The 56,024-nt window shown below is 69.3% G+C and carries 55 protein-coding genes, 5 pseudogenes and 1 riboswitch (1 of these 61 running past the window's edge); of the genes and pseudogenes, 26 read left to right on the forward strand and 34 right to left on the reverse strand.

What is annotated here, in order from left to right; translation table 11 throughout:
* The 3 genes and pseudogenes from L1066_RS01405 to L1066_RS01415 form a co-directional block, all read right to left on the reverse strand.
* On the reverse strand, positions 1 to 316 hold a 316-nt coding region (locus L1066_RS01405), incomplete at its 3' end, for an MFS transporter (protein ID WP_235734586.1).
* Complete coding sequence (locus L1066_RS01410) at positions 309 to 746, reverse strand: MarR family winged helix-turn-helix transcriptional regulator (RefSeq protein ID WP_235734587.1); 438 nt, start codon at positions 744 to 746, stop codon at positions 309 to 311. The genes L1066_RS01405 and L1066_RS01410, both read right to left, overlap by 8 nt.
* 82 nt (positions 747 to 828) lie before the next feature.
* Positions 829 to 2,441 (reverse strand): annotated as a pseudogene (locus L1066_RS01415) (FAD-binding dehydrogenase); the annotation flags it as partial.
* 163 nt (positions 2,442 to 2,604) lie between these two features.
* Here L1066_RS01415 and L1066_RS01425 point away from each other — a divergent pair.
* Together L1066_RS01425 and L1066_RS01430 are read left to right on the forward strand one after the other, a co-directional pair.
* A complete protein-coding gene (locus tag L1066_RS01425; protein WP_235734589.1) occupies positions 2,605 to 3,282 on the forward strand; it encodes an AzlC family ABC transporter permease in 678 nt (225 codons plus the stop codon).
* Positions 3,279 to 3,596, forward strand: a complete 318-nt coding sequence (locus tag L1066_RS01430) for a branched-chain amino acid transport AzlD family protein (RefSeq protein ID WP_235734590.1) — start codon at positions 3,279 to 3,281, stop codon at positions 3,594 to 3,596. The genes L1066_RS01425 and L1066_RS01430 overlap by 4 nt, the downstream gene beginning before the upstream one ends.
* Positions 3,597 to 3,604: 8 nt before the next feature.
* Here L1066_RS01430 and L1066_RS01435 read toward each other — a convergent pair whose 3' ends face one another.
* Positions 3,605 to 4,696 (reverse strand): endonuclease/exonuclease/phosphatase family protein, encoded by a 1,092-nt coding sequence (locus tag L1066_RS01435; RefSeq protein WP_235734591.1) that lies wholly within the window; start codon positions 4,694 to 4,696, stop codon positions 3,605 to 3,607.
* Between the two features lie 68 nt (positions 4,697 to 4,764).
* Here L1066_RS01435 and zwf (L1066_RS01440) point away from each other — a divergent pair, with 68 nt between their 5' ends.
* Positions 4,765 to 6,198, forward strand: a complete 1,434-nt coding sequence (gene zwf / locus L1066_RS01440; protein WP_235734592.1) for a glucose-6-phosphate dehydrogenase — start codon at positions 4,765 to 4,767, stop codon at positions 6,196 to 6,198.
* A gap of 131 nt (positions 6,199 to 6,329) precedes the next feature.
* On the opposite strand, the gene L1066_RS01445 is transcribed toward zwf (L1066_RS01440), so the two are convergent.
* Complete coding sequence (locus L1066_RS01445) at positions 6,330 to 6,881, reverse strand: TIGR03086 family metal-binding protein (RefSeq protein ID WP_235734593.1); 552 nt, start codon at positions 6,879 to 6,881, stop codon at positions 6,330 to 6,332.
* Positions 6,878 to 7,300: a sigma-70 family RNA polymerase sigma factor family protein gene (locus L1066_RS01450; RefSeq protein ID WP_235734642.1), complete on the reverse strand. Its 423-nt coding sequence runs from the start codon at positions 7,298 to 7,300 to the stop codon at positions 6,878 to 6,880. Before L1066_RS01450 ends, L1066_RS01445 begins: the two co-directional genes overlap by 4 nt.
* Here L1066_RS01450 and L1066_RS01455 point away from each other — a divergent pair.
* Together L1066_RS01455 and L1066_RS01460 are read left to right on the forward strand one after the other, a co-directional pair.
* Positions 7,235 to 7,882, forward strand: coding sequence for an RNA polymerase subunit sigma-70 (locus L1066_RS01455; protein ID WP_235734594.1), 648 nt, complete (start codon positions 7,235 to 7,237; stop codon positions 7,880 to 7,882). The genes L1066_RS01450 and L1066_RS01455 overlap by 66 nt on opposite strands.
* Positions 7,879 to 8,430 (forward strand): TIGR03086 family metal-binding protein, encoded by a 552-nt coding sequence (locus L1066_RS01460; protein ID WP_235734593.1) that lies wholly within the window; start codon positions 7,879 to 7,881, stop codon positions 8,428 to 8,430. The genes L1066_RS01455 and L1066_RS01460 overlap by 4 nt, the downstream gene beginning before the upstream one ends.
* A gap of 131 nt (positions 8,431 to 8,561) precedes the next feature.
* Here L1066_RS01460 and zwf (L1066_RS01465) read toward each other — a convergent pair whose 3' ends face one another.
* Complete coding sequence (gene zwf / locus L1066_RS01465) at positions 8,562 to 9,995, reverse strand: glucose-6-phosphate dehydrogenase (protein WP_235734592.1); 1,434 nt, start codon at positions 9,993 to 9,995, stop codon at positions 8,562 to 8,564.
* 68 nt (positions 9,996 to 10,063) lie between these two features.
* Between zwf (L1066_RS01465) and L1066_RS01470 the strand changes: the two genes are divergently transcribed.
* Entirely contained in the window at positions 10,064 to 11,155 is a 1,092-nt protein-coding gene (locus L1066_RS01470; protein WP_235734591.1) for an endonuclease/exonuclease/phosphatase family protein, read from the forward strand.
* Positions 11,156 to 11,163: 8 nt separating this feature from the next.
* Here the strand turns inward: L1066_RS01470 and L1066_RS01475 are convergent, their stop codons facing one another.
* Together L1066_RS01475 and L1066_RS01480 are read right to left on the reverse strand one after the other, a co-directional pair.
* A complete protein-coding gene (locus L1066_RS01475; protein ID WP_235734590.1) occupies positions 11,164 to 11,481 on the reverse strand; it encodes a branched-chain amino acid transport AzlD family protein in 318 nt (105 codons plus the stop codon).
* Positions 11,478 to 12,155, reverse strand: coding sequence for an AzlC family ABC transporter permease (locus tag L1066_RS01480; RefSeq protein ID WP_235734589.1), 678 nt, complete (start codon positions 12,153 to 12,155; stop codon positions 11,478 to 11,480). Before L1066_RS01480 ends, L1066_RS01475 begins: the two co-directional genes overlap by 4 nt.
* A gap of 163 nt (positions 12,156 to 12,318) precedes the next feature.
* Between L1066_RS01480 and L1066_RS01485 the strand changes: the two are divergent.
* The 3 genes and pseudogenes from L1066_RS01485 to L1066_RS01495 form a co-directional block, all read left to right on the forward strand.
* Positions 12,319 to 13,931, forward strand: a pseudogene (locus tag L1066_RS01485) (FAD-binding dehydrogenase); the annotation flags it as partial.
* 82 nt (positions 13,932 to 14,013) lie between these two features.
* On the forward strand, positions 14,014 to 14,451 hold the full coding sequence (locus tag L1066_RS01490; protein WP_235734587.1) for a MarR family winged helix-turn-helix transcriptional regulator: 438 nt from the start codon (positions 14,014 to 14,016) through the stop codon (positions 14,449 to 14,451).
* Entirely contained in the window at positions 14,444 to 15,841 is a 1,398-nt protein-coding gene (locus L1066_RS01495) for an MFS transporter (protein ID WP_235734595.1), read from the forward strand. The genes L1066_RS01490 and L1066_RS01495 overlap by 8 nt, the downstream gene beginning before the upstream one ends.
* 1 nt (position 15,842) lies before the next feature.
* On the opposite strand, the gene L1066_RS01500 is transcribed toward L1066_RS01495, so the two are convergent.
* The 5 genes and pseudogenes from L1066_RS01500 to L1066_RS01525 all read right to left on the reverse strand — a co-directional run bounded on the left by L1066_RS01500 (position 15,843) and on the right by L1066_RS01525 (position 18,756).
* Positions 15,843 to 16,325 (reverse strand): nitroreductase family deazaflavin-dependent oxidoreductase, encoded by a 483-nt coding sequence (locus tag L1066_RS01500; protein ID WP_235734596.1) that lies wholly within the window; start codon positions 16,323 to 16,325, stop codon positions 15,843 to 15,845.
* Positions 16,326 to 16,456: 131 nt separating this feature from the next.
* On the reverse strand, positions 16,457 to 16,624 hold the full coding sequence (locus tag L1066_RS01505) for a DUF4446 family protein (protein WP_235734597.1): 168 nt from the start codon (positions 16,622 to 16,624) through the stop codon (positions 16,457 to 16,459).
* Entirely contained in the window at positions 16,621 to 16,851 is a 231-nt protein-coding gene (locus L1066_RS01510) for a DUF4446 family protein (RefSeq protein WP_235734598.1), read from the reverse strand. The genes L1066_RS01505 and L1066_RS01510 overlap by 4 nt, the downstream gene beginning before the upstream one ends.
* A 189-nt stretch (positions 16,852 to 17,040) precedes the next feature.
* Positions 17,041 to 17,975: pseudogene (locus L1066_RS28295) on the reverse strand (DUF5926 family protein).
* Positions 17,976 to 17,985: 10 nt separating this feature from the next.
* Positions 17,986 to 18,756 (reverse strand): glycerophosphodiester phosphodiesterase, encoded by a 771-nt coding sequence (locus tag L1066_RS01525; protein WP_235734601.1) that lies wholly within the window; start codon positions 18,754 to 18,756, stop codon positions 17,986 to 17,988.
* A 73-nt stretch (positions 18,757 to 18,829) separates the two neighbouring features.
* Here L1066_RS01525 and L1066_RS01530 point away from each other — a divergent pair.
* Positions 18,830 to 19,593 (forward strand): annotated as a pseudogene (locus tag L1066_RS01530) (isocitrate lyase/PEP mutase family protein).
* 26 nt (positions 19,594 to 19,619) lie between these two features.
* Here L1066_RS01530 and L1066_RS01535 read toward each other — a convergent pair.
* From L1066_RS01535 to L1066_RS01545, 3 genes are all read right to left on the reverse strand, one after another.
* Complete coding sequence (locus L1066_RS01535) at positions 19,620 to 20,021, reverse strand: PGPGW domain-containing protein (RefSeq protein ID WP_235734602.1); 402 nt, start codon at positions 20,019 to 20,021, stop codon at positions 19,620 to 19,622.
* Between the two features lie 86 nt (positions 20,022 to 20,107).
* Positions 20,108 to 20,560: a 6,7-dimethyl-8-ribityllumazine synthase gene (locus tag L1066_RS01540; RefSeq protein WP_235734603.1), complete on the reverse strand. Its 453-nt coding sequence runs from the start codon at positions 20,558 to 20,560 to the stop codon at positions 20,108 to 20,110.
* 74 nt (positions 20,561 to 20,634) lie between these two features.
* Positions 20,635 to 20,796, reverse strand: a riboswitch (FMN riboswitch).
* 42 nt (positions 20,797 to 20,838) lie between these two features.
* On the reverse strand, positions 20,839 to 22,047 hold the full coding sequence (locus L1066_RS01545) for an ATP-binding protein (RefSeq protein ID WP_235734604.1): 1,209 nt from the start codon (positions 22,045 to 22,047) through the stop codon (positions 20,839 to 20,841).
* A 504-nt stretch (positions 22,048 to 22,551) separates the two neighbouring features.
* On the opposite strand from L1066_RS01545, the gene L1066_RS01550 reads away from it, so the two are divergent.
* Positions 22,552 to 22,785: a hypothetical protein gene (locus L1066_RS01550; RefSeq protein ID WP_235734605.1), complete on the forward strand. Its 234-nt coding sequence runs from the start codon at positions 22,552 to 22,554 to the stop codon at positions 22,783 to 22,785.
* A 490-nt stretch (positions 22,786 to 23,275) separates the two neighbouring features.
* The gene (locus tag L1066_RS01555; RefSeq protein WP_235734606.1) at positions 23,276 to 24,055 is read left to right on the forward strand and encodes an HNH endonuclease signature motif containing protein; all 780 of its coding nucleotides are present in this window, start codon (positions 23,276 to 23,278) and stop codon (positions 24,053 to 24,055) included.
* A gap of 589 nt (positions 24,056 to 24,644) precedes the next feature.
* Here the strand turns inward: L1066_RS01555 and L1066_RS01560 are convergent.
* Both L1066_RS01560 and L1066_RS01565 read right to left on the reverse strand, forming a co-directional pair.
* Positions 24,645 to 25,130 (reverse strand): nitroreductase/quinone reductase family protein, encoded by a 486-nt coding sequence (locus L1066_RS01560; protein ID WP_235734607.1) that lies wholly within the window; start codon positions 25,128 to 25,130, stop codon positions 24,645 to 24,647.
* A 35-nt stretch (positions 25,131 to 25,165) separates the two neighbouring features.
* Complete coding sequence (locus tag L1066_RS01565) at positions 25,166 to 25,927, reverse strand: class II aldolase/adducin family protein (protein WP_235734608.1); 762 nt, start codon at positions 25,925 to 25,927, stop codon at positions 25,166 to 25,168.
* A 67-nt stretch (positions 25,928 to 25,994) separates the two neighbouring features.
* Between L1066_RS01565 and L1066_RS01570 the strand changes: the two genes are divergently transcribed.
* Positions 25,995 to 26,723, forward strand: coding sequence for an IclR family transcriptional regulator (locus L1066_RS01570; RefSeq protein WP_235734609.1), 729 nt, complete (start codon positions 25,995 to 25,997; stop codon positions 26,721 to 26,723).
* 23 nt (positions 26,724 to 26,746) lie between these two features.
* On the opposite strand, the gene L1066_RS01575 is transcribed toward L1066_RS01570, so the two are convergent.
* Positions 26,747 to 26,956: a hypothetical protein gene (locus L1066_RS01575; RefSeq protein WP_235734610.1), complete on the reverse strand. Its 210-nt coding sequence runs from the start codon at positions 26,954 to 26,956 to the stop codon at positions 26,747 to 26,749.
* A gap of 39 nt (positions 26,957 to 26,995) precedes the next feature.
* The gene (locus L1066_RS01580; RefSeq protein ID WP_235734611.1) at positions 26,996 to 27,292 is read right to left on the reverse strand and encodes a hypothetical protein; all 297 of its coding nucleotides are present in this window, start codon (positions 27,290 to 27,292) and stop codon (positions 26,996 to 26,998) included.
* Positions 27,293 to 27,372: 80 nt separating this feature from the next.
* Between L1066_RS01580 and L1066_RS01585 the strand changes: the two genes are divergently transcribed.
* Together L1066_RS01585 and L1066_RS01590 are read left to right on the forward strand one after the other, a co-directional pair.
* Positions 27,373 to 28,239 (forward strand): Fpg/Nei family DNA glycosylase, encoded by an 867-nt coding sequence (locus L1066_RS01585; protein ID WP_235734612.1) that lies wholly within the window; start codon positions 27,373 to 27,375, stop codon positions 28,237 to 28,239.
* Positions 28,240 to 28,273: 34 nt separating this feature from the next.
* Positions 28,274 to 28,606: a rhodanese-like domain-containing protein gene (locus tag L1066_RS01590; protein ID WP_235734613.1), complete on the forward strand. Its 333-nt coding sequence runs from the start codon at positions 28,274 to 28,276 to the stop codon at positions 28,604 to 28,606.
* An 87-nt stretch (positions 28,607 to 28,693) separates the two neighbouring features.
* Here the strand turns inward: L1066_RS01590 and L1066_RS01595 are convergent, their stop codons facing one another.
* Together L1066_RS01595 and aat are read right to left on the reverse strand one after the other, a co-directional pair.
* On the reverse strand, positions 28,694 to 29,119 hold the full coding sequence (locus tag L1066_RS01595) for a hypothetical protein (protein ID WP_235734614.1): 426 nt from the start codon (positions 29,117 to 29,119) through the stop codon (positions 28,694 to 28,696).
* A gap of 177 nt (positions 29,120 to 29,296) precedes the next feature.
* Complete coding sequence (aat, locus tag L1066_RS01600; RefSeq protein WP_235734615.1) at positions 29,297 to 29,956, reverse strand: leucyl/phenylalanyl-tRNA--protein transferase; 660 nt, start codon at positions 29,954 to 29,956, stop codon at positions 29,297 to 29,299.
* 47 nt (positions 29,957 to 30,003) lie between these two features.
* On the opposite strand from aat, the gene L1066_RS01605 reads away from it, so the two are divergent.
* The 3 genes from L1066_RS01605 to L1066_RS01615 are packed head-to-tail and all read left to right on the forward strand — an operon-like array spanning position 30,004 to position 31,725.
* Complete coding sequence (locus tag L1066_RS01605; RefSeq protein ID WP_235734616.1) at positions 30,004 to 30,759, forward strand: sulfotransferase family 2 domain-containing protein; 756 nt, start codon at positions 30,004 to 30,006, stop codon at positions 30,757 to 30,759.
* On the forward strand, positions 30,756 to 30,992 hold the full coding sequence (locus L1066_RS01610) for a hypothetical protein (RefSeq protein WP_235734617.1): 237 nt from the start codon (positions 30,756 to 30,758) through the stop codon (positions 30,990 to 30,992). The genes L1066_RS01605 and L1066_RS01610 overlap by 4 nt, the downstream gene beginning before the upstream one ends.
* 49 nt (positions 30,993 to 31,041) lie before the next feature.
* Complete coding sequence (locus L1066_RS01615; protein WP_235734618.1) at positions 31,042 to 31,725, forward strand: EcsC family protein; 684 nt, start codon at positions 31,042 to 31,044, stop codon at positions 31,723 to 31,725.
* 12 nt (positions 31,726 to 31,737) lie between these two features.
* Here the strand turns inward: L1066_RS01615 and L1066_RS01620 are convergent, their stop codons facing one another.
* The 5 genes and pseudogenes from L1066_RS01620 to L1066_RS01640 form a co-directional block, all read right to left on the reverse strand.
* Positions 31,738 to 33,906 carry a cell division protein ZapB gene (locus L1066_RS01620; RefSeq protein WP_235734619.1) on the reverse strand — a complete coding sequence of 723 codons (2,169 nt, stop codon included), beginning with the start codon at positions 33,904 to 33,906 and terminating at the stop codon, positions 31,738 to 31,740.
* Entirely contained in the window at positions 33,903 to 34,739 is an 837-nt protein-coding gene (locus L1066_RS01625; RefSeq protein ID WP_235734620.1) for a hydroxymethylglutaryl-CoA lyase, read from the reverse strand. The genes L1066_RS01620 and L1066_RS01625 overlap by 4 nt, the downstream gene beginning before the upstream one ends.
* Before the next feature lie 97 nt (positions 34,740 to 34,836).
* On the reverse strand, positions 34,837 to 35,919 hold the full coding sequence (locus tag L1066_RS01630) for a biotin/lipoyl-containing protein (protein ID WP_312006747.1): 1,083 nt from the start codon (positions 35,917 to 35,919) through the stop codon (positions 34,837 to 34,839).
* A complete protein-coding gene (locus L1066_RS01635) occupies positions 35,841 to 36,797 on the reverse strand; it encodes an ATP-binding protein (protein ID WP_235734621.1) in 957 nt (318 codons plus the stop codon). The genes L1066_RS01630 and L1066_RS01635 overlap by 79 nt, the downstream gene beginning before the upstream one ends.
* 5 nt (positions 36,798 to 36,802) lie before the next feature.
* Positions 36,803 to 38,414 (reverse strand): annotated as a pseudogene (locus L1066_RS01640) (carboxyl transferase domain-containing protein).
* A gap of 78 nt (positions 38,415 to 38,492) precedes the next feature.
* Between L1066_RS01640 and L1066_RS01645 the strand changes: the two are divergent.
* Both L1066_RS01645 and L1066_RS01650 read left to right on the forward strand, forming a co-directional pair.
* Positions 38,493 to 39,113, forward strand: a complete 621-nt coding sequence (locus tag L1066_RS01645) for a TetR/AcrR family transcriptional regulator (RefSeq protein WP_235734622.1) — start codon at positions 38,493 to 38,495, stop codon at positions 39,111 to 39,113.
* A 744-nt stretch (positions 39,114 to 39,857) separates the two neighbouring features.
* Complete coding sequence (locus tag L1066_RS01650; protein WP_235734623.1) at positions 39,858 to 40,505, forward strand: TetR/AcrR family transcriptional regulator; 648 nt, start codon at positions 39,858 to 39,860, stop codon at positions 40,503 to 40,505.
* Positions 40,506 to 40,510: 5 nt separating this feature from the next.
* Here the strand turns inward: L1066_RS01650 and L1066_RS01655 are convergent, their stop codons facing one another.
* From L1066_RS01655 to L1066_RS01670, 4 genes are read right to left on the reverse strand one after another with little or no spacing between them, the layout of a single operon-like run.
* Complete coding sequence (locus L1066_RS01655) at positions 40,511 to 41,377, reverse strand: bile acid:sodium symporter family protein (protein WP_235734624.1); 867 nt, start codon at positions 41,375 to 41,377, stop codon at positions 40,511 to 40,513.
* 57 nt (positions 41,378 to 41,434) lie between these two features.
* Positions 41,435 to 42,172 (reverse strand): SAM-dependent methyltransferase, encoded by a 738-nt coding sequence (locus L1066_RS01660; RefSeq protein ID WP_235734625.1) that lies wholly within the window; start codon positions 42,170 to 42,172, stop codon positions 41,435 to 41,437.
* A 54-nt stretch (positions 42,173 to 42,226) separates the two neighbouring features.
* Complete coding sequence (locus L1066_RS01665; protein ID WP_235734626.1) at positions 42,227 to 42,877, reverse strand: SWIM zinc finger family protein; 651 nt, start codon at positions 42,875 to 42,877, stop codon at positions 42,227 to 42,229.
* Positions 42,874 to 45,066 carry a DEAD/DEAH box helicase gene (locus tag L1066_RS01670; protein WP_235734627.1) on the reverse strand — a complete coding sequence of 731 codons (2,193 nt, stop codon included), beginning with the start codon at positions 45,064 to 45,066 and terminating at the stop codon, positions 42,874 to 42,876. Before L1066_RS01670 ends, L1066_RS01665 begins: the two co-directional genes overlap by 4 nt.
* 164 nt (positions 45,067 to 45,230) lie before the next feature.
* On the opposite strand from L1066_RS01670, the gene L1066_RS01675 reads away from it, so the two are divergent.
* Positions 45,231 to 45,602: a hypothetical protein gene (locus L1066_RS01675; protein WP_235734628.1), complete on the forward strand. Its 372-nt coding sequence runs from the start codon at positions 45,231 to 45,233 to the stop codon at positions 45,600 to 45,602.
* A gap of 100 nt (positions 45,603 to 45,702) precedes the next feature.
* Positions 45,703 to 46,191 carry a glutathione peroxidase gene (locus L1066_RS01680; protein WP_235734629.1) on the forward strand — a complete coding sequence of 163 codons (489 nt, stop codon included), beginning with the start codon at positions 45,703 to 45,705 and terminating at the stop codon, positions 46,189 to 46,191.
* On the opposite strand, the gene L1066_RS01685 is transcribed toward L1066_RS01680, so the two are convergent.
* Complete coding sequence (locus tag L1066_RS01685) at positions 46,192 to 47,169, reverse strand: hypothetical protein (protein WP_235734630.1); 978 nt, start codon at positions 47,167 to 47,169, stop codon at positions 46,192 to 46,194.
* Positions 47,170 to 47,301: 132 nt separating this feature from the next.
* On the opposite strand from L1066_RS01685, the gene L1066_RS01690 reads away from it, so the two are divergent.
* From L1066_RS01690 to L1066_RS01700, 3 genes are all read left to right on the forward strand, one after another.
* A complete protein-coding gene (locus tag L1066_RS01690; RefSeq protein WP_235734631.1) occupies positions 47,302 to 48,771 on the forward strand; it encodes a DHA2 family efflux MFS transporter permease subunit in 1,470 nt (489 codons plus the stop codon).
* Between the two features lie 292 nt (positions 48,772 to 49,063).
* A complete protein-coding gene (locus L1066_RS01695) occupies positions 49,064 to 52,900 on the forward strand; it encodes a LamG-like jellyroll fold domain-containing protein (protein WP_235734632.1) in 3,837 nt (1,278 codons plus the stop codon).
* Positions 52,897 to 53,262, forward strand: a complete 366-nt coding sequence (locus L1066_RS01700) for an Ig-like domain repeat protein (RefSeq protein WP_235734633.1) — start codon at positions 52,897 to 52,899, stop codon at positions 53,260 to 53,262. Before L1066_RS01695 ends, L1066_RS01700 begins: the two co-directional genes overlap by 4 nt.
* 63 nt (positions 53,263 to 53,325) lie before the next feature.
* On the opposite strand, the gene L1066_RS01705 is transcribed toward L1066_RS01700, so the two are convergent.
* Positions 53,326 to 55,440 carry a RecQ family ATP-dependent DNA helicase gene (locus tag L1066_RS01705; protein WP_235734634.1) on the reverse strand — a complete coding sequence of 705 codons (2,115 nt, stop codon included), beginning with the start codon at positions 55,438 to 55,440 and terminating at the stop codon, positions 53,326 to 53,328.
* 104 nt (positions 55,441 to 55,544) lie between these two features.
* Here L1066_RS01705 and L1066_RS01710 point away from each other — a divergent pair, with 104 nt between their 5' ends.
* On the forward strand, positions 55,545 to 56,024 hold the 5' portion of the coding sequence (locus tag L1066_RS01710; protein WP_235734635.1) for a hypothetical protein. 1,380 nt of this gene lie beyond the right edge of the window; 480 of the gene's 1,860 nt are visible here — the first part of the coding sequence; the start codon lies at positions 55,545 to 55,547; its stop codon lies beyond the right edge, outside the window.

Here is a 56,024-nt window from a genome sequence, read left to right on the forward strand (position 1 = left end):
CCTGCAGGCCGCGACCGATGAGGAAGACCGTGAAGTTCGGGGCCGTCGCGGCGGTCACCGACCCGATGAGGATCACGACGAGCGAGACGAGCAGCAGCCGTTTCTTGTGGGGGCCGTCGCTGAGCCGGCCCATGACGGGGGTGGCGATCGCGCCGACGAGCAGATTGACGGTCAGCATCCACTGGGCGGTGCTCACCGAGACGTCCATGTCAGCGGCGATGGAGGGCACGAGCAACATGCCCAAGGAGCTGACGATGGCGGTGCACAGGGCGCTGTAGATCAGCGCCGGCACAAGGCGGGAGCGTTCGTCAGGCATCGAGGTCTTCGGCAGTGAGCTTCGCCAACGCCGGGATCGCGTCGGCGAGTCTCTGGGCCTCGTCGGCGGTCAACCTCTGGTCGATCGCCTTCGCCAGCCAGTCGACGCCGGTGAGGAGCTCCGCGTCGTAGCGCGCACGGCCCGCATCGGTGAGCACGAACCAGGCGCGGCGCCGGTCCTCGGCATCTTGGGTGCGCGCGATCAGTCCGAGGGACTCGAGCTCGCGGGTCGCCAGCGAGACGGCCTGGGGACTCACCCTGATGCGTGCGGCCAGCTCGGTCGTCGTCGCGCGGTCGCCGTCGACGAGGTGCCGCAGGATGCCCAACTTGCCGGTGGAGACGGTGCGTTGGGCGTTCAGCTCCCGCTGGATCGGCCGGAGGGCGTCGAGCAGGAGGCGGGGGACGGAGGAGTCGGGCTGCTTTCGGGGCACTCCAAAGATGTTACAGGCACTTGATCAAGTTGCTTGATCAAGTCGTCGCGAGGTTGCTCACACTCCTGCTCGCGCCCCTCGACTACGTGGCCAGAGCGAGACCGGCGGCCCGGCCGGAGAAGATGCAGCCGCCGAGGAAGGTGCCCTCGAGCGCGTTGTAGCCGTGCACGCCACCACCGCCGAAGCCGGCGACCTCACCCGCGGCGTACAGGCCGGGGAAGGGGGTGCCGTCGGCACGCATCACCTGCGAGTCGAGGTTGGTCTCCAGGCCGCCGAGGGTCTTGCGGGTCAGGATGTTGAGGCGTACGGCGATCAACGGGCCATGGGCCTCGTCGAGGATGCGGTGGGGCGGGGCGACGCGGATCAGCTTGTCGGTACGCGAGCGCCTGGCGTTGGCGATCGCCATCAGCTGCAGGTCCTTGGAGAAGGCGTTGTCGAGCTCGCGGTCGCGCGCCTCGATCTGGTGGCGCAGCTTGTCGACCGACAGCTGGGGTCCACGAGCGATCTTGTTCATCCCGGCGACCAGGTCGTCGAGGTTGTCGGCGACGACGAAGTCCTCACCGTGCTCCTTGAACTTCTCCACCGGGCCCGGTGCGCCCTTCGCCAGCCGGGACTGCAGCATGAACTTGATGTCCTTGCCGGTGATGTCGGGGTTCTGCTCCGAGCCGGAGAGCGCGAACTCCTTCTCGATGATCTTCTGCGTCAGCACGAACCACGAGTAGTCGTGGCCCGTCGCGAGGATCGCCTTCATGGTGCCGATGGAGTCGAAGCCCGGGAAGTTCGGCGGCGCCAGCCGGTCGCCGTTGGCGTCGAACCACAGCGACGATGGGCCGGGGATGATCCGGATGGCATGGTCGGGCCAGACCGGGTCCCAGTTGTGGATGCCCTCGGTGTAGGCCCACATCCGGTCGCGGTTGACGATCCGGGCACCGGCGGACTCCGAGATGCCGAGCATCCGGCCGTCGACGTGTGCCGGGACGCCGGAGATCATGTGCTCGGGTGCTGGGCCGAGACGCTCGGCGGGCCAGTTCTGCCGGATCAGCTCGTGGTTGTGGCCGATGCCGCCGGAGGTCACGACGACCGCGGCCGCGCGTACCTCGAAGGCAGCCACCACCTCGCGTGACGACTTCACGCCGCGTGCCAGGGCGTCGTCGGGTGCCAGCAGCGAGCCGCGTACGCCGACCACCCGAGTCTCGCCGTCGGCCTCCTCGGTCACCAGCTCGTCGACCTGGTGGCGGAAGCCGAACCGCACCAGGCCCTTGCGCTCGCCCTCGAGGACGGGCTCCGCGAAGACTCGCACCACCTCGGGGCCGGTGCCCCAGGTGAGGTGGAAGCGCGGCACCGAGTTGCCGTGGCCGGTGGCCGATCCGCTGCCGCGCTCGGCCCACCCGACGATCGGCAGCACCCGCAGCCCGAGGTCGCGCAGGTAGTCGCGCTTGGTCTCGGTGGCGAAGCGGACGTAGGCCTCGGCCCACTGGCGGCCCCAGTGGTCCTCGTCGTCGAGGCGGTCGAACCCGGCGGAGCCCAGCCAGTCCTGCATCGCGAGCTCGGGGAGTCCTTGATGCCCATCCGGCGCTGCTCGGGCGAGTCGACGAAGAAGAGTCCGCCGAGCGACCAGAAGGCCTGGCCGCCGAGGTTGTTGCGGTTCTCCTGGTCGAGCACCAGCACCCGCTTGCCGGCCTTCACCAACTCGTGGGTGGTCACCAGGCCGGCCAAGCCGGCTCCGACCACGATCACGTCGGGCTGGAAGTCGTTCATGGCGGGTGCTCCTCAGTGGGGTCGGCGGCGCTGTGTCGAACCTACCGAACGGTAACGGCGAGGGGAGGGGTGATCTCGGCGCATGCGCCATCATGTGCGGATGCGCAGGGGATGGGTGGCCGAGCTCGGACCCGGGCTGCTGCGCGACATCCTGCTGGTCAACGTGGCGATCGGCATCGTCGGCGTCTCCTACGGCGCGATCACGGTCAGCGCCGGTCTGCCGGTGTGGTTGCCCAACCTGATGTCGGTCGCGGTGCTCGGCGGTGCCAGCCAGTTCCTCTTCACCGGCATGCTCGTTGCGGGGGCCAGCCCCGTGGCGGCGGTCGTGGCCGGCGCGCTGGTCAACGCCCGGCACCTGCCGTTCGGCTTCGCGCTCGCCGACACGGTACGTCGGCACCCCTGGCTGGGCGCCTACCTGATGATCGACGAGGTGGTCGCCTTCTCCCTCGCCCAGCGCGACGAGGAGAAACGGCGGGTGGTCTTCTGGACCTGCGGCGTGTGCCTGCTGTTCTTCTGGAACCTCGGCGCGCTGATCGGTGCGCTGGCCGGCCAGGCGCTCCAGGACACCGACAGGTGGGGCTTGGACGCCGCTTTCCCGGCCGTGCTCCTCGCCCTGGTGATGCCGGCGCTCAAGGATCGCCGAGTGCTCGCGACCGCGGTGCTCGGAGCGGTCATCGCGGTCGTGCTCACGCCGGTGCTGCCCCAGGGCATGGCGGTGCTCAGTGCCCTGCTGGCACTGCTCATCCTCCGCCCCCGCAAGAAGGCGGCGGCCGCATGATCGGGACCACGGCGCTCATCGTGGCTGCCTGCGTGCTGGGGGCGGCGACGTACGCCTTCCGGGCCGTCGGGCCAGTGCTGCACACTCGGGTGACGGTGGGTGAGTCGACCCGCGAGCTGATGTCCACCGGTGCCACGGTGCTGTTGGTTGCGTTGTGTGTGACGTCGACGCTCTTCGACGGCAAGGAGTGGGCCGACCCGGCGCGACCGGTCGCGATCGTGGTGGCCGGGGTCCTGGCCTGGCGGAGGGTGCCCTTCCTGGCTCTGGTGCTGGTGGCTGCTGGAGTGGCGGCGGGGCTGCGTCTGCTCGTCTGACGAGGTCGTCAGTCGCGCTGCTGCTTGCGCTTGATCCGCTCGCGCTTCTCGGGCAGCGTGGCGGTCGCCACGACGATCGGGTGGTCGGTGGTGCGCGCGATCGCTGGGGTGCGTTCGGAGACGAACTCGCTGAAGAGCACCTCGTCGGAGCCGAAGATCCAGTCGACGTCCATCCGCGTCGGGGGAGCGCACGTGCCTCCGGTGCTGCCGCCGTTGGCAGCCTTCATCTTCGTCTGACCGGTGAGGCCACAGAAGTAGCCGGCGCGATCGTTCATGTCGCCGGTGAAGAAGATCGGGTAGCCGTCGGCGGCGAGGTCGTTGGCGAGCTGGACCTCACGGGCCAGAGCTGCTGCCCGCCACCGCGAGGCGTCGCCGTGCGCGTTGGCCGGGTTGTGGAAGTTGGCGATCCAGAAACGCTGCTTGGTCTCCTTGTGCTCGAGGAGCACATAGGGCATCTCGCGGGGCTGGCCGAAGAAGTAGGGGATCGAGACGGTCTCGGTGCGGACGGCATCGAAGACGGACTTGCGCCACACGATCGAGTTCGGCATCGACATCCGGTCGAGGTTGCCCGGATAGACGCCCCAGGTGCCGGAGTGGTTGTTGAGCACGGCCATCTGCGGGGGTTGCAGCTCCTGCAGTCCGGCCACCTCGACGCGATAGGAGTCGAGGATGCCCAGCTGTTGGCCCATCCGTACCGGGCCCGACGCGAGCTTCGCCTTGTGGCCGCCCTTCTCCGTGTGGGAGTGGCCGAGCAGGTTGAACGAGGCGATCCGGATGCTCGTGGCCGGGGTGACCTTGACCCGGGGCTTGCGCTTCAGCGTCACCTGGGGCGCGGTCAGCTTGCCGTGGGGACGGCTCGGCCCGTTGTCCTTCCCCTTCGACCCCGGGGAGTTCTTCGAGTTCCCGGTGGCTTCCGTGGGCGTGGAGCTCGGCTGCGTCGGCTCGGGCGCTGGGGAGGTCGTGGTTGAAGTCGTCGGGCTGGGGCGGCCCTCGTCCGTCTGACCATCCGGGCCGACCATGACGAAGCCGAGGACGAGCACGAGCGCGGTGATGAGCGCGGCGGGCGCGATGACCATCACGGACTCGGGCAGCTTCTTCACGCGGGGAAGGCTACCCGCCGCCCTCCTGCCGCAACCCAATCGTCACACCCGCGTGGCAGGCTGGAGTCATGGTGAAGCAGCAGGCAGGCACCCCAGGGCCACCCACCACCGTTGTGCTCTTCGGCGCCAGCGGTGACCTGGCGCGACGCAAGCTGCTGCCGGGGCTCCTGCACCTGTGGCGCGCGGGGTTGCTGCCCAAGCTGCGGGTGGTCGGCACGTCGCTCGAGGAGCACACCCGCGAGTCCTTCGTCGACCTCGCCCGAGAGGCGATCGGGGAGCACAGTGACGACTCCGAGGACAAGGCCGCCTTCGAGGAGTTCGCGCAGGTGCTCCACTGGGCACAGCCGGGCGTCGAAGCGCTCAGCGCGACGGTCGCCCAGGCGGAGTCCGACTGCGAGGAGCCACATGCTCGGCTCCACTACTTGTCCGTGCCGCCACAGGCGGCGCTCGCGGTCGTGTCCCAGCTCGAGGAGGCCGACCTGGTCGCCGGCAGTCGGATCGTCATGGAGAAGCCCTTCGGCACCGATCTCGCCTCGGCCGTGGCGCTCAACGAGGCGATCCACCAGGTCTTCGACGAGTCGCAGATCTTCCGCATCGACCACTTCCTCGGCAAGGAGGCTGCCCTCAACATCCTCGCCTTCCGTTTCGCCAACGGGCTCTTCGAGCCGATCTGGCACCGCAACAACATCGACCACGTGCAGATCGACGTGCCCGAGACCCTCGGCCTCGAGGGCCGCACCTCCTTCTACGAGGAGACCGGTGCCTATCGCGACATGGTGGTGACCCACCTCTTCCAGGTGCTCGCCTTCACTGCCATGGAGCCCCCGGTGGCTCTCGACCCGCAGTCGATCAGCGAGGAGAAGCACAAGGTCTTCCGCTCGATGTTGCCGATCGAGCCGACCGACGTCGTACGCGGGCAGTACGAGGGTTACCGCGACGAGCCGGGCGTCGACCCGAAGTCGACGACCGAGACCTTCATCGCCCTCAAGTGCTACATCGACAACTGGCGCTGGGCCGATGTGCCGTTCTTCCTGCGCACCGGCAAGAAACTGGCCGCCGGGCAGAGGATCATCTCGATCGCGTTCAAGGAGCCCCCGAAGTCGATGTTCCCGACCGGGTCCGGCATCGGTACCGACGGCCCCGACCACCTCACCTTCGACCTGGCCGACGCCTCGAAGATGTCGCTGTCGTTCTACGGCAAGCGCCCCGGACCGGGGTTCCAGCTCAACAAGCTCTCCATGCAGTTCGCGATGGAGGACACCGGCTGGGCCGGCTCCGGCCTGGAGGCCTACGAGCGCCTCATCCTCGAGGCGGTCAAGGGCAACCACACGCTCTTCACCCGTTCTGAGGGCGTCGAGCGGCTCTGGGAGATCTCCCAGCCGATGCTCGACAACCCGCCGCCGGTGCGCGTCTACCCCCAGGGATCCTGGGGCCCCAACCAGATCCACCAGCTCATCGCCCCCCACGCCTGGCGCCTCCCCTTCGAACGCACCTGGCACTGACCTGCCCGTTGGTCGAGCCTGCCCGTTGGTCGCGCCGCACCGGTCACCCAAGGGGTTCATGTGCGCCCGTTGGGTGTATTGATCCGGCTCCTGGACCGCTCAAGGGGTGCAGGTGCACCGGTTCGGTGATCTCAGGCGCGCCGACCGAGTCGTGCGAGGAGGCGCTCACCCGGCCCCGCGTCGTACGACGGCTCGAGGGCGGGTGCGAAGAGGCCTGGTCGGTCGGCGCTCTCCAGCAACAGGTGGGCGGCTGGCAGGAGGTCGTGGGCCAAGGCATCCGGGACCTGTTGTCGAGTGCCCGCAGCTCGGCTGACGTCCCACCCGTGCACGGTGATCTCGACGGCAGCGACCCGCAGCAGGACTTCGACGTGCAGGGCCTGGTCGTGCACCAGCACGGTGTGCGCCGTCGGCGCGGACCAGGCCGAGAGCAGGGCGCAGGCCTTGCCGCGCAGGGCGTCGAGCCGATTGGTGCCGAGGTCGGGCGCCTCGAGCGAGACGAAACCGCTGCTGGCCTCGGTGAAGGCCTCGAGCCCGTCGGCCATGTGCTCGAGGAGATCGCCGAGCTGCCATGCGGGGCACGGTGTCGGTGCCGAGAGTGGGGTCGAGGTGGCGTCGTACAACGCCTGCCGGGTGAACCCGACTGCCCGTTCCAGCAGCGCCACCGGTGCGGTGGCGGTGGTCATCGCCGCACGGCCGAGGCGGGGAGGTCACCGGGCTGCAGCACTATCGGCAGACCGAACCGCGCGAAGAGCCGGTCGTCGAAGAAGGCCGACACCTTGGCCACGCGATCGCCGGCCAGGTGCAGCACCTGCAGGTGGAACGGCAGGTAGGTGCCGTCGGGCTGCGCCATGTAGAGGCCGAAGGCGGGTTGACCGTTGGCCATGGTCGGCAGCATGGGCATGTCGTGGGCTCCGCCGGGGCACTGGGTGTCGATGAGCTCGCCGATGTTGACGTTGCCGCGGTACCAACCCACGAACGGCGGCATCTCCCACACGGCGTCGACCGTCAGCAACTTCACGATGCGGTCGATGTCCTTGTGCCAGAAGGCGTTCACGTATTCATCGAGCATCGCCTTCTGGCGTGCGTCGCCGCCCTGCAGCACCTGCCCGCGCGCCAGCGGGCCGTCCTGATCCTGCGCGACGTGCTGCGCTGGTCGGCGAAGGAGGTCGCCGAAGCACTGGAGACCACCCCGGCCGCCGTGAACTCCACCCTCCAGCGGGCGCATGCCCAGATGGAGTCGATCGGCGCCACCGAGGACACCGTGGAGGTCGACCTCGACGCACGCCAGAAGGCGATGCTCGATGAATACGTGAACGCCTTCTGGCACAAGGACATCGACCGCATCGTGAAGTTGCTGACGGTCGACGCCGTGTGGGAGATGCCGCCGTTCGTGGGTTGGTACCGCGGCAACGTCAACATCGGCGAGCTCATCGACACCCAGTGCCCCGGCGGAGCCCACGACATGCCCATGCTGCCGACCATGGCCAACGGTCAACCCGCCTTCGGCCTCTACATGGCGCAGCCCGACGGCACCTACCTGCCGTTCCACCTGCAGGTGCTGCACCTGGCCGGCGATCGCGTGGCCAAGGTGTCGGCCTTCTTCGACGACCGGCTCTTCGCGCGGTTCGGTCTGCCGATAGTGCTGCAGCCCGGTGACCTCCCCGCCTCGGCCGTGCGGCGATGACCACCGCCACCGCACCGGTGGCGCTGCTGGAACGGGCAGTCGGGTTCACCCGGCAGGCGTTGTACGACGCCACCTCGACCCCACTCTCGGCACCGACACCGTGCCCCGCATGGCAGCTCGGCGATCTCCTCGAGCACATGGCCGACGGGCTCGAGGCCTTCACCGAGGCCAGCAGCGGTTTCGTCTCGCTCGAGGCGCCCGACCTCGGCACCAATCGGCTCGACGCCCTGCGCGGCAAGGCCTGCGCCCTGCTCTCGGCCTGGTCCGCGCCGACGGCGCACACCGTGCTGGTGCACGACCAGGCCCTGCACGTCGAAGTCCTGCTGCGGGTCGCTGCCGTCGAGATCACCGTGCACGGGTGGGACGTCAGCCGAGCTGCGGGCACTCGACAACAGGTCCCGGATGCCTTGGCCCACGACCTCCTGCCAGCCGCCCACCTGTTGCTGGAGAGCGCCGACCGACCAGGCCTCTTCGCACCCGCCCTCGAGCCGTCGTACGACGCGGGGCCGGGTGAGCGCCTCCTCGCACGACTCGGTCGGCGCGCCTGAGATCACCGAACCGGTGCACCTGCACCCCTTGAGCGGTCCAGGAGCCGGATCAATACACCCAACGGGCGCACATGAACCCCTTGGGTGACCGGTGCGGCGCGACCAACGGGCAGGCTCGACCAACGGGCAGGTCAGTGCCAGGTGCGTTCGAAGGGGAGGCGCCAGGCGTGGGGGGCGATGAGCTGGTGGATCTGGTTGGGGCCCCAGGATCCCTGGGGGTAGACGCGCACCGGCGGCGGGTTGTCGAGCATCGGCTGGGAGATCTCCCAGAGCCGCTCGACGCCCTCAGAACGGGTGAAGAGCGTGTGGTTGCCCTTGACCGCCTCGAGGATGAGGCGCTCGTAGGCCTCCAGGCCGGAGCCGGCCCAGCCGGTGTCCTCCATCGCGAACTGCATGGAGAGCTTGTTGAGCTGGAACCCCGGTCCGGGGCGCTTGCCGTAGAACGACAGCGACATCTTCGAGGCGTCGGCCAGGTCGAAGGTGAGGTGGTCGGGGCCGTCGGTACCGATGCCGGACCCGGTCGGGAACATCGACTTCGGGGGCTCCTTGAACGCGATCGAGATGATCCTCTGCCCGGCGGCCAGTTTCTTGCCGGTGCGCAGGAAGAACGGCACATCGGCCCAGCGCCAGTTGTCGATGTAGCACTTGAGGGCGATGAAGGTCTCGGTCGTCGACTTCGGGTCGACGCCCGGCTCGTCGCGGTAACCCTCGTACTGCCCGCGTACGACGTCGGTCGGCTCGATCGGCAACATCGAGCGGAAGACCTTGTGCTTCTCCTCGCTGATCGACTGCGGGTCGAGAGCCACCGGGGGCTCCATGGCAGTGAAGGCGAGCACCTGGAAGAGGTGGGTCACCACCATGTCGCGATAGGCACCGGTCTCCTCGTAGAAGGAGGTGCGGCCCTCGAGGCCGAGGGTCTCGGGCACGTCGATCTGCACGTGGTCGATGTTGTTGCGGTGCCAGATCGGCTCGAAGAGCCCGTTGGCGAAACGGAAGGCGAGGATGTTGAGGGCAGCCTCCTTGCCGAGGAAGTGGTCGATGCGGAAGATCTGCGACTCGTCGAAGACCTGGTGGATCGCCTCGTTGAGCGCCACGGCCGAGGCGAGATCGGTGCCGAAGGGCTTCTCCATGACGATCCGACTGCCGGCGACCAGGTCGGCCTCCTCGAGCTGGGACACGACCGCGAGCGCCGCCTGTGGCGGCACGGACAAGTAGTGGAGCCGAGCATGTGGCTCCTCGCAGTCGGACTCCGCCTGGGCGACCGTCGCGCTGAGCGCTTCGACGCCCGGCTGTGCCCAGTGGAGCACCTGCGCGAACTCCTCGAAGGCGGCCTTGTCCTCGGAGTCGTCACTGTGCTCCCCGATCGCCTCTCGGGCGAGGTCGACGAAGGACTCGCGGGTGTGCTCCTCGAGCGACGTGCCGACCACCCGCAGCTTGGGCAGCAACCCCGCGCGCCACAGGTGCAGGAGCCCCGGCAGCAGCTTGCGTCGCGCCAGGTCACCGCTGGCGCCGAAGAGCACAACGGTGGTGGGTGGCCCTGGGGTGCCTGCCTGCTGCTTCACCATGACTCCAGCCTGCCACGCGGGTGTGACGATTGGGTTGCGGCAGGAGGGCGGCGGGTAGCCTTCCCCGCGTGAAGAAGCTGCCCGAGTCCGTGATGGTCATCGCGCCCGCCGCGCTCATCACCGCGCTCGTGCTCGTCCTCGGCTTCGTCATGGTCGGCCCGGATGGTCAGACGGACGAGGGCCGCCCCAGCCCGACGACTTCAACCACGACCTCCCCAGCGCCCGAGCCGACGCAGCCGAGCTCCACGCCCACGGAAGCCACCGGGAACTCGAAGAACTCCCCGGGGTCGAAGGGGAAGGACAACGGGCCGAGCCGTCCCCACGGCAAGCTGACCGCGCCCCAGGTGACGCTGAAGCGCAAGCCCCGGGTCAAGGTCACCCCGGCCACGAGCATCCGGATCGCCTCGTTCAACCTGCTCGGCCACTCCCACACGGAGAAGGGCGGCCACAAGGCGAAGCTCGCGTCGGGCCCGGTACGGATGGGCCAACAGCTGGGCATCCTCGACTCCTATCGCGTCGAGGTGGCCGGACTGCAGGAGCTGCAACCCCCGCAGATGGCCGTGCTCAACAACCACTCCGGCACCTGGGGCGTCTATCCGGGCAACCTCGACCGGATGTCGATGCCGAACTCGATCGTGTGGCGCAAGTCCGTCTTCGATGCCGTCCGCACCGAGACCGTCTCGATCCCCTACTTCTTCGGCCAGCCCCGCGAGATGCCCTATGTGCTCCTCGAGCACAAGGAGACCAAGCAGCGTTTCTGGATCGCCAACTTCCACAACCCGGCCAACGCGCACGGCGACGCCTCGCGGTGGCGGGCAGCAGCTCTGGCCCGTGAGGTCCAGCTCGCCAACGACCTCGCCGCCGACGGCTACCCGATCTTCTTCACCGGCGACATGAACGATCGCGCCGGCTACTTCTGTGGCCTCACCGGTCAGACGAAGATGAAGGCTGCCAACGGCGGCAGCACCGGAGGCACGTGCGCTCCCCCGACGCGGATGGACGTCGACTGGATCTTCGGCTCCGACGAGGTGCTCTTCAGCGAGTTCGTCTCCGAACGCACCCCAGCGATCGCGCGCACCACCGACCACCCGATCGTCGTGGCGACCGCCACGCTGCCCGAGAAGCGCGAGCGGATCAAGCGCAAGCAGCAGCGCGACTGACGACCTCGTCAGACGAGCAGACGCAGCCCCGCCGCCACTCCAGCAGCCACCAGCACCAGAGCCAGGAAGGGCACCCTCCGCCAGGCCAGGACCCCGGCCACCACGATCGCGACCGGTCGCGCCGGGTCGGCCCACTCCTTGCCGTCGAAGAGCGTCGACGTCACACACAACGCAACCAACAGCACCGTGGCACCGGTGGACATCAGCTCGCGGGTCGACTCACCCACCGTCACCCGAGTGTGCAGCACTGGCCCGACGGCCCGGAAGGCGTACGTCGCCGCCCCCAGCACGCAGGCAGCCACGATGAGCGCCGTGGTCCCGATCATGCGGCCGCCGCCTTCTTGCGGGGGCGGAGGATGAGCAGTGCCAGCAGGGCACTGAGCACCGCCATGCCCTGGGGCAGCACCGGCGTGAGCACGACCGCGATGACCGCTCCGAGCACCGCGGTCGCGAGCACTCGGCGATCCTTGAGCGCCGGCATCACCAGGGCGAGGAGCACGGCCGGGAAAGCGGCGTCCAAGCCCCACCTGTCGGTGTCCTGGAGCGCCTGGCCGGCCAGCGCACCGATCAGCGCGCCGAGGTTCCAGAAGAACAGCAGGCACACGCCGCAGGTCCAGAAGACCACCCGCCGTTTCTCCTCGTCGCGCTGGGCGAGGGAGAAGGCGACCACCTCGTCGATCATCAGGTAGGCGCCCAGCCAGGGGTGCCGACGTACCGTGTCGGCGAGCGCGAAGCCGAACGGCAGGTGCCGGGCGTTGACCAGCGCGCCGGCCACGACCGCCGCCACGGGGCTGGCCCCCGCAACGAGCATGCCGGTGAAGAGGAACTGGCTGGCACCGCCGAGCACCGCGACCGACATCAGGTTGGGCAACCACACCGGCAGACCGGCGCTGACCGTGATCGCGCCGTAGGAGACGCCGACGATGCCGATCGCCACGTTGACCAGCAGGATGTCGCGCAGCAGCCCGGGTCCGAGCTCGGCCACCCATCCCCTGCGCATCCGCACATGATGGCGCATGCGCCGAGATCACCCCTCCCCTCGCCGTTACCGTTCGGTAGGTTCGACACAGCGCCGCCGACCCCACTGAGGAGCACCCGCCATGAACGACTTCCAGCCCGACGTGATCGTGGTCGGAGCCGGCTTGGCCGGCCTGGTGACCACCCACGAGTTGGTGAAGGCCGGCAAGCGGGTGCTGGTGCTCGACCAGGAGAACCGCAACAACCTCGGCGGCCAGGCCTTCTGGTCGCTCGGCGGACTCTTCTTCGTCGACTCGCCCGAGCAGCGCCGGATGGGCATCAAGGACTCCCCGAGCTCGCGATGCAGGACTGGCTGGGCTCCGCCGGGTTCGACCGCCTCGACGACGAGGACCACTGGGGCCGCCAGTGGGCCGAGGCCTACGTCCGCTTCGCCACCGAGACCAAGCGCGACTACCTGCGCGACCTCGGGCTGCGGGTGCTGCCGATCGTCGGGTGGGCCGAGCGCGGCAGCGGATCGGCCACCGGCCACGGCAACTCGGTGCCGCGCTTCCACCTCACCTGGGGCACCGGCCCCGAGGTGGTGCGAGTCTTCGCGGAGCCCGTCCTCGAGGGCGAGCGCAAGGGCCTGGTGCGGTTCGGCTTCCGCCACCAGGTCGACGAGCTGGTGACCGAGGAGGCCGACGGCGAGACTCGGGTGGTCGGCGTACGCGGCTCGCTGCTGGCACCCGACGACGCCCTGGCACGCGGCGTGAAGTCGTCACGCGAGGTGGTGGCTGCCTTCGAGGTACGCGCGGCCGCGGTCGTCGTGACCTCCGGCGGCATCGGCCACAACCACGAGCTGATCCGGCAGAACTGGCCCGCCGAGCGTCTCGGCCCAGCACCCGAGCACATGATCTCCGGCGTCCCGGCACACGTCGACGGCCGGATGCTCGGCATCTCGGAGTCCGCCGGTGCCCGGATCGTCAACCGCGACCGGATGTGGGCCTACACCGAGGGCATCCACAACTGGGACCCGGTCTGGCCCGACCATGCCATCCGGATCATCCCCGGCCCATCGTCGCTGTGGTTCGACGCCAACGGCGACCGGCTGGCGCCGCCGAACTTCCCGGGCTTCGACTCCATCGGCACCATGAAGGCGATCCTCGCGACGGGCCACGACTACTCGTGGTTCGTGCTGACGCAGAAGATCATCGAGAAGGAGTTCGCGCTCTCCGGCTCGGAGCAGAACCCCGACATCACCGGCAAGGACATCAAGTTCATGCTGCAGTCCCGGCTGGCGAAGGGCGCACCGGGCCCGGTGGAGAAGTTCAAGGAGCACGGTGAGGACTTCGTCGTCGCCGACAACCTCGACGACCTGGTCGCCGGGATGAACAAGATCGCTCGTGGACCCCAGCTGTCGGTCGACAAGCTGCGCCACCAGATCGAGGCGCGCGACCGCGAGCTCGACAACGCCTTCTCCAAGGACCTGCAGCTGATGGCGATCGCCAACGCCAGGCGCTCGCGTACCGACAAGCTGATCCGCGTCGCCCCGCCCCACCGCATCCTCGACGAGGCCCATGGCCCGTTGATCGCCGTACGCCTCAACATCCTGACCCGCAAGACCCTCGGCGGCCTGGAGACCAACCTCGACTCGCAGGTGATGCGTGCCGACGGCACCCCCTTCCCCGGCCTGTACGCCGCGGGTGAGGTCGCCGGCTTCGGCGGTGGTGGCGTGCACGGCTACAACGCGCTCGAGGGCACCTTCCTCGGCGGCTGCATCTTCTCCGGCCGGGCCGCCGGTCTCGCTCTGGCCACGTAGTCGAGGGGCGCGAGCAGGAGTGTGAGCAACCTCGCGACGACTTGATCAAGCAACTTGATCAAGTGCCTGTAACATCTTTGGAGTGCCCCGAAAGCAGCCCGACTCCTCCGTCCCCCGCCTCCTGCTCGACGCCCTCCGGCCGATCCAGCGGGAGCTGAACGCCCAACGCACCGTCTCCACCGGCAAGTTGGGCATCCTGCGGCACCTCGTCGACGGCGACCGCGCGACGACGACCGAGCTGGCCGCACGCATCAGGGTGAGTCCCCAGGCCGTCTCGCTGGCGACCCGCGAGCTCGAGTCCCTCGGACTGATCGCGCGCACCCAAGATGCCGAGGACCGGCGCCGCGCCTGGTTCGTGCTCACCGATGCGGGCCGTGCGCGCTACGACGCGGAGCTCCTCACCGGCGTCGACTGGCTGGCGAAGGCGATCGACCAGAGGTTGACCGCCGACGAGGCCCAGAGACTCGCCGACGCGATCCCGGCGTTGGCGAAGCTCACTGCCGAAGACCTCGATGCCTGACGAACGCTCCCGCCTTGTGCCGGCGCTGATCTACAGCGCCCTGTGCACCGCCATCGTCAGCTCCTTGGGCATGTTGCTCGTGCCCTCCATCGCCGCTGACATGGACGTCTCGGTGAGCACCGCCCAGTGGATGCTGACCGTCAATCTGCTCGTCGGCGCGATCGCCACCCCCGTCATGGGCCGGCTCAGCGACGGCCCCCACAAGAAACGGCTGCTGCTCGTCTCGCTCGTCGTGATCCTCATCGGGTCGGTGACCGCCGCGACGGCCCCGAACTTCACGGTCTTCCTCATCGGTCGCGGCCTGCAGGGACTCACCTACGGCATCGTGCCGATGACGATCGCGCTTGCCCGCCGGTACGTCGAGCCCTCGCGGGTGCAGTCGTCCATCTCCACGCTGTCCGTCACCGTGGCCAGCGGGATCGGCATCGGCTACCCCCTCACCGGCATCATCGCCGGCGAGACGAGCTTCCGACTGGCCTTCTGGTTCGCCTCGATCTTCGTGCTCACCGCGATCGTCGTGGTGGTGCGCGTGATCCCCGAGGGCCCCGACGACCTCGCACCGCGGATCCCCTTCGACTTCGGTGGCGCCGCCTTGCTCGGGCTCGGCCTGGGCGCCTTGCTGCTGGGCATCGGTGAGGGCGAGAACTGGGGATGGACGTCGACGCCGACTGCCGGCGTACTCTCCGCGGCGGTCGTGCTGCTGGCTGCCTGGGTCCGTGTGGAGTGGAGGTCCTCGCACCCCTTGATCAATCTGCGCGTGCTCCGGAGCCCTGACGTGCTGCTGGCCAACGGCACCGCGATCGGACTGGGGTGTGCGCTCTACATCGGGTTGTCCGTGGGCAGCCTGGTCGCGCAGGCACCGGCGGACACCGGTTATGGCATGGCTCTGCCGGTCTTCTGGGCGGGCTTCGTGATGCTTCCCTTGTCGGTCGGCAGCATGACGGCGAATCGGGTCGTCCGACGCCTCGCCACACGGATCAGCCTGGCAACCCTGTTGCCCGTCGGCGCCGCGCTGATGACCGTGGCCGCGGCCCTGCTCTGGATGGCACACACCGAGCTGTGGGAACTGCTCGTGGGCATGCTGCTCTTCGGCTTCGGCATGGGCGCCAGCTATGCCGCGATGCCGGCGCTCATCGCGCGCAGCGTGGCGGCCGAGGAACTCGGCAGCTCGGTGAGCTTCAACCAGGTGCTACGCACCGTAGGGAGCTCCTTCGGCACTGCGATCTCGGGCGCCATCCTCGCCGCCCACATGGCGCCGAGCGGCCACGCGACCAACGGCGGCATCACCGCCACGTTCGGACTCGGGGCGGCCCTGTGCGTCGTCGTACTCGTGGCGCTCCTGCTCAACGCAGCCCAGCGACGCAGGGCACCGACTCCCCGCGCGGCGTGAGTCAGGCGCGCTCGAGCACGAACACGCGGATGGTGCGGTCCGTGCGGTCGGCGTACTTGGCGTAGTTGGGCCAAGTGCGGTTCATCACGGACCACATGTGCTCACGTTCGTCGCCGTGCACCTCACGCGGGATGACCGCGTGGTCACGTCCCTTGAAGTTGATCACGGCCCGGTCGGCGGCGGCCAGGTTGCCGACCCACGCCGGCGGCTTGGGATGACCCCAGTTGGAGCCGGCGACCAGCCAGGAGTCGAAGTGCGGCACGCACAGCAGCGGGGTACGTCGCGGGATCCCACTCTTCGCGCCCCGGACGGTGAGCATCAACCCGGGCAGGCCGGCCAGCACCACGAGCCCGATCCGCCCTCCAGTGACCCGCTGGACGAACTTGTCGACCGACACGAGCTGGCGGTTGACCTTGGGCAGCCACGACTGGCCGCCGATCAGGACGGCGAGCGGACGGACGAGACGGGCGTAGGCGGCGTACACGGACAGCAGAGTAGAACGCGTTCCATCAGTTTGCGAAGAAACCGGCCAGGAGATCGGGTGCCGACACAGTCCGGGCCACCTCGCCGCAGCTCTGCGCGACCTCGACGCAGATCAGGGCGCCGTCGAGGACGTCAGGGCCGGGCGTTGGCGATCGCCTCGGACTCCTCGGGCGAGAGCACCTGGTCACTGCTCCACGCAGCGACGGGCTTGGCATAGCTGCGGGCATCGGAACGGCCGTGGATGGAAGTGAGGACCACGCCGTCCCCGGCATCGTCCAGCAGGGCGACGGACCAGCTCATCTGACCCCCATGTCGCCGAAGGCGTCGTAGCGCACCACCGACAGGTGCCGCAGGGCGCCAGCAGCCTCCGCCCGGAGCGCGGCCACCTCCTGCCGGAGGCCGAGTACGTCGTCGGGCAGGCCGTCGCCCCGCTGCGCCCGACGGCGCTGGGTCAGCTGCGGACGCAGGGCGACCACGAGTGCAGTGATCGCGAGAAGCAGGGCCAACAGGGCAACAGCGGTGGGCATGCGGGGCAGCGTAGCCAAGCCGGCAGCGGTCTCCGACCTGCCATGCCCAGCGGAGATGACCCGGCGGGAACGAACCGCAGCAGAAATTGAGACTTGGCCGCTGTCGACGGGGGATGCGACAACGGCCAAGCGGGGAAAACCTACGTCACCGGGTGCTTGTGAACAAGTGCAGGGCGGCGGCCCGACGACTCAACGGATCGTGACCTGCCGGTTGGCCAATCCAGAGCGCGCGGCACGCTCGTCGGCGGTGAGCTCCGGCCCCTCGGCGACAGCGTCGGCGAGGGCTGCGGCGAAGGCCGCGGCCGGCTCCTCCAGCACCTCGGCCCCGGTGCCGACCGGGAGGTCCCAGACCGGGGCCAGCACGCCGTGGGCGCGGAACATGCCGACGAGGCGAGCGCCTTCGGCGATGACGTCCTGACCTCGGGCGTGCAGGCGAGCGAGACCGTTGAGCAGCTCCTCCTCCGGCTGCGGCATCACCCAGCGCAGGTGCTCCTTGGCACCCATCCGGGTCCAGTAGGCGGCGTCGACGGAGGAGAGTCGAGCCGTCGGGGTCACCGCACCGTTGGCCTGTTCGAGGGCAGCAGCGACCTCCGGGCCCTGCTCCTCGACGTCATCGACCCAGAAACCGAAGCCCTCGTGCACCGTCACGTCGAGCGGCCCGTCGACGACGAGGTCGGTGAAACGGGGCCCTCGCCGGGCGCCTCGGTCAGGCCGACGACGCCGGCATCGGCGTCGAGCGCCTTGGTGAGGACCGCCCCGAGGTCACGGGCCGGGTCGCCGAAGTTGTGCTGCACCTGCAGGCCGAGCCAGATCTCACCGGAATCGCGCACCATCGCGGGCGCTGCGCCGGGCAGGAGGGAGCAGAGGCGCACCGATCGGTCGGAGTCACGCAGGGTCAGCGGGGCGGTCGCGGCCGGCACCAGCTCACGCAGGGCAATCAGGTCGCACTCGCCGGCGAAGCCCTCGAAGGGACGCGCGACGAATGCCGGCGGCGGTCCGTCGGTCGCACCATGGCAGGCCTTGTAGCGGCGACCGGATCCGCACGGGCACGGCTGGCGGGGACCGACCTCACCCGGAGCGGTGGCGACGGCCTCGCGGCCCTTGTTGCGTGAACGCTTTCCCATGGCGGTGAGGCTACCGGCGCAGCAGCTCCAACATGTAGGCCGGGCGGTCAGTGATCACCGCGGTCACCCCGAGTGCCTGGCACAGCTGGAGGTCGGCCTCGGTGTTGACGGTCCACACGTGGATCTCCTTGTCGGCCAGGTTGAGGTGCTTGCCGAGACCGGGATGGGCACGCAGCTCCCCGATGCCTGGACCAATGATCCAGTCGGGGTCGACGAGCGGTCGCAGCACCGGCCAGTGGTGCGCCTTCTCGATCAGCTGCACCAGCTGCAACTTGGGCGCCAACCGCTGCATCCGCTGCAGCGCCGTGAAGGAGAAGCTCATCACCCTCACCGGCGACCCCAGGTCGGTCCAACCGAACTCCCCGAGAAGGTGCGCCAGCCGGCGTTCCACCAGGCCGCCGTACCGGGTGGGGTGCTTGGTCTCGATCGCCAGCTCGACGCGTCGGCCAGCGTCGGCCACCGTCTCGAGAAGTGCCCGGAGGGTGAGGACGCCGAGCTCGTGGTTGCCCATCGGCCGTTCGTCGTCGAGGTCGGCCCACTGGTTCTTCCACGAGGAGAAGTCGTACTGGTTGAGCTCCTCGAGGGTCATCGCGGAGATCAGGCCGCGCGTGGCCGCGATCCGCTTGAGGTGGCGGTCGTGGACACAGACGAGATGCCCGTCGGCAGTCAGGCGTACGTCGCACTCAAGTCCGTCGGCACCGAGCCGGATCGCCTCGACATAGGCCTCCCGCGTGTGCTCGGCGATCTCATGACTGGCGCCCCGATGGGCCACGACCTGCATGCGCAACATGATGCCCCGCCCGAGGTTGCGTCGAGGGGGTGACCCGCCAGCACCCGGCACCTATCGTGGGGGCATGACCGAGCCCGCGAAGTCCTTGTCCGTTCTCGCCGACGACCTGCTCGCGCTGCACCGCCCGGGTGACCCCGTGGTCCTCCCCACCTGTTGGGACGCGTGGTCGGCGCGGTTGGCGGAGGCCGCCGGATTCGCCGCGATCACCGTCGGATCGCACCCGATGGCCGACTCGATCGGCCGGCCCGACGGCGAGGGCATGGGGATCGACGAGGTGATCACCCGGGTCCGGCAGATCACCGACGCCGTCTCGATCCCGGTCTCGGTCGACCTCGAGGCCGGCTACGGCCTCTCCCCGCCGGACTGGTCGACCAATTGCTCGTTGCCGGCGCGGTCGGCCTCAACATCGAGGACACCGTGCACTCCGACGGTGGCCGACTTCGCGGGGCCGAGGAGCACGCCGAGTACGTCGCGGGGTTGCGGACCGCCGCCGACGCTGCGGGCGTGCACGTGGTCATCAATGCGCGCACCGACTGGTTCAAGGGCAAGCACGGCGACGAGGCGACTCGGGTCGACGACGCCATCGCGCGGATGCGCCTGTGCGCCGAGGCCGGCGCCGACGCTCTCTACCCGGTCGCCTTCCACGACGAAGCAACGCTGGCCCGGCTGTGCAGCGAGCTTCCACTGCCGGTCAATGCCATCGCCAAGCCGGCCGACGGCGACCTTGCGATGATCCGTCGCGCCGGCGCCGGCCGGATCAGCTTCGGACCGACCTGGCAGATGGGACTGGCCGAGGTGTCGAAGGAGTGGTTGGCGCGCTGGCGCTGACTTGAGCGATGGCCGGCCGTGCCGCACTACACGAGCGCCTGGGCCCCCAGCCAGGCGGTGATGGCGGTGGTGGCCACCGTCGTCGTCGCGAAGAAGCCGAACACCATGGCGGTGCCGAGGAGCCGCCTGCCCGGCGAGCAGTCCTTGGGGAGCACCAGTTGCCTCACGGTCGTGAACGCCCGGCCGGCCCGGCCCACGACATGGCGGGCCCATGGGAAGCCCACGGCCAGCAGGGAGAAGCCGGCTGCGATGGTCACCAGGCCCGGGCCGGGCAGCACCAGCATGGCGACGCCCGCCACGATGACCAGTGGGGCGGTCACGGCCACGAAGGACTTGATCATCACTCGCCGCAACCTGGTCTCGGCGGCCCACCCGTCGAGTCGGGCAAGCACGACCTGGCTGCGAGGAAGTGTGGCGGTCTCGGACATCGAGGCTCCAGTGCTGGGGAGGGACGGCACCAAAAGGGTGCCCGACGAGCCTGAGCCCATCCTGAGGACCGCTCTTGCTCCCAACCCTACGAAGCGTCGCCGTTCACAGTGAGGACACCGACCGCCGCGGCACCCAACTCCTCCCCCTTCTGGCGGAAGTGCCGGGTGAAGTAGTTGGTGTGCTCCTCGTGCTCATGGAAGTGCAGCGGCGTGAGCACTCCCGACAGCACGGGAACATCCGTGGCGAGCTGCACCTGCATGAGCCCATCGATCACCGCAGAGGCGACGTACTCGTGTGCATAGATCCCGCCGTTGACCACCAGTCCGCACGCCGCAACGGCGACGTACTCCCCGCTGCGCGCCAGACGCTGCACGGCCAAGGGAATCTCGAACGCGCCCGGAACCTCGACCAGTGTCGGGCGGTCGTAGCCAGCAGCCGTGACCGCGGCGGTGAACCCAGCGACTGCCTCGTTGACGATTTCTGCGTGCCAGCGGGATGCGACGACTGCGATCCGGCCGGGCGTGGGTGACTGCGACATGTGAACTGCCTCCAAATCTCGTCGCTCACCCAGGGCGATACGACGAGCGGAACAGACTTGCGTCGGCCCGATCACCGCGTTCTCTCTCGTCCGGACTGTGACCGTCGGCTCCGGAATCACACCGGATCTGCTGACCCCTCGGATCGAGATCCGAAGGCGCTCGCGGGCTGCGATGACCGGATCGGCCAGCCATCTTCACCGCCGGTGGGGAGTTTCACCCCGCCCTGAGAACGTTGTGGGGAAGAGTACCGGCAGCCGAAGATCAGCGCGCCGGGTGTTCATGCCTGCTCACGCAGGTACTTCCCGAAGTGCGGCACCGTGAAGGCGATGCGGCCGCGCTCACCCGAATAGATGAGGCCCTTCTTCAGCAACGCGTCACGCGCCGGCGAGAGCGACTGCGGCTTCTTGCCGAGCATCTCGGCCACCGCCGCAGTGGGCACCGATCCGACCTCGTCGACCTCCTCGGTCTCGGCCAACTTCAGGGCCGTGTCGGCCATGGCGCGCAGGTAGTCCCGCTCGCCCGGGGTCGCCCGTTCGAAACGGCTGCCGAAGAAGCCGACCGCCAGCTCTGCCTCCGCCTCCGGGGCCGCGACGGCCACGTCGTCGGCGGTGATCGGCGAGCGCGGTGCCCGGTCCCACACAGCCTTGCCGTAGGCCTGGATGAAGTACGGATAGCCACCGGTTGCGGCATACATCGCGGCCAGCGCGCCTTCGTCGTACGCCGCCTCTTCCTCCTCCGCCGGAGCGGCGAGCGCCCGATTGGCGGCATCACGGGCCAGGCGATCGATGCGTTGGTAGGAGAAGAGCCGCTCGGAGTAGGACTTGCTGGCGGAGAGGACGGCGGGCAGGTGCGGCAGACCGGCGCCGACGACGATCAGCGGCAACCCGGACTGACTGATCTCGTGGCAGGCAGCGCACATCGCCGACACGTCGTCGGGGCCGAGATCCTGCATCTCATCGATGAAGACCGCGATGCCCTTGCCCACGTCGGCAGCCAACCCGCCGAGGTCGGTGAACAGCTCGACGAGGTCGATCTCGATGTCGCCCGAGTCGGCACGGCCACGGGCGGCCGGCACCGCGATGCCGGGGTTCCACTGGTCCTTGAGCTTCGCGCCGATCCCGGCATCACGTTGCGCGAAGGCCCGGATCACGCCGAGCACATGGTCGACCTGATCGGGCTCGGGGTGGCCGAGCTCGCGCACCGCTTGGTGCACGGCGGACGACAACGGGCGCCGCAGCCCCTGGTCGGGACGGGCCTCGAGCTTGCCGGTCCCCCAACGTTTGCGCACCGCAGCAGAGCGCAAGGCATTGAGCAACACCGTCTTGCCCACTCCCCGCAGGCCGGTGAGCACCAGCGACCGCTCAGGGCGGCCACGAGCAACGCGCTCCAGCACGACGTCGAAGGCCGACAGCTGCTCGTCGCGTCCAGCCAGCTCGGGCGGCCGCTGCCCCGCCCCGGGGGCGTAGGGATTGCGAATCGGGTCCACGATCGGACGTTATCGCGGTGTCTAGCTTCTGCCTTAGACATCGACAGCGAGTCGCATCGCCAAGCCCCGCGTCGGTGGTCGAGCCTGTCGAGACCGTTTCGTTGGTCGAGCCTGTCGAGACCCCGCGCCGCACCCACCGCCGTTGGTCGAGCCCGGTTCGTTGGTCGAGCCTGTCGAGACCCCTCGCGCCGCCCACCCCGCTGGTCGAGCTTGTCGAGACCAAGTCGCCCGCCCACCGGTTCGTTGGTCGAGCTTGTCGAGACCCCTCGCGCCGCCCACCCCGCTGGTCGAGACCGGACCGGAGGTCGAGCTTGTCGAGACCGGACCGGAGGTCGAGCTTGTCGAGACCACCTCGCCCCGCCCACCCCGTTGGTCGAGCTTGTCGACCCCGCCCCGTTGGTCGAGCTTGTCGAGACCTCGTTGCTGGCAGCCCCGTTGGTGGTTGTCCACAGGTTGGGTTCGTGATCGTCGGGTTGTGTCGGAGCCAAATGTTGGACTGGTTCCATGATCGAAATCGACGCCCGCCACCAGCCGTACGAGGTCTCTGACCTCGATGGCGGGACCCTGCTCGGCTTCCTGGCCGAAGACCGGGTCGTCGAGTTGAAGGTGATCCGTAGGAAGCTGCGGTTGGCCTATCAGTGGGCGATCATGCACCCACCGTCGCCGGAGCACCCGAAGGCGGTGGTGGGTGACCAGACCCTGTTCCCCACCGACTGTGAACAGCAGGATCTCCGGTGACGGCACCCCTGATGTCGCCCTGTTCGCGGTCGAGGAACTCGCCGCATCAGGCTGGGATCTCACGTAGCTGCCGGGTTCGCGCTGGTCGCCGACGCCCTGGACCTGGTCCACCGGCTGCCGCAGCTGTGGGCGAAGGTCGAGGCCCTGGAGGTTCCGGGGTGGAACGCCCGCCGTGTCGCCCTGCTCACGAGGAAACTGTCGTACGCCGCTGCACGGTGGTTCGACGACCACCTCGCCGCGACCGGCCTCACCGGGTGGCCGACGATCGAGAAGTGGTTGGCGATGGCGATCGCGAAGTTCCACCCCGAGCTGGTGAAGGACCCAAGCGCGGCGAAGGGGAAGGCTGATTGGGGAGTGTGGCTGCACCACCCCCAAGCCGGACAAGAAGAAGGAGCCGGCGGCATCGCTGGCACCTCCGAGCTCCAAGCCGTCGGTGACTCCTTGGACCTGACCCGATTCCTGGACCTGCCTCAACTCCGAGGCCGAAGCCATGCGGAACCTCGGAGACACCGACACCATCGACCAACGCCGTGCCAAAGCGATCGGACGGCTCACCGACGACACCGAACAACCCACCCTCGACTACACCGGCAACGCCACCAGCGCCGGCGACAGCAGCAGCACCGACAGCACGGACGGCGCTGCGGCAGCGGGTGGCGAGCCGGTGCTGGGCAACCCGGGGATCGGGGTGAAGCCGGGTCGGTTGGCCACGACACCGGGCCCGTTCGGACGCCGGCGTGGACTGCGGGTGATGGCCCACGTCAACCTCGCCGACCTGTTCGCGTTGGGCCTCGACCCCCACGAGTTGGGGTTGGACGGCGACGGCATCGCCTCCACCGACCGGCTCGGACAGATCCTCACCACCCAACTACGAGACTGGATCACCCGCCACGGTTCCCTCGCAACCATCACCCCAGTCGTCGACCTGAACCGCACCGATGCAGTGGATCGTCACGATCCACCCGAATGGATGGACACCCTCGTCCGACTCCGTGACCCACACTGTGTCTACCCCAACTGTGAACGCTCCAGCTGGGACGCCGACCTCGACCACATCGACCCCTACCTTCCACTTGGTGAGGGTGGCCCACCCGGACAAACCCGCCCGGAGAACCTGGCGCCGTTGTGCCGACGTCACCACCTCATGAAAACCCACGGCCGCTGGCGCTACCGACGGACCAGGGACGGAACCTATATCTGGACCAGCCAGCACGGCAGGACCTGGCTGGTCACACCCCAAGGCACCCACGACACCACCAACACCAGCTGAGCCCAGCTGAGCACCACCAGCCATCGGCCAACAGCACGGGGCACAAGCAGCGCCTGCCGAACAAGCACCACCCGCCCACCCCGGGAGAACCACGCTCTCCCGGGGCACAGGCACGCCACCAGCATGGGAGAGGTCTCGACAAGCTCGACCACCGGGGCGAGGGTCTCGAGCAGCGGCGTACGGGCTCTATCGGCGGGTGCGGCAATGGTCTCGACAAGCTCGACCAACGACGCACGGACGCGACCACCGACGTACGGGCTCGACCGGCGGGGATGCCGTGAGCTCGCGAACAGGATCCCGGTGGTCGCGCCTGTCGAGACCCTCTGACCCGCGGGCAGAACTGGTCTCGACAAGCTCGACCAACGACGTACAGACCGACCAACGACGCACGGGCCCGACCAACGGAGTGCGGGGGCGGGGTGGGACGTCCGGGGTTGCCGACGGAGCGTCAAGGGGCTTGGCCGCGGCGGGCGCCCACCCAACGCAACCCACACGAGGAGCCGCGCGCACGACGCGCCGCCCCAGCGAGGGAGGTTGCCCCGGACGGCACGGCCCGGGTCGGGGTCTCGACAAGCTCGACCGACGGAGGTCAGCGGGGCTCGAGCACGACCACCTGGATCTCGCGGTCGGTCCACGCCCGATAGTTGTCGAAGTCGGCGTAGAGCTCCACCAGGCGCGGCCACAGCTGCGCCCGCTCGTCGGCGCCGGCGACCCGCGCCCGCACCTTCCGGGCCCGCTCTCGCGGCAGCGCCACGGTGGTCTCGGGCTGGGCCACCAGGTTGTGGAGCCACTGCGGGTCCTTGGGAAGGCCGCCCTGCGACGCCACGATCACCAGGTCGTCACCATCGCGCAGATAGAGCAGCGGAGTCGTGAATCTCCGCCCGCTCGTCCGCCCGACATGGTCGAGCAACAGCACCGGTACCGGCTTGCGCCATCCGGCGCCGATCCGCCACTTCGCACCGATCCGGCCGTTGGTCAGGCGATAGATCCCGACGTTGGCCTTGGCGCCGTACTTGATGAGCTTCCCGACGACGGGAGCATCCAGTCCCTTGGGCTTGTCCTTCGGCAGTGACATGGCACCACTGTCGCAGTTCCGGCGAGTTGCCGGCACTAAACGGCGGCGAGTCGGCTCTCGATCGCATCGGCCAGGGCCGGCTCACGGCGCAGCTCGGCACGCACGGTGGCCTCCCAGAAGCCATGGAACCCGTTGCCGTCACTCTTGAGCTGGCGGTCGAGCCACCAGTCGGGGAGTGACGACTTCGCCGGGCCGTCGGCGGCACGCACCATCCAGGCGTTCTTGCACCGCTGCTCCAACGCGGCGGCACGCAGGTAGACGGCCCTGGCGGTACTGCCCAGCACGAAGACTCCGTGGCCAGCCAACAGAGCACGATCGGCATCGCCCATCGAGGCGACCGCCTTGACGGCCGCCTCCATGCTGTTGACGGCGCCGTCGTACTCGTCGACCAGCACGACCTCCCCGCCGCCCAGACTCGAACTCTGGTCGTATGCCGGAGGCACCTCGCCGAGGTCGGCCCAGACCGTACCGAACTCGGAGTGATTGTGCAGGGCGATCTGTACGTCGGGACGCACGTCATGCAAGGCCAGGTGCAGGGGGATCCCCAGCGGCACCGGCCAGTCACCTTCGACCAGATTTCCCTCGAGGTCGATCCTGATCACCTGGTCGGGCATGAACTCGTCCCACGTGAGCAGCCATGGGTTGCACAGCAACGTGCCGTCTCCGAGGTTGTAGGTGATGTGCCCGGACAGATGGTCGCGATACCCCTCGCGCCACAGCGCCCGCGCGAGCAAGACCATCTCCTCGCGTGGGTCCAGTTCAGGGATCAGCCGATCAGGAGTGGGAATGAAGCTCACGATTCCTCCATGGATCACTATGTGATAAGATAAGTCACTTGGTGACAACACCGTAGGAGGCACCACCATGGCAGTCAAGACCTTGGGCACCCTGTCCCGTGGGCTCCGCATCGTGGAGGTGATGGCCACCCACCAGCCCGTCGGTCTCAGTGACCTCGCCCGACTCATGTCCGAAGACAAGAGCGCAGTGCAGCGCACCTTGGCGACCCTGGACGACGAAGGCTGGATCCGCCCCACCTCCGACACCCCACGCCGGTGGGAGCTGACCAACAAGATGCTCATGGTCGCGTCCACCGCCCTGACGACCGCACCCCTACCCGTGCGCGCGCGGACCCTGATGGGCACGCTGCGCAACACCACCGGCGAGACTGCCTACTTCGCGATGTTGGAAGGCACCGCCGTCGTGGTCGTCGACGTCGCCGAGGGCAACCAGGCCGTGCGCACCGCCGTACGGCCCGGGCAGTCGCTGCCCGTCACGTCGAGTGCTGTCGGGCACGCTCTGTTCGCCCACCTCGATGCCGGACAGCGTGCGGAGTTCGCCGTCGATCCCTCAGCCTTCCTCAGCGACGAGGATTACTCCGAGATCCGCGCCCGGGGCTGGTCCCTCTCCGAGGGATTCGTCCGCCAGGGCACGACCAGCCTCGCGGCCGCGGTGCGCGACCGGTCCGGACACCCCGTCGGCGCCGTCGTGGTCAGCGGACCGGACACCCGAATCACCCCCGAGAAGTACGCCGAGATCGGCGCACACGTGCGCGATGCCGCGAGCGAACTGGGCGGCCGGCCGCCGTCGAGCTGATGACGACGTGGCCGTGGTGGCGGTCAGGCGTCGTCCAGCCCGGAGCGGAGCAGGTCGATCAGGTCCGGCACCGCCTCGATCGGAAGCCGGAAGGTGCCGGTGCAGAGCTTGGCCCGCCACAGCGACAGCACGACGAGACCGTCCTCGTGGTGCCAGGTGACCCGCAGCGCGCGCTCGCCACCGCGGGAGTCGATGTAGATCGACCCCGTCCGAGACACACCCGGGATGGCCATGCCTCCAGTGTCCTCCCGCAGCCCAGAGACGTCGAGTGTCTACTGGCGTCGCTCGTGGAGGCGCTGCTGGGCCGCCGGCAGATAGGCCAGGCACGGAGCCTCGGCGCCGGCGTGCTTCTCATGGAGGTGGAAGATCCACCGGTCCATCGCCGCCATGAATCCGTTGTCACCACCCGGGCGGTAGACAGACCAGTTGCGGCGCCCCTTGACGGTGCAGACGGTGCAGTTGATCTTGTAGACGAACTGCTGCTGGTCGTCGAGGTCGATGCGCACCTTGGCCAGCGGACCTGCCTCGACGGCGGCCTTCTTCTCACGAGCAGATCGACTCGCCGTCACGTCACACCCCTTGTCCTCGGCGGTGCCACCCTAGGTCGTGTCCGGCCACCACACCTAGCCCGACTGGCTAGGCTGACGACGTGCCTGAACTCCCCGAGGTGCAAGCGCTCTCGCTCGACCTCTCCCAAAGACTGGCCGATCGCGCCATCGCGCAGGTCCAGTTGGCGGCCTTCAGCGCCCTGAAGACCTTCGACCCACCCCTGTCGGCGGTCGAGGGCACCTTCATCGAAGGGGTCACCCGCCACGGCAAGTTCCTCGACATCTCCGCCGGCGGACTCCACCTGGTGCTCCACCTCGCGCGGGCCGGCTGGATCCGGTGGCGAGACGAGGTCCCCAAGACACCGCCCCGCCCGGGCGGCAAGTCACCACTGGCCGTGCGCATCGTGCTCGACGACGACTCCGGCCTGGACATCACCGAGGCCGGCACCAAGAAGTCACTCGCCCTCTACGTCGTCCGTGACCCTCAGGACGTAGAAGGCATCGCCCGGCTCGGCCCGGATCCCCTCGACGACGATTTCACCCGTGACCGACTCGGAGAGATCCTGCAGGCGGCGGGGCGTTCCCAGATCAAGGGCGTGCTCCGGCACCAAGGCACCATCGCCGGCATCGGCAACGCCTACTCCGACGAGATCCTGCACGCCGCCCGGATGTCACCGTTCAAGCCCGCCACGTCGCTCACCGACGACGACCTCACCACGTTGTACGACGCCATCCACGACACACTCGCGGCTGCGGTGGCGCGCTCCGAGGGGATTGCGATGAGCGAGCTGAAGCGCGAGAAGAAGACCAACCTCGCGGTGCACGGGCGCACCGGCAAGCCGTGCCCGGTGTGTGGCGACATCGTGCGCGAGGTGAGCTTCGCCGACTCGAGCCTGCAGTACTGCGCGACCTGCCAGACCGGCGGCAAGCCACTGGCCGACCGGCGGATGAGCAAACTCCTCAAGTGAGCACGCGGCGAACCCCTGTGGCAGGCTCGGATCCATGAACGTCCCCACCGTCGCCATCACCGGCGTCCCCGACCCCCTGCCCGCCGGCCTGCACGTGCTCGACGTGCGCGAGCAGGTGGAGTGGGACCACGGGCACATCGAAGGCGCCCTGCACATCCCCCTGTCTGAGCTCATGGAACGCGTCGAGGAGGTACCGGCCGAGCAGACCCTGGTGGTGTGCAAGGTGGGTGGCCGATCCGCGCAGGCCACTGCCTTCTTGGCCCACCAGGGCCGCGACGTGGTCAACCTCGACGGCGGCATGCTCGACTGGGAAGGCGCGGGCCGGCCCATGGTCAGCGAAACCGGCCAGCCGCCGCAGGTGGTCTGACCCGCGAATGCCGAAAGGGCGCCCCCACCGCGATGGTGGAGGCGCCCTTCGTCGATCCGTCAACAGCAGGGCCGAGGGATCAGGGTGTCACTCGGTCTCGAGACCGTCGGTCTCCAGGTCGTCGAGCTGGTCCTCGAGGTCGCCCGTGTCAGGCGCGTCGGGCGTGGAGCTGCAGATCTCCATGTACTTCTCGTAGAACTTGCCGACCTTCTCCTCGTCGTCCTTGTCGAGGTCGGGCTCGTCGGCATCCTTCGGGTCGTCGACGTCGTCAAGGGCGTCAACGAAGACCTCGAACCCCTCGCGGGCGTCGCCGTCGATCTCCTTCGGCGTGCCGGTGTCCTTGATCTCGTCGCGAGCGTCCTCGAACTTGTCCTTGTCGTCGCCGACGCCGTTCAGACTCTCCATGGCCTTGCAGAAGTCGTCCTTGCTTGCGTCGTCCGGCGGGCTGCCACACGCGGTGGCCATGCCACCAACGAGCACCAGCGATGCGCCGATGAGAGCGATTCGCTTCACGTCTATCCCCTTAACAGGTTTGGGTATCCGGCGACAGTCTGACGGACGCCGCCCGAGCAGAGCCACCATCACACCGGGGTGTGACGGGGTGAGAGCACCACACCCAACTCAAGCAGTCGGGCAGGTGAACCACCGGCTCGAAGAGTGGTTACCCGCCCCGGGCGGGCGCAAACCATGTCAGCCCCAAATTTCGGGAAGTGGCGTGCGCAACACTGCCGGCAACGCCGCCAGGTAGCGGTCCCGCTCCCACTCGACCACACCGAGGGTGGCCAGGTGATCGGTCTGCCACTGGACGTCGATCAACCGCCCTTGCGGTCCGGCAGCGGTGAGCAGGTCCACGAGAGCGACCAACGCCACCTTGGAAGCGTCGCGGACCCGGTGAAACATCGACTCACCGGCGAAGAGCCCACCGATCGCGACGCCGTACAACCCGCCGGCCAGCTCGCCGTCACGCCACACCTCCACCGAGTGCGCCCAGCCGATGCGGTGCAACTCGACATAGGCGTCGCGGATCTCCGTGGTGATCCATGCCCCGTCGCGGTCGGGGTCGGCACATCCGTCGATCACGTCCCGGAAGGCCGTGTCGACACGGATCTCGAAGTCACGGCACGAACGCCGCAACGACTTCGACACCTTGAGACCATCGAGCTCCAGCACGCCGCGCTCGACCGGCGACCACCATCCCAGCTCCCCCTCGACGCCCATGGGGAAGCACCCGGCACGGTAGGCGGCCAGCAGGGTGCCGGGGTCGAGGTCGGCACCGAGGGCGACCAGGTCGTCGGCCCGCGGGTCGGGCGCACCGAAGACCCACGGCGAGGGCGGGGGTTCGATCGGCACGCGGTCGAGAATAGATTGGGCCCCGACACCGACGCGATGGGATGGCCATGCACGACGACCCCCGGGGCCGGATCGACCAGCTCACGGCCGCCGCCAACGAGCTGAACCGCCAGCCACGCGACGACGTACGCCGGAGCCGGCACAAGGCCGTGGTGCTGCCGGATCACAAGATCGTCTACGTCACCAACCTCAAGGTGGCGTGCTCGACCCTCAAGTGGATGCTCTTCGACCTCGAGGGCCGTGACGAGTCGGCGCTGCTGCGGTCGACCAAGCCGCGCCCGACCCGGAGCCAGACCATCCACGACCACGACCTCTGGGGGGACACCCCACGACTCACGCTGCGTGACGGACAGGGCGACCCCGACCGCGGCTGGTTCGTCTTCACCGTCATCCGAGACCCGCGGCCGCGGGTCTGGTCGGCATGGCAGTCGAAGCTGCTCGCCGGAAACCCCAACTACCTGCATCGCGGCGAGCCCGACCAGCCATGGTGGCCACGCACTCCGGAGACACCGGCCGACGTCATCGACGACTTCCACCGGTTCCTCGCCGCCTCGGCCAAGGAAGGCCGCAAACTCCACCGCGTCGGCCGTGACGGCCACTTCCGCCCCCAGTCCGACCTGCTCCACAAGCCGGGACTGACCTACACCGGGGTCTACGACCTGCCCGACCTGCCGGTGCTCCTGGCCGACCTCCAACAGCACCTCGACGGCCTCGGCCTGGGCCCGTTGCCGCCCCTGCGTCGCGAGAACGAGACCCCCTCGCCGCCACGGCCGAGGTCTTCACCCCGCACGCCCTCGAGTTGATCTCCCAGATCCACGCCGAGGACTTCGAGCGCTTCGGCACCGCGTGGTCGCCCGCCCCGAAGGTCAGCGCGGAGCAATGGCACCCCGCCGCACTGGACGACATCCGGTTCCGGCGCGCCGCCCACCAGCGGATCCTCGACCTCAGCCAGGAGGCCCAGCGCCTCCGCGAGCAGCTCCAACCGGAGGCCGCTGACCCGCCGCGCACGAAGCGACGCTTCGGCCGCGGGCGCTGACCAGCCGAGCCTCACGAGCTCGTCGGGGGCGCCGACCTACCCTTTGCGCATGGGTATCGGCAAGAAGATCGCAGGCTCGGTGGCACCCCACGCGGTGCGGGCCGCTCCTGACCTGACCTCGGGCTTCGTCCTCGAGGCCCTCGACCGTGCGATCAAGGGGATCGGGCCGCTGCCGCCGGCCGCCTTCTTGTGCTGGAAGGTGCTGCGTGAGGCCGATGGCAAGGTCGAACGCGCCGTCCACGACATCATTCACAAGCACGTGAAGTACGCCGCCGCCCAAGGCTTCGCGACCAACGTCGGCGGCCTGGTGACCACCGCGGTCGCCATGCCCGCCAACATCACCGGGCTCGCACTCATCCAGTGCCGCATGATCGCGTGCATCGCCCACCTCTACGGAGCCGACCTCGACGACCCCCGGCTGCGGACGGCCGTGCTCGCCGCACTGGCCGGACCCGACAGCGTCAAGGCGATGCGCCGCAAGGGCAAGCTCCCCGCCGGCCCCGGCGGGCTGCTGCAACTGCCGGCCGACCCCGGCCTGGAGAAGTGGCTGGCCGCCCGGGTCACCGGGGACCTGATCACCCAGGTCACCGGCAAGCGCCTCGCCACGACCGTGGCGCGCAAGGTGCCCATGGTCGGTGGCGCGGTCGGCATGGGTGCCGACGGCTACGACACGTGGAACGTCGGCAAGTACGCCGAGCGCGAGTTCCGCGCTGCTGGTCACAAGTCGCGCTGAGGAACCGAAGGATCAGCGACCGCGCAGGCGTCGGTAGGCGCCCATGAGGCCCTTGCCTGCACCGGACTCCTCGAGCCGGCGAACCGTGCGCTCGCGGACCCGGTAGGTCGGGCGCAGGTAGCTGCGACGCAGTGCCTCGTCGAGCTCCCGCACCTGCTCGCGCAGCTCATCCTCCGTCTCACGCAGCCGCACTCCCTCCTGGAGGAGCGCCTCGATGGTGTCGAGCGCGGCCTGGTTGATCTGGCGCGGCTTCGGGCGATCGGGATCGACGAAGTCAGGTGCCTCACCGACGGCCAGCAGGTCATCGAGGTCACCGACCACGTCGACGCCGCGGCTACGGATGTCGTCGACCCACTGTTGCGAGAGGTCCCGTGCCCACTCCCACACCTTCGGAGGCAGGGCGAGCCGAGGCGACTCGCGCCGCTTGGAAAGCGTCTGGTGAGCGAGGAGTTCGCGCACCAACGGCCGGTAGTGCTCCGGCTCCACGGTCGCGTTGACCCGCTTGTTGATGCGGCGCACGAGCGCGGTCTCCGGCACGCCCATCGACGGGTTGACGCGCTCCACGTGCAGGTCGAGGTCGACCCCGGTGAGCCCGAAGGCACGGGCGAACCTGCCCCACAGCAAGGAGCTGTCGGATCCGGACGGTGGCACCGTCACGAGGTGCACCTGCTCCGGCGGCAGGTCGGCCGCCCACCGGTCGAGGATCTCAGGCACCTCCTGCACCGACCAGAACCAGCTGGCGATCTTTCCCTCGCGTGCCGGATCCTGGAGATCACGGATGAAGCGTCGGAAGCGGACCGTCCGTCGGTGCTTGATGTTCTCCTGCCACTCCGCAGGGATCTGGCGCACGAGGTCGCGCACCGACAGCACCACGTGCACCTCGGTGTCGGGATGGCCGATCGACTCGAGCGCACGCTGCACCTGCGGGCGCGACGCGTTCGCAAGGATCTCGTGGCTGATGATCGTGGTGCCGCTCCAGGCGCGGGCCTGCTCGGCGAGCCTGTCCCACGCACCGACCGCCTCCTGCTCGAGGCCGCCCCAGGGCAGCCGCATGAGATCGAGCGCGGCCAGGAACTGTGCGTCGAAGCGCTCAGCCGGATAGTTGATCCCCGACGCCCTCAGCATCGACCGGTTGTTGTAGAGCACGTCCTGGAGGTAGGAGGTGCCGGTCTTCGGCGTCCCCACGTGCAGGATCACCCTGTTCCGGCTCACCTTTGCTCCCATCCGTTGCCCAGCACCTGCACCGTCACCGCGAGTACGTCGTCCGGCTGCGGTCGGTCCGGACCTGCGGTGTCGATCTCCGCCAGCACCGCGAGGTCTCCCGGACAGGGTAACCAGCCCGGCGGACGTCTGCGGCCAGCCGCTCCGCCAGTGTGACGGCCCACTCACGGGCCTCCACCGGCAGCACCAGCCGACGCGCCCCGATCTGTCGGTCGAGCCACGGTGCGAGCACCTGGGTCGACACCCGCTCCCGCGAATCACGGTCGAGGAGGCCGCCGAGCAAGGGTTGAACCCGGCGCACGAGGTCGGTCGCGTCGGCGGCCACCGGGGGTGTCCCTCCGCGCCGGAGAGCTCGACCCGGCGTCGGATGCCGGTACGGAGCCAGTGCTCGCCACGCTCGGTGAAACGCAGGGCCTGTGGGACGGCGTCACGCTGCGCCAGCCGCACGGCCCAGCGTTGCCACGGCAGCACCGGACCGGACCTCGCCCGAGCCACCCAGGCGTCGTGGAGGAGGCCGTCGACCGGGGTGAGCGGCAGGGTGAGCACGCCGCTGCCACGGAACCGGTCAAGGAAACGCACCCGGGGTCCTCGCACCGGCGCAGGCACCCGCTCGGCAAGCTGCTCGGCCAGCACACCGACACCTACCCGCACCAGCTCCGCAGCGGGGACATCGGCCGGGTCCACCGGGACCGGACCGTAGCCGCGCTCCTCAGCGACCCCGCTCACCAGGAACTCCTGCCGCCCCCGCGCTGGCGCGCCCGTGGCGAGGATCCGACGTACGACGCCGGGAGCGGCGCCCTCGACGTTGACCCGGCGGGCCAACTCGAGCTGCGCGGCGCCCGGGAAGAACTGGTGGCGCGGCGCCACCGGTGCGGCATCGAACTCTGCCCACGCAGTGGTGCCGCCTTCGAGGAGGTGCTCAACCCATGCCCAGCCGCGGGCAGGGGTCGGAGAGGTCATGGGGCAGATTGTGCCGCAAGGGCCTGCACGACCCGGGAGGGACTGGGGCGGCCGAGCTGCTCGGCCATCCAGACGCTGGTCCCCACCAGCGCCCCGAGGTCGACCCCGGAGTCGATCCCCAGCCCTCGCAGCATCCACACGAGGTCCTCGGTGGCGAGGTTTCCGGTGGCGCTCTCGGCGTAGGGGCAGCCGCCCAGGCCACCAGCACTGGCATCGAAGGTGGTCACGCCTTCACGGAGGGCGGCATGGGCGTTGGCGAGTGCCTGGCCGTAGGTGTCGTGGAAGTGCACGGCCAACGCGTCGACCGACGTACCGGCATCGGCGAAGGCACGCACCAGGGCGCGCACGTGGCCCGGTGTGCCGACCCCGATGGTGTCGCCGAGGCTCAGCTGTGAGGCGCCGAGGTCGAGCAGCCGACGCCCGACCTGCACGACCTGGTCGATCGGGACGGCGCCTTCCCACGGGTCACCGAAACACATGGACACGTAGGCGCGTACGTCGATCCCCGCCTCCCGGGCGCGGCGCACCGTCGGCTCGAACATCGCGAACTGCTCGTCGAGGCCGCGGTTGAGATTGCGGTGGGCGAAGGTCTCGGTGGCGGAGCCGAAGATCGCGATGTGGCGCAGGCCGAACTCGAGCGCCCGGTCGAGACCGCGTTCGTTGGGCACCAGCACCGGCAGGTCGCGCCCGGCCTCGCCGAGCTCCGTCATGAGCTCCGCGGCGTCGGCCAGCTGCGGCACCCACCGCGGGTGCACGAAGCTGGTGGCCTCCACGATCGGCAGCCCGACGGCCACGAGTCGGCGGACGAACTCTGCCTTCACCCCGACCGGCACGATCGTCTTCTCGTTCTGCAGGCCGTCCCGGGGCCGACCTCCCAGATGGTGACCCGTTCGGGCAACCCGGGTTCGGTGACGTGCATCGGCAGCATGCTCATTCCTCCGGCTCGCCCGGCGCCTCGACCGTGAACAGTGGTGCCCCCAACGCCACCTGGTCACCGACCGTGGCGCCCACCCCCGTGACCACGCCGTCGAACGGCGCGGTGAGCGACAGCTCCATCTTCATCGCCTCGATCGCTCCCAGCGGCTGCCCCGCGATGACCCGGTCACCGACCCGGACGTCGACGACCAGCACCGTGCCCGGCATGGGCGCGACGACCTCGCCGGCCGCCATCGCCTGGCCTCCGCCGGCAAGGAGATCGGGCGCGCTCAGGTCGAACCGCTGCCCCCGGTGGACCGCCTCGGTCCGGTGCGGCCCGTGGGCAAGGAAGAGCACGTGCCTCGACCCGTCGAGGTCGATCTCGACTCGTTGTGCCCCGCCGGGCCCACCCGGCGGGTCGTGGAGCTCTCGGCACGAGAGCGTCCGCAGCCGGTGCCCGTCGATCTCACTCATGCCGTCGACGTGATGCACCACCACCTCGTCGTCGAGGCGGAGGGTGACGGGGGCCGCACCAGCACTCGCCCGCCAACTGTCCGAGCCGAAGGGACCGCTCGCCGTACGCCGGAGCGACTCGGCGACGGCGTGTGCTGCCAACATCCGCGCCGTGCCGGGATCGGGCGCCGGCAACTCGGCGGTGTCGAGCCAGGCCGTGTCGATGGTGGCGTCTCGGAACTCGTCGCTGGCCACGAGCTGCCGGAGGAATCCGGCGTTGGTGGTGAGACCGAGAACCGCGGTGTCGTCGAGCGCCTCGAGCAGCGCAGCACGGGCGTCCTCACGGTCCCGCCCCCACGCGATCACCTTGCCGAGCATCGGGTCGTAGGAGGTGCTGACGACCTGGCCGGACTCCAGGGCGTGGTCGACGCGGACGCCGCGACTCGCGTCGCGATGCTGTTGCCGCGGCCAGTGCACGACGCGGGCGGTGCCGGCCTGCGGCAGGAAGCCGCCGAAGGAGTCCTCGGCATAGACGCGGGCCTCGATGGCGTGGGCGTGCAGGGCCCTCAGGTCGCCCTCCTCGAGCCCGAGGGGCTCCCCGCCGCCACCTCCAGCTGCAGCTCCACCAGGTCGACCCAGCCCCAGGCCAACTCGGTCACCGGGTGCTCGACCTGCAGTCGGGTGTTCATCTCCAGGAAGTAGAACTCCCCGGTCGCGTTGTCGAGCAGGAACTCGACGGTTCCGGCGCCGGAGTAGCCGACCTGTTTCGCCAGTGCGACCGCCGAGGCACCGAGCCGCTCACGCTGGGCCAGGTCGATCGTGGGTCCGGGCGCCTCCTCCAGCACCTTCTGGTGGCGTCGTTGGGTGGAGCAGTCACGCTCTCCGAGATGGACGACCGCGCCGTGATCGTCACCCATCACCTGCACCTCGACATGGCGTCCGGACTCGACGTACTTCTCCACCAGCATGGTGTCGTCGCCGAAGGAAGCGGTCGCCTCCCGACGAGCGGCGGCCACCGCGCCCGCGAACTCGTCCGCGCTGCGCACCACCCGCATCCCCTTGCCACCGCCCCCGGCCGCCGCCTTGACCAGCACCGGGTAGGCGAAGGTCGACGGGTCGGCGGTGACGTCGTACGCCGGGATCACCGGTACGCCGGCAGCGATCGCGATCTCGCGGGCAGCGTCCTTGCGCCCCATCTGCTCCATGACCGCAGCGCTGGGGCCGACGAGGCGGACGCCCGCCGCCTCCAGGGCCCGCGCGAACTCCGGTCGTTCGGAGAGGAAGCCGTAGCCGGGATGGACCGCGTCGACGCCGCTGGCGACGGCTGCCGCCACGACCTCGTCGATGGCCAGGTAGGAACCGACCCGGACGGACGAGTCCGCCGCCCGCACGTGCGGGGCATCGGCGTCGAGGTCGGTGTGGATCGCGACCGTGCGCATGCCCAACCGCTCGGCGGTGCGGAACACCCGGAGAGCGATCTCGCCGCGGTTGGCGACCAGTAGGGAGGTGATGGCCTTCGACACGTCACTCACATCCTGAAGACGCCGTAGGAGGGGTGGGCACCGGCGCGTGGGCAGCGGCGACCAGCCCCATGCCGAGCACCCGGCGGGTGTCGACGGGGTCGATCACGCCGTCGTCCCAGAGTCGGGCGGTGGAGTAGTAGGGCGACCCCTGTGCCTCGTACTGCTCGCGGATCGGTGCCTTGAAGGCCTCTTCGTCCTCGACCGACCACGCTTCGCCCTGGCTCTCGCCCCGGGCACTGCTCGCCGCCTCCAGGGCGTCGCGCCTGATGGTCGCGAGCACGGAGGCCGCCTGTTCGCCGCCCATCACCGAGATGCGGGCGTTGGGCCACATCCACAGGAAGCGCGGATCGTAGGCCCGACCGCACATGCCGTAGTTGCCGGCGCCGAAGGAGCCGCCGATGACGACCGTGAACTTCGGCACCACCGAGCAGGCGACGGCGGTCACCAGCTTCGCGCCGTCGCGGGCGATGCCGTTGTTCTCGTACTCCCGACCCACCATGAAGCCGGAGATGTTCTGCAGGAAGACCAGCGGGATGCCGCGCTGGTTGCACAGCTCGATGAAGTGCGCCCCTTGCGGGCCGACTCGGAGAAGAGGATCCCGTTGTTCGCGACGATGCCCACCTGATGCCCCCAGATGTGGGCGAACCCGCAGACCAGGGTCTCGGCGTACAACTGCTTGAACTCGCTGAACCGGCTGCCGTCGACGATGCGCCGGATCACCTCACGCACGTCGTACGGCGTGCGGGTGTCGGTGGGCACGACGTCGTACAGCCCCTGCGGATCCTCGGCGGGTTCCTCCACCGCCCCTCGCTGGTCGAGGACCGTCCCTCGCTGGTCGAGCCTGTCGAGACCACGCGGCAGCGTCTCCACGATCCCCCTCAGGATGCCGAGCGCGTGGTCGTCGTCCAGCGCCAGGTGGTCGACGACACCGGACGTGCGGGCGTGTACGTCGCCGCCACCGAGCTCCTCGGCCGTCACCACCTCGCCCGTGGCCGCCTTCACGAGCGGCGGACCACCGAGGAAGATCGTGCCCTGGTCCTTGACGATCACGGTCTCGTCGGACATCGCCGGCACGTAGGCGCCGCCGGCGGTGCAGGAGCCCATGACCGCGGCGAGCTGCGGGATCCGCTCTGCACTCATGGTGGCCTGGTTGAAGAAGATCCGGCCGAAGTGGTCGCGGTCGGGGAAGACGTCGTCCTGCATCGGCAGGAAGGCGCCTCCGGAGTCGACCAGCGAGATCACCGGGAGTCGATTGGCCCGGGCGATCTCCTGTGCCCGCAGGTGCTTCTTGACGGTCACCGGGTAGTAGGTGCCGCCCTTGACGGTGGCGTCGTTGGCGATCACCACGCAGAGCCGGCCCGCCACCATGCCCATGCCGGTGACGATGCCCGCGCTGGGCACCGGGTCACCCGCGCCGCTGGTGTCGGGAGCGCCATACATCCCGGTCGCTGCGAGCGCACTGAACTCGAGGAACGGGCTGCCCGGGTCGAGGAGTCGGTCGACTCGCTCGCGCACGAGCAACTTGCCGCGGTCGGTGTGCTTGCGCCGGGCAGTTTCCGAACCGCCCTGGTGGGCCCGGGACAGCCGTTCACGGAGGTCGGCGACGAGGTCGCTCATCTCGCTCATGAGTTAATGATCGCTAACCAAGTGGGAAGGCGCAACCCCCACTCCACCCGCACCGTTAGGCTTCGCTGCGTGACTCGACGTGAACAGATCCTCGCCACCGCGGCGGAACTGTTCGCTGCGCGCGGCTTCCACGGCGTGTCCGTGAGCGAGATCGGCGCCGCGTGCGGCATCAGCGGACCGGCGCTCTACAAGCACTTCCCGGCCAAGGACGCGGTGCTTGCCGCCATGCTCGTGGGAATCAGCGAGGAGCTCCTGACCGAGGGCCGCCGCCGGGCCGAGGCCAACCCCGAGCCCGACGACGCCCTCCTGGCACTGATCGCCTGGCACGTCGACTTCGCCATCAACCACCGGGCGCTGATCGTCGTGCAGGACCGCGACTGGGAGTCGCTCCCGGCCGAGGCCCGAGAGACGGTGCGTGCCCTGCAGCGTGAATACGTCGACCTGTGGGCCGGCCAGCTCCTCGCCCTCGACCCCGACCTCACCCTGCAGCGGGCCCGCGCCATCACCCATGCCAACTTCGGCCTGCTCAACTCCACGCCTCACTCGAGCGTCGTCCCTGCCGAGGAGATGCGCACCATCCTCGAGGAGATGTCATTGCGCTCCCTGGGCCGCACCACGGCGACCACCCACACCAACGCCGCCGCCAGGTACGCCGCCCCGAAGGCGATCCGCCCAGCCGGCGGCAGGTAGAACTGCGGCAGGAGGAGGACCACTCCTCCAGCGAGGGCCCACGCAGCTCGAGCGGTCCCCCGCCGCCGCCTGAACCGAGGACCCAACGACGCCAGGCGAGCGCCGCCGCCACGGCCCCCACGGCCAACAGGAGCAGCCCCAGCCCGAAGAGCGTCATCGCAGCAGGGTGGTTGCGCACCTCGTCGGCCAGCTCCAGGGTCGCGAGGTCGCCGTCGACAGCCGCTGCGCCGATGGCGTGCAACCCGAAGGTCTCGGCCCCATAGTAAGGCAGCACCAGCACCAGTCCGGCGAGCGACGCCCACCGCGCCACAGCCCCGGAGACCCCGCCGGCCAGGTCGTCGACCCGGAGCGCCAAGCGCGCGAGCTGGGCGAGTGCGAACATGCCACACAGGTGCGCGACGACCCACCACGGCGACGCGAACGCCTCGGCGGCATCACGGTCGAGAGTCGCGCCGTGGTCGCCATGGGGACGCAGGGCCAGGTAGGCCGCCATCAGCACGCCCGTGGCGACGAGCGGCATGAGCAGCGCGGCGGCGGTTCCGCGGCGCCCCACACCACCAACGCGTCTCGCCCCAGCGAAGGCGTCGGAAGTCGGTTCGACAGGTGCATGGAAGGTGGTCATCGCTTCTCCTCGGAAATTAGAGAGCACCGCTCTCGTTTTGAGAGTTGCACACTTCGCCACCACAAATCAAGAGCAGTGCTCTCATTTGTGGCAGACTGAGACCGCCGATCCGAAGGAGTCAGATGTCCCGCGCCGACAACAGGGCCCAGAACGTGGCGGCGATCCTCGCCGCCGCACGCACCGAGATCGTTGCCCACGGCGGTGGCGGGCTCTCGATGCGTGCCGTCGCGCGCGAGGTCGGACTGGTCTCCTCGGCCGTCTATCGCTACTTCCCCACCCGCGAGGCACTCCTGACCGCGATGATCATCGAGAGCTACGGTCACCTGGCCGACGCCCTGGAAGCGGGCCGCAGCGGTCGGCGTACCCCGGCCACGCAGTGGCTCGCCCTCGCCCGGTCACTGCGCACGTGGGCAGTCGATCATCCCCACGAGTTCCAGCTGATCTACGGCACCCCGATCCCCGGCTACGTCGCACCACCCGAGACCATCCCCGCCGCCGAGGCGGTGGTGCGCCCGTTCCTCGAGGCCGGCGCCGCCAACGACGTCGAGGCCTTCTCAGGCCGGAAGCTGGCCGCCCAGCTGGGCATCGTGCAGGAGATCACCCCGGACGCCACCACCTCGGGCATTGGTGCCGTGCTGGCCGAGATCGCTGGGCTCGTCGGACTGCTCACCCTTGAGCTCGCCGGCCACTTCGTGGGCACGGCCGACCCGGCGGACCACCTCTTCGAGGCCACCCTCCAACGCCAGCTCCACACCCTCGGCATCAGCTGAGGGCATCACGCAGACGTCGCCGCGGCCCTCCGCGTGATCGCGAACCCGAAGGCAGTCGCCAGCACATACATCAGCACCGAGTAGACGGCTGCCGGGATGGCGACCTCGGTGCTGTCGAGCACGCTCAGCGCAATCGTCAGCGCGATCGTCGTGTTGTGGATGCCGATCTCCATCGAGCAAGCCACTGCCTGGGCCTCGCCGAGACGCAGGAGACGAGCCCCGACGTAGCCGACCGACAGACTGATCAGGCAGAACAGCCCGGTGACGACTCCGACGTCCTGGAGGTAGCCGCCAATGTTCTCCCGCTCCCCCAGCAGCGCCCCGACCGCGACGATCACCAGCACCAGGATCGAGAAGATCCGCACCGGTCGATCCGCGGCGCGTGCGAAGTCGAGCCAGCGACTGCGCACCAACATGCCCAGCACCACCGGCACGAGCACGATCGCGATCACCTGCAGGACCTTGCCGAACTGCAACCCGAGCTCGCCGTCGGCGTCGAAGTGGCCGATCGCGAAGTTGGTGATGAGCGGGATCGTGAAGGCCGCCAGCACCGAGTTGATCGCGGTGAGACTCACGTTGAGGGCGACGTCGCCGTGGAAGAGGTGACTGAACAGGTTGGCCGTCGTGCCTCCCGGTGACGCGGCCAGCAGCATCACGCCGACTGCCAGGAGCGGGTCGAGGTCGAAGGCCTTGACCAGCCCGAACGCCACTGCGGGCAGCAGCAGTACCTGGATCACCAGGGCGACCACGACCGCCTTGGGCGAGCGGGCCACCCGGGCGAAGTCGGCGACGGTGAGGGAGAGCCCCAGACCGAACATGATGATGGCGAGGGCGATCGGCAGCCCTACGGTGATCAGTGCTGAGTCGTTCATCGGCTCACCCATGGTCCGGGCATCCCCTACTGGGACACGTGTCCGGACCCTACCCGTTCAGCGCGGCCGCAGCACGTAGGCCGTGTAGGAGTAGTCGGCGCCGAACCGCTCGCGTACGCCGATCTCGGCACCCACCTGCGCCAGCACTCCCTCCGCCACACCAGCAGCGCGCAACTCGTCGATACGGGCGGCGAGTGGGCCGTAATAGGCCGCCCAGTCGCTGTCGGGGAGCACGTAGGTGGCCTGCACGGTCCACCCCGCCTGCTGGGCGGCGGCGACGTTGTCGGCCGTGGTGCGCATCGTCGGGTAGCCCTCGTCCCAGAAGTCACGCGCCCCCGGTTCCGGCTCGGGGGTGAGCCACTCGGCCTCGGTGAGCACCAGGACGCCGCCGGGCGCCAGCAACGGACGCCATGTGGCCAACGCAGCGTCGAAGCCGATGACGTACGCCGATCCCTCCGCCCAGAGCAGGTCGACCGTCCCCGGCTCCACCGGCAGGGCATCCATCGACGCCTCGAGCACGCTCACCCGATCGGACACTCCGGCCGCCACGGCGTTCTCGACCAGCACGTCGAGGAAGGGGCGGTGCAGGTCCACCGCCGTGACGACGCCACCGGAGAGTCGCGCCAGCGGGATGCTGGCAGGCCCGGTGCCGCAGCCGACGTCGAGGACGCGCGGTCGCTCGGCGAGCGGAGCGGCAAGTCGCAACAGCAGCTCCAGTGTCTCCTCCGAGCCAGGCGCCTCCCGGGGAAGACCGTCGTGCGCCTGCCAGAAGAGATCAACAAGTTCCTTGTCCATACCGCGATCGTGGCAGTTCCGCGCCCCGTCGGCACCAGGTTTTCGCCCTGCAGCTCACTCCGCCCGGGCGAGCTCCTCTCGCACCCGGCGGACGGCCTCCTCAGCGGTGTCGAGGTCGGCCTCCAGTTCGGGATCGACCTCCGCGGCAGCAGCAACGTCCTTGTGCAGGCGCGCCAACAGCTCTTCGCGCGAGAGACCGCGCAGGGTGAGGAGCACGAACGGATCAGCGTCGACGAGCCACGCGATCTGGCTGAGCACCGCCACCGCGTGCGGACACGGCGCGACCCAGTGGTCGCAGTTGCACTGGGCGTCGAGTTCACTGCCGTAGGGAAGCAGCTCGACGCCGGCCTCCTCCGCGTGCTCGACCAGTGTGTGCGGCAGTTCACCGGCCACGAGGGCGGCGATGCGACCGGATTCGGCAGCCACCACCTCCACGAGCGCGGAGATGCCAGCCGCGTCGAGCGTGGGGACCCGCACGCTGGTGGTCCAGGCGTCATCACCCTCGACGACGGCGGCGAACGCAGTCCCCGAGTCGACGGCGATCCCGCCGACCGCACCGTCACGAGCCAACCGGCGTCCGTGCTTGAGGTCGCGGTCGGCGTAGGCCGCCTCCTCGACGGCGCGCACCCAGGCTCGCCCCCACCAGCTCGAGGCCTTCGCCCCGCCGCGACGCGGCGCGAAGCGAGGATGGGTGACGGCACTCAAGGCGCCACCCCCTGGTTGCCGTCGTCGCCGTAGCGGCGCGCATCGTCGCGGCGCAGCTGCACGAGGTCCATCAGCTCGGAGTCGGAGAGCTCCGTCAGAGCGACTTCACCGCGGCCCAGCACCGAGTCGGCGAGCGATCGCTTGCGCGTGAGCAGCTCGGCGATGCGTTCCTCGACCGTGCCCTGGGTGATCATCCGGTGCACCTGCACCGGCTTGGTCTGACCGATCCGGTAGGCACGGTCGGTGGCCTGGTCCTCGACAGCGGGGTTCCACCAACGGTCGAAGTGGACGACGTGGTCGGCCCGGGTCAGGTTGAGACCGGTGCCGCCGGCCTTCAGCGAGAGCAGGAAGACCGGCACCTCGCCCGACTGGAAGTGCGCCACCATGCGCTCACGTTCGGGAACTGGCGTGCCGCCGTGGAGCAGCTGCACCGGCACCCCCAGGGCCGTCAGGTGCCGCTCCAGCAGCCGCGCCATCGCGACGTACTGCGTGAAGACGAGCATCGCTCCGTCCTCACGCACCACCGTGTCGATGAGTTCGTCGAGCAGTTCCACCTTCTCGGAGCGTCCCCGCATCCGCGGGTCGGCCTGCTTGAGGTAGTGCGCCGGGTGGTTGCAGATCTGCTTCAGCCCGGTGAGCAGGGCGAGGACGAGTCCGCGGCGAGCCTCCTCGTCTGCCTGCTCGATGCGTTCCATCGAGGTGCGCACCAGCGTCTCGTAGAGCACCACCTGCTCGCGCCCCAACGACAGCAGGTGGTCGGTCTCGGTCTTGGGTGGCAGCTCGGGCGCGATGCCGGGATCGCTCTTGCGACGGCGCAGCAGGAAAGGCTGCACCAGGTCGGCGAAGCGTCGATTGAGCGCCGGGTCCACACCGGCCTCGATCGGCGCCGCCCACACCTTGCGGAATGCCTGGCGGCTGCCGAGCAGCCCAGGGGTGGCCCAGTCGAGGATGGCCCAGAGCTCGGTCAGGTTGTTCTCCACCGGGGTGCCCGTCAGCGCGACCCGGGCCCGGCTCGGGACCTTGCGCAGGGCCCGCGCGGTGCCGGACTGGGCGTTCTTCACGTGCTGTGCCTCGTCGGCGACCACCAGGTCCCACGACACCTGCGCCAGCGTCTCGGTGTCATTGCGCATCGTCTGGTAGGTCGTGAGCACGAAGCCTCCGGCCAGACCCTCCAAGGAACGGCCCGGGCCGTGGAACCGCCGCGTTTCCACCCCGGGCGCGAAGCGGCGTACCTCCGCCTCCCAGTTGCCCAGCAAACTGGCCGGGCAGACCACGAGTGTCGGCCCTCCGGTGGCCCGCTCCTGGCGGTGCAGGTGCAGCGCGATCAACGTGATCGTCTTGCCCAGGCCCATGTCGTCGGCAAGGCATGCCCCCAGCCCCATGCCGGTGAGCTCGGCCAGCCAGGTCATGCCATGGCGCTGGTAGTCCCGCAACTCGGCCTGCAGTCCGACGGGCACCGGCAACGGCTCGCTGGCCGCCGCGCCACGCAATCGTTCGCGCACCTTCTCGAGGCTCGCTCCGACGATCACCTCGGCCTCGGTGTCGTCGACCTGGACGACACCGGTCAAGGTGGCCGCCAGCGCCTGGCTCGGCTTGACGGTGCGGATCATCCGCTTGCGCGCTCGCTTCAAGGTGGCGGAGTCGACCACGACCCACTGGTCGCGCAGCTTCACCAGGGGCGCCGCCGCCTCGGCGAGCGCGTCCATCTCCGCGTCGGTGAGGACGTCGCCGTGCAGGGCCAGCTGCCAGTTGAAGGAGAAGAGCGAATCCGGTCCGAAGAGCCCTTCCTCGAGCAGGTCCTCCTTGCCGGGACGGAGCACCGCCCGCGACGTCACGTCACGGTTGAGCGACCGCGGCCAGTGCACGTCGATGCCCCGCTCGGTGAGCGCCGTGACTCCGTTGTCGAGGAAGTCGAGGATCTCGTCGGTGTCGAGGGTGATCCGGTCGGGCACCCGCAACTCGGCGAAGCGCTCCAACGGCGGCCAGGCCGTGGCCGCCTCCCGCAACGCGACACCGGTGTGCACCTGGGCCCGCTCGCCGAAGCCGTGCACGGCACTCCCGTCGGTGAAGAGGACGGCCGCGTCTGCCACGTGCAGCGGATTGTGGGCATCGTGCACCTGCAGCACCAGCGTCACGGCGCCCGCCAGCAACTCCTCCTCCGGCGCCTCGACCCGCAGCGCGATCCGCACCAGGTGGGGAGGTCGGCCGAGGTGGCACCCCGGTCGAGTCGGGCCTGGAGTCGGCTCGAGAAGTCGGCCCGCGCCCTCGCTCGCCGGTCGGTACGCGCGGTCGCCTCCTCCGGACCGGCTTCGAGGCGGGTCGCGCGTTGGGCACCGCATCGACCACGGCATCGATGACCGAACGCACCAGCGCCTCGGCCTCCGCGGTCGGCACCTCGCCCGCCCGGGCGGCGGCGAGCGACCGCACTCGGTCGTCGTCTCGCGCCGTGAACACGGGTTCCCAGGATGTCATCGCCCGGGGAGAGCGCTCCGGCAGCCACGACCTGCATCGCCAGCAGGGCCGCGCCCCCAAGCAGCTGCACGCTCTCGTGGGCGGTCTCGTCGGCGCGGGCGCGACTCAGCACCGGCAGGGCGGCACGCATCGCCAGCCGCACCGTGCGGCCCGCGCCGGTGAACTCCACCTCGCTGAGGCGGGGCGGCGACTGGGGGTGGAACGTGGCCGGGCCGAGGACGGGGACGAAGCTCAAGCGGTGCCTTTCGACTGACAGGGATGCAGGCAGACCTGACGCTAACGGCTGACGCCGACAAAACGTTCCCTCACGAGTTGCGCGCGACCGGCGTGCACCCGCCCTCTACGCTGGCGCCATGAGCATCCTCGAGCAGCCCATCGCCCGCCTCGACGGCACGTCGAGCACCCTCGCCGATCTCACCGGCGGCCGGCCCGCCCTGCTGGTCAACGTCGCCTCCAAGTGCGGCCTGACGCCGCAGTACGCCGGTCTCGAGCAACTCCAGGAGGAGTACGGCGGCGACAACTTCACCGTCGTCGGCATCCCGTGCAACCAGTTCATGGGCCAGGAACCCGGCACACCTGCGGAGATCGCCGAGTTCTGCTCCGCGACCTATGGCGTCACCTTCCCGATGACCGAGAAGATCGAGGTCAACGGCGACAACCGCCACCCCATCTATGCCGAGCTCGTCAAGACGCCCAACGAGTCCAGTGAGGCCGGCGACGTGCAGTGGAACTTCGAGAAGTTCCTGGTGGCGGCCGACGGGACGCCGATCGCCCGGTTCTCCCCGAAGGTCGAGCCGGGCGACGAGCGCATCGTGTCGGCGATCCGGGCCCTCACCGACTGATCAGCTGGGATCCACCGGGGTCCGCGGACCGTTTCGCAGCAGCCCCAACGCGGATGCGAGGGCCACGCCGAGGGCGGCCACCCCGAGCACGAGCGCGACGGCGATCCAGATCGACGGGTGCTCGGCTCCGACCAGGAAGGCGATCAGCGGGACCTGGAGTGGTGCCAGCACCAGGCCGAGCACCCGATAGCCCTCATGACCACCTCGGGCGTGGAGGGTGAGCCAGAAGAGGATCAGGACGACGCCGCAGATCAGCATCACCCAGTAGTCATTGGTGAAGACGTCGTCGGGAGCCACCTCCTCCTCGTCGCCCAAGCCGGAGAAGGCCATCGTCAAGAAGCCGAAGACACCCAGCAGCGCGGCGGTCACCAGGTTGATCGCGACCGCGAAAGCGCCCATCAGCACGCCTGCGAAGTCGCCGGAGGGCAGGAACCGGCGACCGAGCAGGGTGACCAGCACGGTCAGCACCAGCAGCGCCGTCGCGAGGATCATGCCGCCGTTGTCGGACATCGCGTTGCTGTCGTCCTCCAGGTCGAAGACGTCGCCGAGCCCCTCTGCCCACAGCATCAGCAGGCCGAGCAGGCCGCTGGTGACGAAGGCCGGGCGGGGCACGACCAGGTGGCCCACGACGCTGATCAGCACGATCAGGCCGCCGACGACGTAGACCACGTTGTCGGCGTCGTCCATGCCGACTCCGACCATCACGCCGACCGCGAGTGCGGCCGCAGCACCCGGCCAACTCATCAACGTCGCGCGGCGCTCGGGATCGCCGACCAGGCGCCACGGCAGCAGCGCCCCGAGCAGCAGCGCCACCGTGGCGACGATGCCGAAGAGGTAGACGCTCCAGTCGAGATCGCCCGAGTCGTCGGCGCGCGACCACAGTGCCGAGATGCTGACGGCGGTCAGCAGGGCGGTGACGGCGAAGGCGACGATCGCCGCGTCGGGTGGGGTGCGGCGTACGCCGGCGTGGGTCTGCATGGACGAACTGTAGAACTGTTCGCCGACACCATCCGGGAACCCGGTCCCACCGTGAGTCCCATCCAGCAGAGGTGACGCACCCCACGCGGAAACCGGGTCGCTTCCCTTCTCCCCACTCCGTACTCTCGTATGGTGTCTACACCCATTCAAGAAGATTCCGGCGAACTCCGGCCGACCCCGGGCGCCGATGACAGACTCGATCGCTCCGTCCTGATCGTGGCCGGCGTGGTCGTGCTCGGCTCAATCATGTCGATCCTCGACATCACCGTCGTCTCCGTCGCGCTTCGGACGTTCCAGAACGAGTTCGACGCCACGACGGCGCAGGTCGCCTGGACCATGACCGGCTACACGCTGGCCCTCGCCTCGGTCATCCCCCTCACGGGTTGGGCTGCCGACCGTTACGGCACCAAGCGTCTCTACCTGCTGGCCATCGTGCTCTTCGCAGCGGGCTCCGCACTCTGCGCAGCAGCGACGTCGCTGGAGATGCTGGTCGCCTTCCGAGTGCTCCAGGGTCTCGGAGGCGGCATGCTCATGCCGCTCGGCATGACGATCCTGACCCGCGCCGCCGGTCCCGAGCGCATCGGTCGCGTGATGGCCGTGCTCGGCATCCCCATGCTGCTCGGCCCGATCTGTGGCCCCATCCTGGGTGGCTGGCTGATCGACATCGCCTCGTGGCACTGGATCTTCCTGATCAACGTCCCGCTCGGCGTCGTCGCCCTCGTCTACGCCGCCAAGGTGCTCCCCAAGGACCACGTGGAGCCGAGTGAGACCTTCGACTGGGTCGGCATGCTCCTGCTCTCGCCCGGTCTGGCGGCCTTCCTGTACGGCGTCTCCACCGTGCCCGAAACCGGCACGGTGTGGGATGCAGAGGTCCTCTGGCCCGCGATCATCGGCCTGGTGCTGATCGCACTCTTCGTGCCGTGGGCACTCGCCAGGCGCAACAAGCACCCCTTGGTGGACCTGCGCCTGTTCCGCAACCCGATGCTGACCTTCGCCGTCATCGGCATGTCCCTCTTCGCCCTCGCCTTCTTCGGCGCCAGCCTGCTGTTCCCGATGTACTTCCAGGGTCTCCACGGGGAGACCCCGCTCAAGTCGGGCCTGCTGCTCGCCCCGCAGGGCATCGGTGCCATGGTGACGATGCCGCTTGCCGGCGTGCTCGCGGACAAGATCGGTCCCGGCAAGGTGGCGCTGCCCGGCGTCATGGTGATCGTCTTCGGCATGGGCATGTTCGCCGCTGCGGACGACGGCACCGGCTACTTCTACCTGCTCACCGCCCTCTTCATCATGGGTCTGGGCATGGGGGCCACGATGATGCCCATCATGAGCGCAGCCCTGCGCACGCTCAAGGAACACGAGATCGCGCGTGGTTCGACCTTGATGAACATCATCCAGCAGGTCGCTGCCTCAGCCGGTACGGCGCTCTTCTCGGTGCTCTTCACCAACGCGGTCAAGGACAACCCGCTCGACCTCGCCGGCAACTTCTCGTCGGTCTTCTGGGTCGGCGCCGTCCTCACCGCCTGCGTGCTGGTCCCGATCCTGTTCCTGGCCAGGATCAAGCCGGCGCCCAGCGAGGAACCGAAGCAGCCTGCGCTCATGCACTGATGCACCACCTGCCGGCCCGCCGGCGTTGACACCCACGAACCCTCCCGTCGCACGTGCGACGGGAGGGTTCGTCGTCTCCCACTGCTTCTCACCAATCGTTCATGCACTGTGCAACGTCTCGTCCACTCGGTGCGGTCGGCACCACCCCGGGGCGTCACCTCCCGGTCATCCGGGCTCGGTTGGGTCAGTTGCGGTAAGCACACGACCCCCGAACAGGAGCACCCGTGAGACGCCGTACCCCCTCGGCACGTGGGCAACAGCAGGCCTTGCCGCTGCCGCCGTCGCCGGCTCATTGCTGGCCCCCATCACCAGCGCCCACGCCGCTGCCGCGGCGCCACTTCCCGTGGCCGACATCCTCGGCATCGACTTCCGTGACGGCACCGCCCTCGACCACGCCCGGGACATCGAGCCGACGCTCTTCTCCGACCCCGAGCTCGTCTCGGTGATCGAGAAGGGTCGCGACGCACTCGCCTTCGACGGCGACGACGCCGCGCTCTACGACATGCGCGAGCAGTTCGCCGCGATGTCCGGCGGCTTCTCCTTCGAGTGCAGCTTCCGCTACGACGGCACCAATCTCGGCGGCAGCGAGCAGTCCATCTGCGGCGCCAAGGAGGCCGGGGGCCTGGCCACCACGGTCAGCAACAACCAGATCAACTTCATGGCCCACATCGGCGGCGGCTACAAGAACGTGCGGGTCCCGATCTCCGCGGCCACGTGGTACCACACCGTGGCGGTGTGGGACGGCGCGGTGATCAAGCTCTACGTCAACGGTGAGCTCGCGGGCCAGACCGCCGCGACCGGCGCCTTCCAGGCACCCTCCGCCGGCGCCCGCAACCTCGTCCTGGGCGGCGACGCCCAGCCGGGCGAGAACGTCGGCTTCTTCGCCGCTGCCACCGTCGACACCGCACGGGTCTACTCCTCGGCGATCAGTGCCGAGGAGGTCGCCCTTCTGCACGCGGCAGCCACCGATGCACCTGTCGCACCCACTGCAGACATCCTCGACGTCGACTACCGCGACGGCACCGCCACCGACCAGGCCCAGGGGCTGCCGGTCACCGAGTGGGGCGACCCGGTGATCCGCGACGACGCTCCGTTGGGCCGCCAGGTCGGCGAGTTCGACGGCAGCTCCGCCTTCCTCTACCCGATCGGTGAGCAGTATCCCGCGCTCTCCGACGGCTTCGCCGTCGAGTGCGTCTTCAAGTACAACGACGACCTGCCGGCGAGCGGCGAGGAGCGGGGCAACCTCTGCGGCGCCAAGGAGGCAGGCGGCTTCTCGGTCACGCTCTACGGCAACAAGCTCTCCTTCAACCCCCACATCGGGGGCTACAAGAACCTCCAGGCCGAGGTCGAAAGCGACCGCTGGTACCACGTGGTGGGCAGCTGGGACGGACAGAAGGCCCAGCTGTGGCTCGACGGCGTCCTCGTCAAGGAGGTCGACGCACCCGGCAGCCTCACCGTGCCACCCAACGCGACCGCCCACAACCTGGTGATCGGCGGCGACGCCAGCACCAACAACCGCGCACAGTTCATGGCTCCCGCCACGATCGCGGTCACCCGGCTCTTCTCCGAGCCGCTGGACCGTCAGCAGGTCGCGGCGCTGCGGCACGACGTGCTCGCCGACGGCCTGACCACCGCCCCGGTCGCGATCACTGGTTCCACGCCGGCCGCGGACGAGCGGATCACCAGGGCCACCACCTTGGTGGTCGACACCAATCTGCCCGGTGCGGTCGGCCGCAAGGTCGAGTATCGCCTCGACGGCTCCATCGTGCGTCCCGGTGACCGGATCGGCCCCGGCCTCGCCGCCGGCGAACACACGCTGACGATGAAGGGCTCCGACGTGTTCGGCCGCCCGATCAACGACGGCTTCACCTTCCGTTCCGCCAACATCCCGACGGGTGGCGGCACGGAGACGGGCCAGGGCAACGGCACCACCACGCTCTCCTCGGTCGCGACCAACCCCAGCGGCAAGGACGTGACCACCACGTTCGTGGAGGCCGACGTCAAGGTGGCCGACAGCGGCTTCCAGGGCACCGTCGAGGAACTGCCCACGACGCGCGAGTTCGACTACGCCGACGGTGAGGACCTCACCGACCCGCTGCGCCCGGGCGACGACCAGCTCGTCACCAGCCCCGCTGCTGCCGGCATCAGCTTCCAGCGCCACGACGTCGCGGTCACGAGCGCCGACGGCCAGCGCATCGTCTGGAACGGTGAGGTCGACCCGACCCGGAGCGTCACGCTGCGGGTGTGGAACGGCGCCAAGTGGGAGGCACTCGACACCGCTCGCGGCCAGGCCGAGGGATCGGTCGTGCTCGAGGCCAACGTCGCCGAACGGCACCACCACGGCGACGTCATCGCGGTGATGGTCACCGGCGAGGACCCGTTCGCCGACGACATCCCCAACGAGGTCAAGGACTCCTTCGAGAACCCGGACGACTACGACTTCGCCCTCGCCCACCTCACCGACACGCAATATCTCGCGGAGGGTGGCGACGAGCCGGCCACCGAAGCGGAGCGGAAGGTGTGGAAGCAGGCCTACACCGACATGACCCAGTGGATCGTCGACAACGCCGACGAGCGCAAGATCGCCTTCACCGCACACACCGGCGACATCATGGAGAACTGGCACAACCTGACCGACAACCGCGAGAAGGCGATGCGCGAGTTCGAGGTCGCCTCGGCCGCGCAGAAGATCATCGATGACGCCGGCCTCGTGCAGACCGTGCTCCCGGGCAACCACGACAACCAGTACGGCGCCGACGCCGGTCCCGACGCGCTCTACAACGACTACTTCGGCCCGGAACGCTACGAGGCCGTCTCCCAGCACCAGAAGTGGACCGACGCCCAGGCCGAGTACCACCCCTGGAAGCCGGGCGACAACATCAACAACTACGTGCTGTTCAGCGCGGGCGGCCTGGACTTCGTGGTCGTGAGCCTCGGCTTCGACGTGACCGCCGAGGAGCAGGCGTGGGCCAACGACATCCTGGCCCAGTACGCCGACCGCAACGCGATCGTGCTCACGCACGCCTACGTCACCCCGAGCTCCAACCCCGACGGTCGTGGCGGTGGTCTCTCGTGGGACGGCTCGCGAGTGCGTGACGGGGTCGTGAAGCAGAATCCCAACGTCTTCCTGGTGCTGTCGGGCCACGAGCACGGCGTCAACATCGAGGTGCGCAAGGACCTCGGCCAGAAGGGCAACAACGTCGTCGAGCTGCTGGCCGACTACCAGTTCTACAAGGTGAGCGCCGAGGAGCTCGGCCTGACCGGGATCGGCGGCCACAACGCCAACAGCCTGCTGCAGTTCGGCTCGTCCTTCTTCCGGCTGCTGCAGTTCGACGTCGACCGCGCCGAGATGAGCGTCGACACCTACTCGCCGTTCCTCGAGAACTTCGGGGCGACGGAGTACGACGACCGCAACCGCTACAACGGCACCGAGGACGACTTCAAGCTGCCGATCCAGTTGCAGACCCGCAAGACCAGCTTCAGCACCGATGCCCTCGTCGTACTCGACCCGAGTGAGCGCGTGATCGGTACCGACACCGCCCGCTCCGGATGGCCGACCAGCGTCACCTGGGACGGTCTCGAGGACGGCCGGACCTACGCATGGCAGGCCGTCAGCGCCGACACCGAGAGCGGTGAGGATCTCCCCGGCCAGACCACCCAGTTGGCCATGTTCACCGCTACCGAGGACGGGATCGCCGACTCCGTCGTACCGGTGATCACCCTCCCCGCCGACGACACCGTCGCCTTCGGTGCCGAGTTCGACCCGCTGGCAGGGGTCTCGGTCGAGGACAACCGGGACGGCGACATCACCGACCGCATCGCGGTCCACGGCGAGGTGGACACCACCGAGCCGGGCACCCAGCGCCTCGTCTACATCGTGTCCGACGGCGCCGGCAACCAGGCCATCGCCACCCGGGCGGTCACGGTGGCGCCCGCTGCGGCACCGGTCAACACGGCGGTGCCGAGGATCAACAGGTCGGCTGCGGTCGGTTCACCGCTCACCGCCAGCATCGGCGAGTGGGACGACGCCGAGCACGCCGAGTTCGCGGTGCAGTGGCTGCGCAACGGCGCCCCGATCGAGGGGCCACGGGCGGCGACTACCGGACCACGTCGCAGGACGCCGGGATGAAGCTCACCGTCCGCGTCTCGGCGAAGGTCGCTGGCCGCGACGCCGTCCGGGTGACCTCGGCCGCGCATGCGGTCGGCAAGGTCAAGCCGGCCGCCAAGCTCAACCTCAAGAAGAAGATCAAGAAGGGCAAGCGGGCCACCGCGACCGCGACGTTCTCGGCACCGGGCCTCACCCCGAACGGCACCGCCGTGGTCAAGGTGGGCAAGAAGACCGTGGCCGCCGTCAAGGTCAACGCCGCAGGCAAGGTCAAGCTGAAGCTGCCGAAGCTCAAGGTCGGCAAGCACAAGGTGACCGTCACCCTGCTCGCCGGAGACGCGTTCAAGAAGGTCTCCGTGAAGAAGGCAATCAAGGTCCGCCGCTGACCAAGGCCGACCGCGGCGCATGGGCACGAGCAGTCCGCTCGTGCCCATGCGTCATTTGTGCGCTCAGGCCTGCACGGCCAGCACCAGCGGGGCCACCGAGCTCGCGCCGGCGGCGATCAGCTCCTGCCCCACCAGGGTGAGGGTCCAGCCCGTCACGAGCTGGTCGTCGACGACGAGGAGCCGCGGCGCGGTCAGCTCCGAGAAGCCCGGGGCCAGGTCGAGCCGTCCGCGCCTCACGACAGCGGCGACTCGCTGGGCCGAGTTCATGGCCCCCTTGTCTGGTTGCACTGCCGGGTCGGCGATCGACCAGCGCGCCACGATCGGCACTCCGAGGTGGCGCGCCACGCCCTCGACGAGCGAGCGGGTCAACACTGGACGCCGTGCCGACTCGACATAGGCCAGGGCATCGACCTGCGGCGCCCAGTCGTGCAGGACATCGACGACCGCCTGGCCCAAGGAGGCCGGCACCGACTCGTCGCGCACCTCTCCCGAGGCACCGGCGCGGAAGAGCTCGCGCAACGCCTGACCGTGACCGAGGTCGGTGAGCCGCGCCACGGCGCGACCTTCCCCGGCGGGCGTGGAGATCCGGCCCTTGAGCTCGAGACCCATCCGGTCGAGTCCGGTCGGCCACATCTTCCGGGGCTCGACGACCACACCCGGTCGGCTGAGCACCTCCCGCGCGTCGGTGAGAGCGGTCCGTGAGACCTCGGCCGACAACGAGAGTCCACCACAGTTGTCACACCGTCCGCACGGTGCCGCATCGGGGTCATCGAGCTGTCGGCGCAGGTAGGCCATCCGGCACTCGGTGGTGTCGAGATAGTCGAGCATCGCCTGCTGCTCGCGCTTGCGCGCCTCCTCGACCCGGGCATAGCGCTCGGTGTCGTGCACCCACTCCCGGCCGGTGGCGATCCAGCCACCGGAGACCCGCTGCGCGGCGCCGTCGACGTCGAGCACCTTGAGCATCGTCTCGAGTCGGTTGCGCGTGAGCTCGACCTGGGTCTCGAGTGCCGGCGTACTCATCGGGCGGTCGCTGGCCCCCAGCACCTCCAGGGTCTCGCGCACGAGCTGCTCGGGTGGGAACGCCAGCGAGGCGAAGTAGGCCCAGATGTCGCGGTCCTCGGTGGCCGGCAGCAGCACCACGGTGGCCTCGTCGGTGCCGCGTCCGGCACGACCGACCTGCTGGTAGTAGGAGACCGGGCTGGCCGGCGCCCCGAGGTTGATGACGAAGCCCAGGGTGGCGTCGAAGCCCATGCCCAGTGCGGACGTGGCGATCAACGCCTTGACCTCGCCGGCGGCCAGCGCCTGCTCGAGTCGGTGGCGCTCCTCGGCGTCGGTCTGCCCCGAATAGGCCGCGACGTCGTGCCCGGCCCCGCGCAGGTGGTCGGCCACCTCCTGGGTGGCGGCGACGGTGAGGCAGTAGACGATGCCCGAGCCCTTGAGCTCCCCGAGATGGTCGGCCAACCAACCCAATCGCTGCTCCGCCGTACGCAGCTTGACCACCCCGAGCTGCAGCGACTCACGATCGAGGGAGCCGCGCAGCACCAGCACCTCGGCGTCGCGGTCCGATGCGAGCTGCTCGGCGACGTCGTGGGTGACACGTTCGTTGGCGGTGGCGGTGGTGGCCAGCACCGGGATGCCGTCGCGAAGCTCACCGAGCAAGGTGCGGATCCGGCGGTAGTCGGGCCGGAAGTCGTGCCCCCAGTCGGAGATGCAATGGGCCTCGTCCACCACCAGCAGACCGGTGGTGGCGGCCAGCCGCGGCAGCACCTCATCGCGAAAGCCCGGGTTGTTGAGCCGCTCCGGGCTCACCAGCAGGACGTCGACACTCCCGTCGGCGATCTGGCTGTGGATCTGCTCCCAGGCGTCGAGATTGGTGGAGTTGATCGTGACGGCACGGATGCCGGCACGCTCGGCGGCCGCGATCTGGTTGCGCATCAGCGCCAGCAACGGCGAGATGATCACCGTGGGGCCCGAGCCACGGGCCCGGAGCAGGGCAGTGGCGACGAAGTAGACAGCCGACTTTCCCCACCCGGTGCGCTGCACCACGAGCGCGCGGCGCCGATCGACCGCCAGCGCCTCGATCGCCGTCCACTGGTCGTCACGCAGCGTCGCATCGTCACGTCCGACCAGGGCTCGTAGGTGGGCCTCGGCCTCTTCGCGTACCAGCTCTTCTGCCATGACCCGTGTCTATCAGCAAACCCCGACGCAACCGGATGCCGGCAGAGTAGGTTGTCGCGGATGCCGGGAAGCAGAACGCCCGGCCACGTCCTGAAGGATCCGCCTTGACCCATCGTCGCAGCCGACTGCTGACCAGTGTCGGCACCGCCGGCATTCTCTGTGCCGCGCTCGTCCCTCTCGTGAGCAGCGCCACTGCCGCTCCCGGTGACTCCCCGCAGTGCCCGACCGCCTTCGACGCCACCGCCCTGACTCCCGGCCTCGAGGCCACCGGGCTGACCACGGCCGGTTACTACCGAGGTGGTCCGACGCCCGCCTCCAACACGGCCCCCGAGGAGTTCCAGGGAACCTACGTCGGCACCCTCGAGGACGCGGCCGGCGACCTCTTCCTCTTCGACCTCTCCGGGTCCCGCATCACCAAGGCCGACGGCACCATCGACGCCGGCATCTGGGCCGGCATCTCCGGCTCCCCGCTCCATGCTGCCGACGGCAGCCTGATCGGCTCGGTCTCCTACGCCTTCACCCAGATCGCCGGATCCACCATCGCCGGCGTCACCCCCGCCGCAGACCTCTACGACCTGCTCGAC

The organism is Nocardioides alcanivorans (genome assembly GCF_021555175.1).
Taxonomy (GTDB): domain Bacteria; phylum Actinomycetota; class Actinomycetes; order Propionibacteriales; family Nocardioidaceae; genus Nocardioides; species Nocardioides alcanivorans.

Bases quoted from the DNA above. Each gene is read 5' to 3' on its own strand.
- L1066_RS01425 (WP_235734589.1), top strand. From the start codon at position 2,605: ATGCGCAGGGGATGGGTGGCCGAGCTCGGACCCGGGCTGCTGCGCGAC.
- L1066_RS01540 (WP_235734603.1), bottom strand. From the start codon at position 20,560: ATGTCGCAGTCACCCACGCCCGGCCGGATCGCAGTCGTCGCATCCCGC.
- L1066_RS01535 (WP_235734602.1), bottom strand. From the start codon at position 20,021: ATGTCCGAGACCGCCACACTTCCTCGCAGCCAGGTCGTGCTTGCCCGA.
- L1066_RS01675 (WP_235734628.1), top strand. From the start codon at position 45,231: ATGACCGAACGCACCAGCGCCTCGGCCTCCGCGGTCGGCACCTCGCCC.
- L1066_RS01680 (WP_235734629.1), top strand. From the start codon at position 45,703: ATGAGCATCCTCGAGCAGCCCATCGCCCGCCTCGACGGCACGTCGAGC.
- L1066_RS01650 (WP_235734623.1), top strand. From the start codon at position 39,858: ATGTCCCGCGCCGACAACAGGGCCCAGAACGTGGCGGCGATCCTCGCC.
- L1066_RS01555 (WP_235734606.1), top strand. From the start codon at position 23,276: ATGCGGAACCTCGGAGACACCGACACCATCGACCAACGCCGTGCCAAA.
- L1066_RS01605 (WP_235734616.1), top strand. From the start codon at position 30,004: ATGCACGACGACCCCCGGGGCCGGATCGACCAGCTCACGGCCGCCGCC.
- L1066_RS01655 (WP_235734624.1), bottom strand. From the start codon at position 41,377: ATGAACGACTCAGCACTGATCACCGTAGGGCTGCCGATCGCCCTCGCC.
- L1066_RS01590 (WP_235734613.1), top strand. From the start codon at position 28,274: ATGAACGTCCCCACCGTCGCCATCACCGGCGTCCCCGACCCCCTGCCC.
- L1066_RS01525 (WP_235734601.1), bottom strand. From the start codon at position 18,756: ATGCAGGTCGTGGCCCATCGGGGCGCCAGTCATGAGATCGCCGAGCAC.
- L1066_RS01660 (WP_235734625.1), bottom strand. From the start codon at position 42,172: ATGGACAAGGAACTTGTTGATCTCTTCTGGCAGGCGCACGACGGTCTT.
- zwf (WP_235734592.1), bottom strand. From the start codon at position 9,995: ATGGTGAAGCAGCAGGCAGGCACCCCAGGGCCACCCACCACCGTTGTG.
- L1066_RS01445 (WP_235734593.1), bottom strand. From the start codon at position 6,881: ATGACCACCGCCACCGCACCGGTGGCGCTGCTGGAACGGGCAGTCGGG.
- L1066_RS01505 (WP_235734597.1), bottom strand. From the start codon at position 16,624: ATGAGCTGGTCCGTCGCCCTGCTGGACGATGCCGGGGACGGCGTGGTC.
- L1066_RS01430 (WP_235734590.1), top strand. From the start codon at position 3,279: ATGATCGGGACCACGGCGCTCATCGTGGCTGCCTGCGTGCTGGGGGCG.
- L1066_RS01705 (WP_235734634.1), bottom strand. From the start codon at position 55,440: ATGGCAGAAGAGCTGGTACGCGAAGAGGCCGAGGCCCACCTACGAGCC.
- L1066_RS01620 (WP_235734619.1), bottom strand. From the start codon at position 33,906: ATGACCTCTCCGACCCCTGCCCGCGGCTGGGCATGGGTTGAGCACCTC.
- L1066_RS01480 (WP_235734589.1), bottom strand. From the start codon at position 12,155: ATGCGCAGGGGATGGGTGGCCGAGCTCGGACCCGGGCTGCTGCGCGAC.
- zwf (WP_235734592.1), top strand. From the start codon at position 4,765: ATGGTGAAGCAGCAGGCAGGCACCCCAGGGCCACCCACCACCGTTGTG.
- L1066_RS01550 (WP_235734605.1), top strand. From the start codon at position 22,552: ATGATCGAAATCGACGCCCGCCACCAGCCGTACGAGGTCTCTGACCTC.
- L1066_RS01560 (WP_235734607.1), bottom strand. From the start codon at position 25,130: ATGTCACTGCCGAAGGACAAGCCCAAGGGACTGGATGCTCCCGTCGTC.
- L1066_RS01685 (WP_235734630.1), bottom strand. From the start codon at position 47,169: ATGCAGACCCACGCCGGCGTACGCCGCACCCCACCCGACGCGGCGATC.
- L1066_RS01615 (WP_235734618.1), top strand. From the start codon at position 31,042: ATGGGTATCGGCAAGAAGATCGCAGGCTCGGTGGCACCCCACGCGGTG.
- L1066_RS01460 (WP_235734593.1), top strand. From the start codon at position 7,879: ATGACCACCGCCACCGCACCGGTGGCGCTGCTGGAACGGGCAGTCGGG.
- L1066_RS01570 (WP_235734609.1), top strand. From the start codon at position 25,995: ATGGCAGTCAAGACCTTGGGCACCCTGTCCCGTGGGCTCCGCATCGTG.
- L1066_RS01510 (WP_235734598.1), bottom strand. From the start codon at position 16,851: ATGCCCACCGCTGTTGCCCTGTTGGCCCTGCTTCTCGCGATCACTGCA.
- L1066_RS01495 (WP_235734595.1), top strand. From the start codon at position 14,444: ATGCCTGACGAACGCTCCCGCCTTGTGCCGGCGCTGATCTACAGCGCC.
- L1066_RS01700 (WP_235734633.1), top strand. From the start codon at position 52,897: ATGAAGCTCACCGTCCGCGTCTCGGCGAAGGTCGCTGGCCGCGACGCC.
- L1066_RS01475 (WP_235734590.1), bottom strand. From the start codon at position 11,481: ATGATCGGGACCACGGCGCTCATCGTGGCTGCCTGCGTGCTGGGGGCG.
- L1066_RS01575 (WP_235734610.1), bottom strand. From the start codon at position 26,956: ATGGCCATCCCGGGTGTGTCTCGGACGGGGTCGATCTACATCGACTCC.